This window comes from Prevotella sp. ne3005, assembly GCF_900110085.1.
Taxonomy (GTDB): domain Bacteria; phylum Bacteroidota; class Bacteroidia; order Bacteroidales; family Bacteroidaceae; genus Prevotella.
In genome coordinates this window covers 230,686-288,356 of sequence record NZ_FOCK01000003.1, presented here as the reverse complement: position 1 = coordinate 288,356, position 57,671 = coordinate 230,686, and the positions used below count along the sequence as shown (strand labels likewise).

At 49.0% G+C, this 57,671-nt stretch carries 39 protein-coding genes (2 of these 39 only partly in view); 11 read left to right on the top strand and 28 right to left on the bottom strand.

The genetic code is table 11. The annotated features are described in order from the left end of the window. A protein-coding gene (locus tag BMY16_RS05970; RefSeq protein ID WP_170836025.1) for a bifunctional metallophosphatase/5'-nucleotidase crosses the window boundary here: on the bottom strand, positions 1-106 show its 5' portion. It extends 1,430 nt beyond the left edge of the window; the window shows 106 of its 1,536 coding nt (coding positions 1-106); it begins with the start codon at positions 104-106; the stop codon falls past the left edge of the window. A gap of 166 nt (positions 107-272) precedes the next feature. Between BMY16_RS05970 and BMY16_RS05965 the strand changes: the two genes are divergently transcribed. Together BMY16_RS05965 and BMY16_RS05960 are read left to right on the top strand one after the other, a co-directional pair. After that, complete coding sequence (locus BMY16_RS05965; RefSeq protein WP_170836024.1) at positions 273-1,784, top strand: PDC sensor domain-containing protein; 1,512 nt, start codon at positions 273-275, stop codon at positions 1,782-1,784. Then, complete coding sequence (locus BMY16_RS05960) at positions 1,777-3,705, top strand: sensor histidine kinase (RefSeq protein ID WP_091840870.1); 1,929 nt, start codon at positions 1,777-1,779, stop codon at positions 3,703-3,705. Before BMY16_RS05965 ends, BMY16_RS05960 begins: the two co-directional genes overlap by 8 nt. Positions 3,706-3,763: 58 nt before the next feature. Here the strand turns inward: BMY16_RS05960 and BMY16_RS05955 are convergent, their stop codons facing one another. From BMY16_RS05955 to BMY16_RS05940, 4 genes are read right to left on the bottom strand one after another with little or no spacing between them, the layout of a single operon-like run. Then, on the bottom strand, positions 3,764-5,113 hold the full coding sequence (locus BMY16_RS05955) for an Outer membrane protein SusF domain-containing protein (protein ID WP_091840868.1): 1,350 nt from the start codon (positions 5,111-5,113) through the stop codon (positions 3,764-3,766). A 15-nt stretch (positions 5,114-5,128) separates the two neighbouring features. After that, positions 5,129-6,310, bottom strand: coding sequence for a SusE domain-containing protein (locus BMY16_RS05950; protein ID WP_091840866.1), 1,182 nt, complete (start codon positions 6,308-6,310; stop codon positions 5,129-5,131). Positions 6,311-6,329: 19 nt separating this feature from the next. Beyond that, positions 6,330-7,922 carry a RagB/SusD family nutrient uptake outer membrane protein gene (locus tag BMY16_RS05945; protein WP_091840865.1) on the bottom strand — a complete coding sequence of 531 codons (1,593 nt, stop codon included), beginning with the start codon at positions 7,920-7,922 and terminating at the stop codon, positions 6,330-6,332. A 19-nt stretch (positions 7,923-7,941) separates the two neighbouring features. After that, on the bottom strand, positions 7,942-10,977 hold the full coding sequence (locus BMY16_RS05940) for a SusC/RagA family TonB-linked outer membrane protein (protein ID WP_091841043.1): 3,036 nt from the start codon (positions 10,975-10,977) through the stop codon (positions 7,942-7,944). A gap of 216 nt (positions 10,978-11,193) precedes the next feature. On the opposite strand from BMY16_RS05940, the gene BMY16_RS05935 reads away from it, so the two are divergent. Together BMY16_RS05935 and BMY16_RS05930 are read left to right on the top strand one after the other, a co-directional pair. Then, the gene (locus BMY16_RS05935; protein ID WP_091840863.1) at positions 11,194-12,219 is read left to right on the top strand and encodes a LacI family DNA-binding transcriptional regulator; all 1,026 of its coding nucleotides are present in this window, start codon (positions 11,194-11,196) and stop codon (positions 12,217-12,219) included. A 30-nt stretch (positions 12,220-12,249) separates the two neighbouring features. Further along, positions 12,250-13,551: an MFS transporter gene (locus tag BMY16_RS05930; RefSeq protein WP_091840861.1), complete on the top strand. Its 1,302-nt coding sequence runs from the start codon at positions 12,250-12,252 to the stop codon at positions 13,549-13,551. Between the two features lie 8 nt (positions 13,552-13,559). Here BMY16_RS05930 and BMY16_RS15450 read toward each other — a convergent pair whose 3' ends face one another. From BMY16_RS15450 to BMY16_RS05895, 6 genes are all read right to left on the bottom strand, one after another. After that, entirely contained in the window at positions 13,560-15,356 is a 1,797-nt protein-coding gene (locus BMY16_RS15450; protein ID WP_170836023.1) for an SLC13 family permease, read from the bottom strand. A gap of 89 nt (positions 15,357-15,445) precedes the next feature. Further along, positions 15,446-17,446, bottom strand: a complete 2,001-nt coding sequence (locus BMY16_RS05915; RefSeq protein ID WP_139207140.1) for a TonB-dependent receptor plug domain-containing protein — start codon at positions 17,444-17,446, stop codon at positions 15,446-15,448. Between the two features lie 18 nt (positions 17,447-17,464). Further along, positions 17,465-17,950: a calycin-like domain-containing protein gene (locus tag BMY16_RS05910; protein ID WP_091840858.1), complete on the bottom strand. Its 486-nt coding sequence runs from the start codon at positions 17,948-17,950 to the stop codon at positions 17,465-17,467. A 12-nt stretch (positions 17,951-17,962) separates the two neighbouring features. Further along, the gene (locus tag BMY16_RS05905; RefSeq protein WP_091840856.1) at positions 17,963-18,748 is read right to left on the bottom strand and encodes a hypothetical protein; all 786 of its coding nucleotides are present in this window, start codon (positions 18,746-18,748) and stop codon (positions 17,963-17,965) included. Beyond that, complete coding sequence (locus BMY16_RS05900; protein ID WP_091840854.1) at positions 18,745-20,016, bottom strand: M20/M25/M40 family metallo-hydrolase; 1,272 nt, start codon at positions 20,014-20,016, stop codon at positions 18,745-18,747. The genes BMY16_RS05905 and BMY16_RS05900 overlap by 4 nt, the downstream gene beginning before the upstream one ends. Before the next feature lie 77 nt (positions 20,017-20,093). After that, the gene (locus BMY16_RS05895; RefSeq protein ID WP_091840853.1) at positions 20,094-20,774 is read right to left on the bottom strand and encodes a hypothetical protein; all 681 of its coding nucleotides are present in this window, start codon (positions 20,772-20,774) and stop codon (positions 20,094-20,096) included. Positions 20,775-20,915: 141 nt separating this feature from the next. On the opposite strand from BMY16_RS05895, the gene BMY16_RS05890 reads away from it, so the two are divergent. The 3 genes from BMY16_RS05890 to BMY16_RS05875 all read left to right on the top strand — a co-directional run bounded on the left by BMY16_RS05890 (position 20,916) and on the right by BMY16_RS05875 (position 24,391). Further along, a complete protein-coding gene (locus BMY16_RS05890) occupies positions 20,916-22,106 on the top strand; it encodes a dicarboxylate/amino acid:cation symporter (RefSeq protein WP_091840851.1) in 1,191 nt (396 codons plus the stop codon). Continuing rightward, positions 22,099-22,725: an HAD family hydrolase gene (locus BMY16_RS05885; RefSeq protein WP_091840849.1), complete on the top strand. Its 627-nt coding sequence runs from the start codon at positions 22,099-22,101 to the stop codon at positions 22,723-22,725. Before BMY16_RS05890 ends, BMY16_RS05885 begins: the two co-directional genes overlap by 8 nt. Positions 22,726-23,245: 520 nt before the next feature. Beyond that, a complete protein-coding gene (locus BMY16_RS05875; RefSeq protein WP_091841042.1) occupies positions 23,246-24,391 on the top strand; it encodes an SGNH/GDSL hydrolase family protein in 1,146 nt (381 codons plus the stop codon). A gap of 10 nt (positions 24,392-24,401) precedes the next feature. Here BMY16_RS05875 and BMY16_RS16030 read toward each other — a convergent pair whose 3' ends face one another. Genes BMY16_RS16030 through BMY16_RS05845 form a run of 6 tightly spaced genes read right to left on the bottom strand, consistent with a single transcriptional unit; the run spans position 24,402 to position 33,392 of the window. After that, positions 24,402-24,764 (bottom strand): DUF4280 domain-containing protein, encoded by a 363-nt coding sequence (locus BMY16_RS16030; protein WP_411267771.1) that lies wholly within the window; start codon positions 24,762-24,764, stop codon positions 24,402-24,404. Between the two features lie 57 nt (positions 24,765-24,821). Further along, complete coding sequence (locus BMY16_RS05865; protein WP_091840844.1) at positions 24,822-26,558, bottom strand: PP2C family protein-serine/threonine phosphatase; 1,737 nt, start codon at positions 26,556-26,558, stop codon at positions 24,822-24,824. A gap of 21 nt (positions 26,559-26,579) precedes the next feature. Beyond that, positions 26,580-27,044, bottom strand: coding sequence for an STAS domain-containing protein (locus tag BMY16_RS05860; RefSeq protein ID WP_170836022.1), 465 nt, complete (start codon positions 27,042-27,044; stop codon positions 26,580-26,582). Positions 27,045-27,046: 2 nt separating this feature from the next. After that, positions 27,047-27,679: a ribosome recycling factor gene (locus tag BMY16_RS05855; protein ID WP_091840841.1), complete on the bottom strand. Its 633-nt coding sequence runs from the start codon at positions 27,677-27,679 to the stop codon at positions 27,047-27,049. A gap of 48 nt (positions 27,680-27,727) precedes the next feature. After that, positions 27,728-29,695, bottom strand: coding sequence for a hypothetical protein (locus BMY16_RS05850; RefSeq protein WP_091840839.1), 1,968 nt, complete (start codon positions 29,693-29,695; stop codon positions 27,728-27,730). A 19-nt stretch (positions 29,696-29,714) separates the two neighbouring features. Next, positions 29,715-33,392 (bottom strand): hypothetical protein, encoded by a 3,678-nt coding sequence (locus tag BMY16_RS05845; protein WP_139207139.1) that lies wholly within the window; start codon positions 33,390-33,392, stop codon positions 29,715-29,717. 323 nt (positions 33,393-33,715) lie between these two features. Between BMY16_RS05845 and BMY16_RS05835 the strand changes: the two genes are divergently transcribed. Then, a complete protein-coding gene (locus BMY16_RS05835) occupies positions 33,716-35,533 on the top strand; it encodes a glycoside hydrolase family 2 protein (protein WP_091840835.1) in 1,818 nt (605 codons plus the stop codon). Between the two features lies 1 nt (position 35,534). Here BMY16_RS05835 and BMY16_RS05830 read toward each other — a convergent pair whose 3' ends face one another. The 4 genes from BMY16_RS05830 to BMY16_RS05815 are packed head-to-tail and all read right to left on the bottom strand — an operon-like array spanning position 35,535 to position 42,962. Beyond that, positions 35,535-36,110 carry a chromate transporter gene (locus tag BMY16_RS05830; protein ID WP_091840833.1) on the bottom strand — a complete coding sequence of 192 codons (576 nt, stop codon included), beginning with the start codon at positions 36,108-36,110 and terminating at the stop codon, positions 35,535-35,537. Continuing rightward, positions 36,107-36,679 (bottom strand): chromate transporter, encoded by a 573-nt coding sequence (locus tag BMY16_RS05825; protein ID WP_091840832.1) that lies wholly within the window; start codon positions 36,677-36,679, stop codon positions 36,107-36,109. Before BMY16_RS05825 ends, BMY16_RS05830 begins: the two co-directional genes overlap by 4 nt. Before the next feature lie 44 nt (positions 36,680-36,723). Next, positions 36,724-40,431 (bottom strand): phosphoribosylformylglycinamidine synthase, encoded by a 3,708-nt coding sequence (gene purL / locus BMY16_RS05820; RefSeq protein WP_091840830.1) that lies wholly within the window; start codon positions 40,429-40,431, stop codon positions 36,724-36,726. Between the two features lie 17 nt (positions 40,432-40,448). Then, positions 40,449-42,962 carry a M1 family aminopeptidase gene (locus tag BMY16_RS05815; RefSeq protein ID WP_091840828.1) on the bottom strand — a complete coding sequence of 838 codons (2,514 nt, stop codon included), beginning with the start codon at positions 42,960-42,962 and terminating at the stop codon, positions 40,449-40,451. A gap of 124 nt (positions 42,963-43,086) precedes the next feature. Between BMY16_RS05815 and BMY16_RS05810 the strand changes: the two genes are divergently transcribed. Then, positions 43,087-43,941: an OmpA/MotB family protein gene (locus tag BMY16_RS05810; RefSeq protein ID WP_091840826.1), complete on the top strand. Its 855-nt coding sequence runs from the start codon at positions 43,087-43,089 to the stop codon at positions 43,939-43,941. A 218-nt stretch (positions 43,942-44,159) separates the two neighbouring features. On the opposite strand, the gene BMY16_RS05805 is transcribed toward BMY16_RS05810, so the two are convergent. The 5 genes from BMY16_RS05805 to BMY16_RS05790 form a co-directional block, all read right to left on the bottom strand. Beyond that, entirely contained in the window at positions 44,160-46,364 is a 2,205-nt protein-coding gene (locus BMY16_RS05805; RefSeq protein WP_091840825.1) for a peptidase domain-containing ABC transporter, read from the bottom strand. Between the two features lie 249 nt (positions 46,365-46,613). After that, the gene (locus BMY16_RS05800) at positions 46,614-49,058 is read right to left on the bottom strand and encodes a cysteine peptidase family C39 domain-containing protein (RefSeq protein WP_091841040.1); all 2,445 of its coding nucleotides are present in this window, start codon (positions 49,056-49,058) and stop codon (positions 46,614-46,616) included. Next, the gene (locus BMY16_RS15305) at positions 49,027-49,314 is read right to left on the bottom strand and encodes a hypothetical protein (protein ID WP_139207138.1); all 288 of its coding nucleotides are present in this window, start codon (positions 49,312-49,314) and stop codon (positions 49,027-49,029) included. The genes BMY16_RS05800 and BMY16_RS15305 overlap by 32 nt, the downstream gene beginning before the upstream one ends. A 30-nt stretch (positions 49,315-49,344) precedes the next feature. Further along, a complete protein-coding gene (locus BMY16_RS05795; RefSeq protein ID WP_091840823.1) occupies positions 49,345-52,650 on the bottom strand; it encodes a radical SAM/SPASM domain-containing protein in 3,306 nt (1,101 codons plus the stop codon). A gap of 3 nt (positions 52,651-52,653) precedes the next feature. Beyond that, entirely contained in the window at positions 52,654-53,034 is a 381-nt protein-coding gene (locus tag BMY16_RS05790; protein WP_139207137.1) for a hypothetical protein, read from the bottom strand. A 349-nt stretch (positions 53,035-53,383) separates the two neighbouring features. Here BMY16_RS05790 and BMY16_RS05785 point away from each other — a divergent pair, with 349 nt between their 5' ends. Beyond that, the gene (locus BMY16_RS05785) at positions 53,384-54,874 is read left to right on the top strand and encodes a tetratricopeptide repeat protein (protein WP_170836021.1); all 1,491 of its coding nucleotides are present in this window, start codon (positions 53,384-53,386) and stop codon (positions 54,872-54,874) included. Positions 54,875-54,886: 12 nt separating this feature from the next. Here the strand turns inward: BMY16_RS05785 and BMY16_RS05780 are convergent, their stop codons facing one another. Continuing rightward, complete coding sequence (locus tag BMY16_RS05780) at positions 54,887-56,194, bottom strand: RluA family pseudouridine synthase (RefSeq protein WP_244512928.1); 1,308 nt, start codon at positions 56,192-56,194, stop codon at positions 54,887-54,889. A gap of 78 nt (positions 56,195-56,272) precedes the next feature. Further along, on the bottom strand, positions 56,273-57,085 hold the full coding sequence (locus BMY16_RS05775) for a bifunctional hydroxymethylpyrimidine kinase/phosphomethylpyrimidine kinase (RefSeq protein ID WP_091840818.1): 813 nt from the start codon (positions 57,083-57,085) through the stop codon (positions 56,273-56,275). Positions 57,086-57,151: 66 nt separating this feature from the next. On the opposite strand from BMY16_RS05775, the gene BMY16_RS05770 reads away from it, so the two are divergent. Further along, positions 57,152-57,671: the start of an AAA domain-containing protein gene (locus BMY16_RS05770; RefSeq protein WP_091840816.1), read on the top strand. Its footprint extends 1,361 nt past the window's final position; the window shows 520 of its 1,881 coding nt (coding positions 1-520); it begins with the start codon at positions 57,152-57,154; its stop codon lies beyond the right edge, outside the window.

The following is a 57,671-nucleotide window of genomic DNA, read 5'->3' as shown; positions in this document are numbered from 1 at the left end:
TACCGCAATGTGCGTCGTTCTCATAGAGGATCACAATGCTCTTCTGAGCCATTACCTGGCAGCCCATCATCAGGGCCAGCACACTCATTATGACTTTCTGTTTCATATTCATGAAATTATCAGTAATACCTATGTTATTTTGTGCAAAGATACAAAAAATATCCATTCCTCCCAAGAAATAGCCGCAAATTCATTCTTTCTGTTCTTTTTTCAACGTATTATGGCGTAAAAATTTGGAAGTTATGAGGAAAAATCGTATATTTGCAGTTGATATGCTAAAGCTACCTAAAATAATCAATAAGACCTTGTCGATCAGATTGAGCCTGATGGTAGTCTGCGAGATAGCGCTTCTGCTTTTGGCGTCGTTGGTTGTGATGTTTCATTTCTCAAGCCAGGCCCTGAGACAGGAGGCGATGTTTAATGCTGAGCAGACGCTCGAGGGTACGGTGCAGCATATCGATAATATCCTCTTGAGTATGGAGCAGTCGGCTGGCAACGTCTATTGGGATATGCTGAACCATCTTGATGAGCCAGAGCGGATGTACACCTATAGCCGGGAGCTTGTGAAGTGTAATCCTTATATCGTGGGGTGTGCCATCGTCTTTAAGCCCTATTATTATAAGGACCGTGAGCTGTTTATGGCCTATGTGCACCGTAAGGGCAACAGCGTGATGACTGATGAGGATTCGGAGTTGATTACATCGGAGACCTTCAGTTCCAAGCCTTATACTGAGCAGGTGTGGTATACTGAACCCATGAAGACAGGCCATACTTACTGGACCGACCCTCTGAAGAATGAAAACACCGAGGATGAAGCCCTCACCACGTTCTGCCTGCCGATTTATGACAAGGGGGAATGTGTGGGCGTGCTGGCCGTCGACCTCTCTATCGGACTGCTTTCGCAGATTGTACTGGATGTCAAGCCCTCGCCCCATGGCTATAGCATCTTGTTGGGACGTAACGGTTCGTTTATCGTACACCCTGACCCAGAGAAGTTGTCGCACGAGACCGTCTTCACCCAGACAGAGAGGGGGGCAGACCCGTCGGTGCGCGAAGCTGCCGAGGCCATGGTGGCAGGTGAGACTGGCTCGAAGTCTTTCCGGATGAACAACAGCGAGTGGTATGTGTTCTATAAGCCTTTCCTGCGCACTGAGGTGCCAGGACGTTCGATGGAGAACCTCAAATGGAGTGTGGGCGTGATCTATCCTGAGGATGACATCTTCGGCAATTACAACCGTCTGCCCTACTATGTGTTGGGCATAGCCATTTTCGGACTTTTGCTTTTCTTCTTCCTTTGTCGTTGGGTTACCCACCGAAGACTGCAGCCCCTGCTCCTGCTGTCAGACTCGGCCAAGCGTATTGCGGCAGGGCATTACGACGAGAAGGTGCCTGATACGAACCGCGGTGACGAGGTGGGATTGCTGCAGGATCATTTCCGACGGATGCAACAGTCGTTGGAGGCGCACGTCACAGAACTGAAACAACTGACAGACACGCTTCAGGAGCGTGGTAAGGTGCTGCGTGATGCCTATAACAGGGCTCAGGAGGCGAACAGGATGAAGACATCCTTCCTCCACCACATGACCAATCAGATGATTGCTCCTTCGGCAGCCATCAAGGAGAGTGTTGCCCATCTCTGTGACAACTATCATGACGTGAGCCTTCAGGAGGCTGACCACGAGGTGGAGGTCATACAGCAGCAGAGTAAGGCCATTATCGATCTGGTGAACACGCTCATCCATACTGCTGAGAGCGAGAACAGAAAGGAGGCCGACGATGAGTAGATTCCCTCATAAACTGTCTGTTAGGCTCGGTCTCGGCATCCTGTTGATGGCCACACCGGTATTTGTCTTGTCTTTGGGCGCCCTGTACCTACAGTCACGACACTTCATCCATAAGGAAGCCATGGAGCATGCAAACAGTGAGCTCGACACGAAACTGCAGCGCGTGAGAATCTTCATGAGTACGGTAGAGACTGCCACTGATGCCTGTGCGTGGCTGGCTGAAGAGTCTTTCAAACCAGACTCCCTGCTGTCGATCTCACGTCGTATCGTGATGCTTAATAGACATGTCAGTGGCTGTTCCATCACGGCAGAGCCGGATATGTTCCCCGAAAAGGGACGTTATTTCTCGGCCTATACCGTTCGTGATGGCGATACAATCATCACCGTCAGGGAGGCGGAATATGATTATTACAGCAAGGTGTGGTATAAGATTCCGCGCCAGCTAAGGGAGCCCTGCTGGATAGACCCCTTTGACGACTACAATGAGGGGACGCTTTCCAATCCAGAGATTATCGCCTCTTACTGTAAACCGCTTTATCTGGGTGGCGACAAGATGGTGGGCATCTTCTCCACCGACCTTTCCTTCCGACAGCTTGCTGCAGCCGTCAATGAGCAAGAACATCCCTATCCGAATGCCTATTTCGTGCTTATTGGCAGTGACGGGCGCTATCTGATGCATCCTGATACTACGCGTCTCTTCAAGACCACCATCTTTGCCGATAAGGATCCCAGCCATGATACTGAGATGATTGCCTTGGGACATGAGATGACAGCAGGAAAGGAGGGCACTATGCATGTCACGATGAATGGTCGGCTCTGCCATGTGGCTTATAAGCCTGTTCCAGGCACTAGCTGGAGTCTGGCTTTGGTATGTCCTGACAGCGATATTTTGGCGAGGTATCATCATCTGACTAACATCATCCTCATACTTATTGTCATCGGGATGCTGCTCATTGTGTTTATGAGTTATAAGGTGGTAGGCCGTGCCGTCAGACCACTCGGCAATCTTCTGGGCATGTCGGAGAGGATAGCAGCAGGCCACTATGACGAGTCGATACCGTATACCGATCGTGAAGATGCCATCGGACAGCTGCAGAATAGCTTTGCTACCATGCAGGAGTCACTGAATGACCATGTAGGCAGCATTCGTCGGACTGTCGAGCAGACGAAGGAGCGAAATGAGGAACTGGTGCGTGCCACACAGTTGGCAGAGGTGGCCGTCAGGCAGAAGACAGCGTTCATACAAGACGTGTCTCACCAGATACGTACACCGCTGAACATTATCATTGGCTTTGCAAATGTGCTGCGCGAGAGTCTCACCTCTATCGGTTCTGGGAACTTGGATCAAAATGCCCTCGCCAAGGAGGAGGTGGCCACCATCGCTGGCATGATGAAGCACAATTCTGCCCATCTGGACCGTATGTTGCTGATGCTTTATGACAGTTCCGATCAGGCCGTTTCCGAAGAACAGTGGTTACAAAGGAATGAACAGGTATCGCCCAATAAGGTGGCTCGTGAGTGCATCGAACATACGCTGTCTCACTTCCCTGACCTGCCTATCCATTTCGAGACCGACCTTGACGACGACTGCAGTATCCAGTCAAACTATCTCTACCTGATGCGCACGCTTCGTGAATTGCTGTATAATTCAGCAAAGTATTCTGATAAGAAGCACATCTCGCTGCGTGTGACGGCAACGGATAGGATGATTCGTTTTATTACCGAGGATGTGGGGGCTGGCATCCCCGAAGAGTCATACGATCTTATCTTCAACCCATTTACCAAGGTTGATGACTTGTCGGAGGGTCTTGGTCTCGGCTTGCCTTTGTCCAAGCGTCATGCCAAGAGTCTTGGCGGTGATCTGATTCTCGACACCTCCTATCACGATGGTTGTCGCTTTATCCTTGAACTACCGAGATAAAAAAAATAATCGGGTCGCTCTGATGAGGGCGACCCGATTGTTTATGAAAGTAGCATCACTACTTGATGACAACCTTGTGGGCTCCATTGTATGTGAGGTAGAGCTTGAAGGTGTAGGTGCCTGCAGTGAGCGACAGGTTGCTGCCGTCCTGAGTCAGGCCGTTGACATCGCCACCCCAGTTGATGGCCCAGTCGTGGTTGGCACGGAACTTGTACTCGCCGGATACTGCGTCGGTAGTTACCTCCCAGCAGCCTTCGTCCTTGTTGAAGGTCATCTCCACATCGCCGCTCCATTCGTTGAAGCCACCGATGATGCTGACGCTCTCAATCTTGGTGAGGCTGAAGGTCAGGGCACCTGCGTCGAGGTCAATCATGTAGAAGCCTGCACCTGGATCCGGACAGTTGGAACTGCCGTCAGGTGAAAGGGTACCGCTAGTGGTAGAACCACCCATGTACTCGAGGTCATTGTCCCAGCTGTCAGCATTGGGCTTGAACTTATACTCGCCGTCAAGATAGTAGAAGCCAGTGTACTTACCATCGTTGGCAGGACCGTAGAGGGCGTGAGAAGTACCCCAGCCACTCTCATTGCCAATCTCGTAGAAGAAGTCACCGAAGCTGAGGCCTACAGCACTCCACGTCTGCTCCATCATGTTGAAGGTAAGACGATAGAACTTGGCGCCTTCTACATAGGCTACCTTCAGGTTTCCGCCAGCGTTGTCGGTGGCAAACTTACCCTCGGTATCAGAAGCTGTGAGGCACTTGCTCCAGTCGCCGCCAAGACCAGACTTCGGGGTTACCTTGAACTCGAAATCTCCAGTAACCACTGATGCGGGAATCATAACGGTGAAGACAGGATTCTCATAGGCATCACTGCCGCCATTGTTGAGCTCATAGCTGGTATTGGTGTTGTCCCAGCCGTTGATGCTACCAGTGATATAATAGGCATCCTCGATGACAGGAGCGTTGGGTGTAGCAGTCAGGGTAGTGGTACCCTTGGTGGCTATCGACATGCCGTTTACATTGACCAGTCCGACAACCTGCACGGGAATCGTGCGGGCTATGGGACGACGGCCGTAAAGCGAAACGACGGCATTCTCAAGCTCCTTCGTGTCAACGGTGAGGTTGGCACTGTTCACCTTCAGCTCGACTTGCTTGTTGCCATCTTCGCTGGTAATCGCAGCTCTATACGTAGCCTGTGCACCTTCGATACCTGTAACAGAGGCATTGAAGAGCTGGACAGTCTCGCCTGTATAGGTGGCAAAGTCGACAGCACTGGCGGGGCTGACGCTGAGGTCTACACCGAGGGGCTCCTCGGGACCGTTGGCGATGGGGGCAGCCCAGTCTTTATAATCTTCGGTACAGCTTGCCATCAGCAAGACAATACCCATCATTGACAATAACTTTTTCATACTTCAAAGATGTTTTTAGTTTTCAATATACATGAACTGACCCGTGATATCGTTCAGGAATACAGTATAAGAACCTGCCTTGTAGGGGATGTTGGCTCCGTTCTGAGTGCCCTGTCCATAGGGGAATGAGGCAGCACCCCAGTTGAAGTCCCAACCGCCGTCGGCAGCAAATTTCATCTCACCGTCCTCACCAGCATTGAAGGTGGCCGACCATGCGTGGTTCTCACCGCCATAGGTGTCGTAGGCATTCATCAGGTTGGCATTGACATCCCAGCCGTTGTAGCCGCCAGGCATACCCATCGATGTGAAGGCGCGCGGTGCACCGTCGTAAGGCTCAATAGTGAGCACATCGTTCTTGGTGTCGAGCTTCACGGTATAGTAGCCGTCAGAAGGAACGGTGATATTACCAGAGCCACCATCGTTCTTCACATAGCCGGCATCACCAGCACCCCACTGCTCGGCCCAGTCGCCAGGAGTCTTGATGAGCTTGAAGCCCTTGCCGCCAGGGAAGAAGCCTGTGTATGCAATGACACCCTTACCACTTACCTTGTCGTAGGTCTCGTCGGCCAGTGTCAACAGTGGGAAGATAGCCGAACCGATACCACCTGCGGAGTTGTTCCATGAGCCATCGCCGACACACTCACCTACGAGGTACCACAGCTCGGGAGCTGCATCCTTCAGGGCGATATAGTATGGACCAGTCAGAATGGTCACCACGTTTGAATAGATAGTTGCAGCACCAGGTGTAGATGCAGCCAGACGTACATAGACAGTCTGGGTGCCAGGGACGGTGTTCTCTGTCCACTGGGCTATCTGCACCATGTTACGGTCGAGTGTGGTGGCATCCATAGAGCCAGATCCGCCAAACAGACCAGAGGCAACGACTGCGTAGTCGGGGATGGTTGCCCCGCTCTCGTCGGCATTGGCCTCATCGGTAGAAACCGTGAAGTTACCAGTCAGAGAAGCCTGAATGTCATAGCTGACTTCAGCAGGGAAGCCATAGTCGGGCTGTGACCAGGTGAAGGGAATCTCAGTGGAATTCTCCAGCGCGACAATCTGTGCTGCGTAGCTGGGCTCATTCAGCACGAATGTTGAGGGCTGCTGCAACGTCGGGTTCGAGTCGTTGTCATCGGCACAGGCAGCGAAGAGGCCCATACCACACATCAGCAGCAATGTTGATTTCAATATATTTTTCATTGTCGTATGCATTTATTGATTATTTGTAACCTTCGTTCTGAACCAGATTGGGGTTGGCTGTCAGATCCGTTGTCGGAATGGCGAAGAGGTTCTTGTAAGCCTCGAAGTTGCGGCCAGCAAAAGAGCCACCCTTCCACTGCCAGGTGTAGTCAGAGCTTCCACCGTACTTGCCAAAGCGGATGAGGTCCATGCGGCGACGGCCTTCGTAGTAGAACTCACGGCACCACTCGTCACAAATCTCGTTGAGCGTATAGCTGTCCTTTGTAGAAGCGTTGGCACGACCACGCAGGGCATTGATGGCATTGGCAGCATCACCTGTAGCAGTACCGCCAGACTGACGGGCCTGAGCCTCAGCATAAGTCAGATAGGCCTCAGCTGCACGGAGCAGGAAGAAGTCGGCATCGGGGAACTGGGCGCTGCTGGTAGATGCACCAGTAGTGGTGAAGTTATTGAACTTAGCCACAGCATAGCCGTTCTTGAAGGCACCTACATCCTCATTGTCGAGGGTACGGCCACGAGAGTCGATAATGGCACGGTCGTCACCAGCAGCCTTGGCGAAGTCCTTCGGACTGGCCTCGGGGGCGTTGCCATTGGGGAACCACTTCTTGATCAGATCAGGACGAGCGCGGTTACCACCCCAGGTCTCGGTTGTACCGTTGGAGTCAATCATATCGGCATCGTGGGTAGAAGCAATCAGGAAGAGTGATGTACCCCAAGAGGTGGTGCGAACACCGTCCTGCAGGATGGGGAAGATAGCCTCATGGGCAGCACTGGTCTCACCGTTGTCAGCCATGAACAGCATCTGATAGGCGCTCCAAGAACCAGCACTGGTGGTGTTCAGCTGATAGCTGGAGTTCATCACCTGCTGGGCATACTGGGCAGCCTTGCTCCACTGGGCATTGCCGGTATAAACCTCTGCATTCAGGTAGAGACGGGCCAACAGCAGCCAGGCAGCAGCCTTGTCTACGCGACCATAATTAGCATCCTTGGATGTCTTGGCTGTAGCAGCACTAAGCTGAGGCTCGATCTCGAGCAACTCACTTTCGATGAAGTTGAACATCTCTGTACGAGAGTACTGCTGTGGCTTCTCAGAAGTGATACCAGTGACGAAGGGCACATTGCCCCAGCCGTCCATCAGCAGGTAATAGTTCAGGGCACGGATGAAGCGCACCTCGGCCGTCATCGTAGCATTGAAGCCCTCGAACTCCTGCAGATACTGGTTGCAGAAAGAGATACCCGTATAGAGGCGATAGTAGTAACCGCGGAGCATCGGGTGAGATGCATCGTAGGTGTTGTAGCAGAAGTTGGCGATACCCTCGTCGCCCCATCCGCAGATCGACTCGTCGGTGGTCAGTTCATTGGCATTCCACATCTGGCGTATATAGCCTGATGTACCACCATCGATACCATCGACATCACAGTCACCGTTGGCGCCGCCATTACCGGCTACGGCAATATTGGCATAGCACTTGTTGAAGAGTGCCTCCGGCTGGATCTCAGTATTCAGGTTCGGGTCGATGGGGGTCACGTCCAGATCCTTCGTACAAGAGCTGAATCCTACTGCCACGAGTAAGGCAGCTGCCGGAATGATATTTTTGATATATGTTTTCATTGTTACCTTATTTATAATGTTAGAAGTTCAGATTCAAACCAAGGATGAATGAGATAGGACGGGGATAGAGATTGTTGTCAATACCGCCGAACACTTCAGGATCGATGCCATCGTACTTCGTGATGCAGAACACATTGGATGCAGTGGCGTAGATACGGCCGCCGATACCCTTGTAGTTGCCGCACTTGAAGAGGCTGTCGAAGCTGTAACCCAAGGTAATGTTGTCACACTTCAGGAATGAGCCGTTCTGTACCCAGTGGTCAGAGAGCTTGGCCTCCAAGTCGTAGGTCTGCCAATTGTAGTCGAGGGCAGCCACCGGACGGTTGCCGTAGAAGTTGTTACCGCCAGAGTAGAGCTCTGCAGCACTCATGTTCACATTACCTGACATCAGGTTGTTGAACACATAGTTGCCAAGACTTGCACGGAGCGTGAAGCCGAGGTCCCAACTCTTGTACTCCAGACGAGAGCTCAGACCCATGGTTACAGGAGCCATCGGACTCTTGTAGTAATATTTGTCAGCTTCGGTGATGACACCGTCGCCATTGCGGTCTACTACCTGACCTTCGATGGGCTTGCCTGCCTTGTCGTATACCTGCTGATATACGTAGTATGAGTAAGCAGGATGTCCCACGGCATGAGCCTGAGCGTTTACACCTGTACCACCACCGATACCACCAGTAGGAACGAAGTAGTTGGGATCGTCACCAATCAGTTCGGTAATCTCATTGTGGTTGTAGGTGAAGTTGTAGTCGATAGTCCAATACCAGTCGTCAGTCTGGATGGGCTTGAGGCCTAAGGTAACCTCGACACCCTTGTTCTCCATCGATCCGATGTTGGTCATCACCGTGTTCTTAAAATTAGTACCAGCAGCCACATCGGCCTTGTTCAGCAGGTCGGTGGTCTTACGGAAGTAGACATCCACACCAACGGTGAAGCGCTGGTTCCAAGCGCCGAAGTCGAAACCGATGTTATAGGTATCGGTGGTCTCCCACTTCAGATTCGGATCGTAGGCGTCAGGACGAGCCATAGAACCGTCACCGCTAATGTCATAGTAGCTACCGATGCCGGAGTTGAGGGCGTAGATGGCGAAATAGTTGTAGTCGCCGATACCTTCCTGCTGACCAGTCTTACCATAGCTCAGACGGAGTTTCAGGTCAGAGAGCCAGTCGATGTTCTTGAACACCTTCTCCTCGCTCATCTTATATGCCAGAGCGGCAGAGGGATAGAGCTGCCAGTGGTCCTTGAAACGTGAAGAACCGTCATCACGAAGTGTTGCTGTGATATAGTAACGATCCATCAGGATATAGTTCATACGTCCGAAGAACGACACGAGGTAGTTCTCGGTCTTATAGTTGTGCAGATACCAGTCGTGGTACTCACCCGCTTTCTCAGCATGGGTGGAAGGATATGTTCCCCAGTTGTTGGTCTTCTGAGAGCGCCAGAAGTGCTGCCACTCATAACCACCCATGATGTCGAAGTGGTGAACCTTGGCAAAGTCCTTGTAGTACTGTGCGTATGTAGAGAGTGTCAGGTTGCGTTTGGTGATCTTGTCCCATCCGTGGTAGCCATAGTAAATGGCAGCGGGAGAAGAGTTGGCAACGTCAGTCCACTGCTTACCTTCGGAAATATCAGCACCTAAGGTCAGGTGGAGGCGCAGGTCCTCAAAGCCGTGGATCTTATAATCGATGTCGGCATTACCGATAAACGAGCGGCTGATGGCGCGGTCGTCGTTCAAGTCCAGCAGAGCCACAGGGTTGGCGGTAGCGTTACGGTTGTAGGTGTTCGGCCAAGAGGGATCGTTGAGTGACTCTCCAGGAACCTTCCACTCCGTGTAACCACCGAAGTTCTTTGCGTCTGCCGATGTGGTGTCATAGATGGGCTTCGTTGGGTCGTAGGCCATAGCGGCACCAATGGCACCGGTGTTGGCATACTGTGTCTTGGCCCACATGCCCTTGGCATTGAGGTTCAGTGTCAGATGATCGTTCAGCAGTGATGGATTCAGGTTCAAGGCGGCAGTATAACGCTTGAAGTCTGAAGTCTTCAGGATACCTTGCTGGTCAGTGTAACCAAGAGAAACACGATAGGGGAGATTGCCAATGGCACCGGCGAGGGTCACGTTGTGGTCGTGGCTCCATGCTGTACGGTAGATCTCGTCCTGCCAATCGGTGTTGGCATCGCCAAGTGCTGCCATGGCAGCCTCCTCACGGGCATTGCCCTTATAGAGCTGGGTGGCAAAAGCACGATACTGGTCGCCGTTCATCACGTCGATGAGCTTCTTCTTCATACTCATGGTGACGCTACCATTGTAAGACACCTGAGGAGCAGAGCCCTTGCGACCCTTCTTCGTGGTGATGATGATAACACCGTTAGAACCACGGCTACCGTAGATGGCGGTAGCTGAAGCGTCCTTCAGCACGTTGAACGACTCGATGTCCTGTGGATTAACCATTGAGAGGGGATTGGAAAGACCCTTTACTCCGTTGTTGTCCATAGGTACACCATCGATAACGATCAGAGGGTTATTGGAGGCGTTCAGTGACGAACCGCCACGGATACGGATGGTAGAGCTACCGCCCGGAGAACCACCATCGCTGGTCACGTTCACACCGGCAATCTTACCTTGCATCATTTCCTGAGCATTTACAACGAGACCCTTGTTCTTGGTATCTGGCTTCATAGCCGTTACCGAACCTGTCAAGTCACTCTTTCTAACTGCACCATAACCGATGACCACCACCTCGTTAAGCACGGCGGCATCGTCCTGCAGTATCACTTCTACAGTAGGAGCAGCCTTTACCGTCTGCGGCTGGTAGCCGATGTAGGTAATGGTAATGTCTGCACCCTGATTGGCTTTCAGCGCGAAATTACCGTCGAAATCAGTCACGGTGGCGGTCTGTGTACCGTCAACGCGTACTGTTGCGCCGATAATGGGTTCGCCTGTAGCATCTTTCACATGGCCTTTGACATCAATCTGAGCAAAGGCGCCGACCGATAGGAACAGCCCCAGTAAAAGGCCGAGCATCCTAAGCGGAACTTGAATGTTTACCTGCTTCATCATTACTTTTAATTAGAGTTAATTGTTATTTGTTATATCGTCTTAAGCTTGCTATGCTTGGTTTTATGGTGCAAAGATAGAATTCTTTTCGATACGTTGTTCTTTTTTTGCTTAAAAATTTATAATTCCGACGTGCAAACGTTTGCATTCGCGTGTACCTATTATATTATTTAATAATATTTGGATAATTGCACATTTTGCACTATCTTTGCACCGATGGAGGAAAAGATTCCAATGACAATGAAGGACATCGCCCGGGAGTTAGGCATTTCCGTAGCAACGGTGTCACGGGCCTTGAAGGACTCGCCCCGTATCAGTGAACAGCGGCGGCGGGAGATTCAGCAGTATGCCCGTGAGCATAATTTTTATCCCAATGCCATCGGTGAAGCCCTGCGTCACAGCCGCGTCATGCCCCAGCGCGTCATCGGAGTCATCGTACCGGAGTTCACGCATTATTATTTCTCGTCCATCCTGACGGGCATCGAGGAGGCTGCAGCTGTTCGCGGTTATCGCATCATGGTAGCCCTAAGCGGTGAGCAGTATGAGCGTGAAGCCCGCATATGTGAAAATTTCCTCCGTTATAAGGTCTGTGGTGTGATTGTGTCACAGGCGAAGGATACGACCAACTATGACCACTATCAGAAACTCATTGATGCTGGCATTCCTATCGTGTTCTATGACAGAATATGCACGGGCGTAAATGCTAGCCGCGTAGTGGTCGACGATTATATGGGTGCATACAAGGCCGTGACTCACCTGATAGAGACTGGCTGTAAACGGATTGCCTTCTATGGCGGCCCCCATCAGTTGGAGATTTCGAAGAATCGTTTCAACGGCTATAAGGATGCCTTATTAAAACACGGTATGGCCATTGATGAGTCCATCATCGGTATTTGTGACAACCGTGCTGATGCAGAGATCCTTACACCGAAGCTAATGGCTTTGGAGCAGCCACCCGACGGTTTTTTTGCCGTCAACGACGACACCGCTATAGGCATTCTCTATACAGTGAAACATGCTGGTTACCGTGTGCCGGAGGATATCTGCATCTGTGGTTTTACCAATGGTCAGCGTGCCGTGGCTTGTGACCCGATGCTGACTACTGTCGAACAGCGTGGACACCGTGTTGGTGAGGAGGCTGCAGGGATTCTGATGGACAAGGTGGAAGGGCTCTTGCCTATGGATAAGGTAGAGAAACGTGTTGTCCGTACCCGGCTTGTTATCCGTGGAACAACTAAGTAGTGAAAAGTGAACAATGAAAAGTGAATAATTATGAAACAAAAACCTGATCTTTCCTTCTGGAAACTGTGGAATCTTAGTTTTGGATTCTTTGGTGTGCAGATTGCATACGCCTTACAGAGTGCTAACATCTCTCGTATCTTCGCCACCCTCGGTGCCGACCCTCACAATCTGAGCTACTTCTGGATTCTGCCCCCGCTGATGGGCATCCTGGTACAGCCGATTGTCGGCACACTCAGCGACAAGACCTGGACACGGTTTGGCCGTCGTATACCTTATCTGTTTGTGGGTGCAGCTGTGGCAGTGCTCGTGATGTGTTTATTGCCCAATTCCGGCTCGTTGGGTCTTACTATCAGTGCGGCCATGATCTTTGGACTTGTTGCCCTGATGTTCCTCGACACGTCAATCAACATGGCCATGCAGCCGTTTAAGATGCTGGTGGGTGACATGGTCAACGAGAAGCAGAAGGCCAAGGCCTACTCCATCCAGTCATTCCTCTGTAATGCAGGTTCGGTTCTGGGATTTGTGTTCCCCTTCATATTCACCTTTATTGGCATCAGCAACGTGGCGGAAAAAGGTGTGGTGCCCGATTCTGTTATCTGGTCGTTCTATATTGGCGCTGCCATCCTGATTTTATGCGTAATCTATACTACTTCAAAGGTCCGGGAGTGGAATCCTCAGGACTATGCTGAGTATAATCCTGTGTCGGAGGAGAAGGAGGAGAGTGCCAACTGGATCACCCTGTTGAAGCATGCGCCATCCACCTTCTGGAAGGTCGGATTGGTACAGTTTTTCTCTTGGGCTGCCATGCTCTATATGTGGAACTACACCACGGGTGCCATTGCCGAGGTGGTGTGGAATACAACCGATCCAGCCAGCGAAGCTTTTCAGGAGGCAGGAAACTGGGTGGGTATCCTCTTTGCTGTGCAGGCTGTGGGATCCGTCATCTGGGCAGCCCTGCTACCACAGTTTAAGAATACAAAGGTGGCCTATTCCGTCAGTCTGATCATTGGTGCCATTGGTTTCTGTATGGTTCCTTATATCCATGACCAGTATCTGCAGTTTGTTCCTTTCCTGATGATTGGCTGTGCCTGGGCTGCTATGCTTGCCATGCCGTTCACCTTCGTTACCAACGCCCTCCAGGGCTATGGTCACATGGGAGCTTATCTGGGCTTGTTCAACGGTACCATCTGTATCCCACAGATTGCTGCCGCCCTGTTGGGTGGAACAATCCTCTCGATAGTGGGTCACGCCCAGTCGACGATGATGATCGTTGCTGGTGTCAGCTTCCTCATCGGCTCCGCTTGCGTCTTCGTGATTAAGGACAAGAAATAAGCTTAATTCTATTGCAGCGGGGTTAGGGGATAGATAATGTTTACTATCAGGATGTTGGCTGCAAGGATGATGAAGTTCATCAGCAGGCCAATACGCATAAAGTCACTGAAGCGATAGCCGCCTGGGCCGTAAACCAACATGTGGGTGGGTGAGCCGATGGGAGTGGCGAAGCTGCTGCTGACACTGACCATCAGGGCTATTAGGAAGGGGTAGGGCTCGTAACCGAGTTTCTCTGCCGCTTGGTACATGATGGGGAAAAACATGGCACCCGCTGCGGTGTTGGAGATAAACTCTGTAATAAAGGTGCCCACCAGACAAATAGCCGTCATTACTACAATTGGGTTGGTGCCACAGACATCGAGGATACCAAAGGCGAGGCGCTCAGCGATACCTGTCTTTTGGATGGCTACGCCTAATACTACAGAACCGGCAAACACCATCAGGATCTCCCAGTTGATGGCTTTCATTGCTTGGTCTACGTTACAGCAACGGCAGAGGAGCATGGCCATGGCGGCGAGGAAGGCACACTGCAAGAGTGGAATCACGTTAAGAGCCGAGAGTACTACCATGGCTATCATGATGGAGGTGGAGATAAACGTTTTCTTACCGATGTTGGGTACTTGGGCTGAGTCGAAGAATTGCAGATCCGAGGCGAGCCTCTCGGTCTGAATGTTAGCCGTTGGAGAACATTCCAAGAGTAAGGTGTCACCAGCCTGAAGAACCACCTCACGGGGCGATTGATTGATGTGCTTGCTTCGGCGGGCTACTGCCACAAGTGTCATATTGTTGTCTTTCTCAAACGTGCTTTCACCAATCTTTGTGTTAATAAGATGGCTACCAAAGGTAACATAAGCTGTACGAAGCTGACGGTTGCTGTCTACCTCGTTCATGGAAAATACATGATGGTCGGCGTTTACCAGCCCGTGGCTCTTTTTCAGTTCTAGAATCTCATCGATCTGGCCAGCAAACACAAGACGGTCACCCCCCATGATAGGCTCTTTGTCGGGTACAGGTGAGACTACCTCGTCGAAATGGACAATCTCTATAAGACTACCACCATGCACCTCGTTCAGTCCTGCCTGAATAATGGTCTTTCCTACAAAAGGATTATTGGCCGGAACTAACAACTCTACTGTATAGTCGGAGGTAGATTCGAAGGCTGCCTCAGGCGCTTGGCGCTCAGGTAGGAGCTTTCTCATAGCGATGATACTGAGCATGCCGATGCAAAGGCAGAAAAGGCCTGGGATTGTGGTGGCCAATACGTTCATAGCTTCACCTGTGTTCTCAGCATAAAGACCAGAGATAATCAGGTTGGGCGGTGTGCCAATCAACGTACATACGCCTCCCATGCCTGAAGCATAACTCAGCGGGATGAGCAGTTTTGAAGGTGAGATCTTCAACTTCTTCGACCACATCTTGACGATACTCACGAAGAGTGCCACCACGGTGGTGTTACTCAGGAACGAGCTGAGTACAGCCACTGGTAACATCAGTCGGACGACTGCTTTTGAATATGAATTGGGCTGTCCTAATAGATTTCTTACAATCCATTGCAGCACACCGGTATGCGTCAGTCCTGCCACCACCACAAAGAGTACGCCAATGATGACTACCGATGTGGAACTGAAGCCCGAGAATGCTTCCTTGGCATTGAGCACTCCTGTAACATAGAGGACAGAAATTGCCCCAAGAAATACCAAATCAGAACGGAGCTTAGTGAATAACAAGACGGTAAACATGGTGAGTACCGTGATGATGGTTATCCAGGCATAGAGGTTAAAACCTAAAAAAACAAATGATTCCATAAGATCTTTTTATTTGACGGCAAATATACAAACAAATTACCAATTATCCAAATGATGACCTTATACTATCAGTGTAATTTTTGTTAAATTCACAATATCTTCTCCAAATCCACCGACAGGCCTACGCTGAAGCTGGTGCCTGTGGTCAGCGGCGAACAATAGTAATACGACTTGGGTTTGTAATTAAAGATGTTGTCGATGGCGGTGTTGAGGCTGATGCCACGCCAGATGTGGTGCTGGAGCATCAGCTTCCAGATGGTGTAGCCCTGATCGACATCGGTGCGGCCAGACTGCGGCTTGCCCTGGTAGCGACCTGAGAGGGCTGCGTCGAGGGCATAGTTGCGCGTGAAGTGATGGCCATAGCCGATGCGCCATGTCAGGGAGTGGGAACGGGGCTGCGTGAACTGTGAGGTGATGACGTTGCCCGTCTCGCGCATCCACGAGTAGTTGAGCTTGAGTGTCATACCCCAATCAAAGTAGTGGCCCATGCTGACATCGACACCCCAGACGTTGACACCATCTTCGTTCCAGTAGAGGGCACTTTCCATCCCTTCGTACTCAGGGCCTTCGATGGTGGTGATGCGCTTGTCGAAGATGTTACAATAGCCCACGATGGTGAAATTGTAGACACCATCCAGGATGCCGCTGTTGCGGATGCGGTTCTGTCGCTCGATGGCGATGTTAAAGTTGTGGCTCTTCTCTGGCTCCAGGTCGGGATTTCCGAGAATCATATAACCCATGTTACCCATGTCGAAGCACATGTACATCTCCTTGAGCGTAGGGGCACGGAAGCCGCTGGCATAGTTGGCACGGAGGGTGAGCCAGGGGAACTTATAGACGACTGCCAGGCGCTGGGTGAAGGCTTTTTGGGCAGAGGCGGAGAAGTAGTCGTAGCGCACGCTGCCCACCACATTGAGTCGGTCGGTGATATTCCAGTCGAACTGGGCATAGCCGTCGATATTGTTCTGCGAGTGGGTGGTACCGGCTACAAACTGATAGGTCGAGAGGTAGTCGTTCATGTAGTCAGCTCCCAGGATCAGGTTGTTCTTGCCAAAGGAATTGCTGAACAGTGCGTGGACGACGTGCTGACGATTGCTGTAGTCATGGTCGTGGGTACGAGTGCCGTCGGGCATATAGTTGGCCTTGTCATACTGGTCGTAGGCATACGACAGTTCGAGGTGGCGATCACGGTTCCAGGCATATCTGCCCTTCAGTCCGGCACTGTAGGCATTGAAATGATAGTCGTAGGTGTCGCGCTCACTGGTGCGGAAGAAATAAGAGCCTCGTCCTGTCAGCGTCAGCTGGTCGGTGGGCCGCCATATGAGTCGCTCCTTGACATTATAGGTTTTCTGTCCGAAGAGTCGGCTGATGTTTGAATCGTCGCTGAGCACCGACTCGTCATAGGGCAGGCCTTGCATCTTCTTCATCAGCTCTCGGGCTATCTCCTCGGGCGAGTGGGCTTTGGGCAGATTGACGGGATCGATCTTGGTGTGCTGGAAGCTGGTCAGCGAGTTCCACTTCCCGGTGTTGAACGAGAAGCTGGCTCCATTGCGCCATTCGTTGCCGAAGGTGTTGAAGCGCGAGTTGACATTGGCTGTCCAGGGATCGATGTTCTCACGGCTGATGATGTTGATCACACCACCGACGGCATTTGAGCCATAGAGGGCTGAAGAGGCACCCTTTACAATCTCGATGCGCCCCACGTTGTCGAGGTTCATGCGGGTGTAGTCGACATTGTCCATGGTCTCACCAGCCATGCGTTCGCCATCGACGAGGAAGAGCACGGAGTTGCCGCCAAAGCCGCTCATGTGGAGGGCTGTCTCCTGGGTCATGGCAAGTCCGAACTCCAGTCCGGGAATCTCCTGCGTAAGCATGTCCTGGATATTAGTGGCATCGGCAATCTTGATGTCGTGGAGGGTGATCAGTCGCGTGACGACTGGCGCATCCTTCAGGGTCTTTGGCGAGTGGGAAGCAGTGACCACAATCGGGTTCAGCTCTACAGAGTCGCGGAAGGCTGTCTGTGCAGAGAGAGGAACAACTGGCATGGCCAAAGCCATGCCAGCCAAGAGGGAATATGTAAACTTTCTCAACAACTTATGTGTCACAACTTACTTTCTGGTACCTGTAAACTGTCCTTCAAAAGCAAAGGGCATATTGCCGTATTTCTGTGTAAACGTCATAACCACGTTCTTGTCACTGAAGATGACGGTGATGTCACTAATAGTATAAGCTTTCTCAGCCCCATCGGCAGTTTTTACGGTACCCTCGTATTTGGCGAGCTTACCTGTAATCGTGTTGCCGCTCTTGGTCAGGGAGATTCCCTTTACAGGAAGTGCTGGGACTGTCATCATGCCTTCGCCATATTTGGGAAGGGTCACATCAACAGCTACGTCGGTAGCTTTGGTAAACTCAATGGTCTCGCTACTTTCTTCTGCCTCTCCCATCACTGTGAGAGTTTCCGTGCCTGTGTAGGAACCTGCTACCTGAGAGGCTACGGGAGCCTCGGGATCGTCATCACTACTGCTGCAAGAGCTTGTACCAAGCACGATGGCCACTGCGGCCATCATCATTGTCATAAAACTTTTAATTTTCATCTTTTTACCTTTTTATTTTTTTAATTGTTGTGTTGTGTAATCATACTCTGAGCCATAGGCGCTGTGGGGAATTGTGAAGACGGTGATCATGATTAATACCGCCAGGCAGACGACCCACTTGTTGTACTTCCACTTCAAGGTGGCAAGAGCAGCCACAAAGAAGATAAAGGATATCAGCGTCTTGTTGTCTGTGAGGTCTGTGCCATAAGGGAATCCCGTCCACCAGGGGCCGAAGGCTGCATGCTGCACGAGCGGGCCGAAGACGAATCCGCCCACAAACAAGGTGCCCACTGTGAGTTTCAGCCAGAAGCTGTAGTCCTTGCGGGTGACGACCAGCAGGAAGGTGTAGACAGCCAGCAGCATGGCGCCGAACATCAGCAGGATGTGGGGAATCAGGATACTGGCGGGCACATCGTTTCGGAATCGTATCACGACTGGCTCGTCAGCGGGATAGTCGTTCCCGGCAACGGTGATGTAATACTGCAGCTTGCCAGCGACGGGCTGTACTGGCAGGACCGCCTGCCACTCACCATCTGTCCAGGTGAAATCCACGGTGGTGTAGTCATTCGTCGTCGGATAGCGACGATAATGCAACTGAGCCTTGGTGCTCGAGGGAACATCCTTCAGCGTCACCACCTGATCCTGCTGCACACCACTGCGTGGCAACTTCAGTTTATAACGCTCGCCATCGAGCTCTACGCTTACCTTCTTGGGATAAGTTGGACCTGTCATGCGCTGATAGATACTCAGCACCAGGGTGATGATGATGGCTAAAATCCAATAGACAGGCTTCTTCATTTCTTTACAGGGGGAATCAAGTGAACTTGGAAGGTCAGAATCTCCTCATTACGGAGCACTTTCACCGGAATGGTTGTATTAGGCTCCAACTCCGACAGGCGCTGCATGTAGTCATCCATATTCGTCACAGGCTTACCGTCAATCTCTTGGATGATGTCGCCGCTACGGATACCTGCCGTGTGGGCAGGCTTGCCAGCCACCACGATGTCGGCACGAAGACCAGGAATACGGCTGGCCCCCATTACGTCGGGCATCAGTCCTAACGTCACCTTAAATTTGGCGTGTCGCATCGTATTCGTGCTGGGCACACTGATATAGTCGGGCGTGGTCGGCATATTAGCCAGTTGGGTGATCAGCTGCTCTGAGAACTCCAATGTCTGCTGCATACCATCGTAGTTGAGTGTTGAGGGCACATCATCGGGTGTATGATACTCCATGTGACCGCCCGTGGTAAGGAAGAGCACGGGGATATCTACAGCTACAAACGAGGCGTGATCGCTGGGACCGTAACCGTCGGGCGTGCAACTCACGTTCAGTCCCGTCTGCTTGGCCGTCTGTTCTGCCATCGTCTTGAACTGGCTGCTGGTACCGGTACCCGACACACTCAGGGCTTTGTCGCGCATACGGCCCACCATATCCAGGTTCACCATCGCCACGATACCGTTCTTATCGGCTGGCAGATTGATACGCTTGTCGTCTTTTTGTTTCATCCACTCCAAGAAGTTCTTTGAACCGATCAGCCCTTGCTCCTCTGCACCGAAGAAGGCAAAGATGATGCTTCTTCTCGCGCGTACCTTTCTAAAATACTTGGCCAACTCCAGCACCACGGCATCGCCGCTGGCATTGTCGTCGGCACCCGGATGCACCGCAAGGGTGTCAGGACGGCGCGAACCGGAGTTCTTACCTCCCAGTCCCAGATGGTCGTAGTGCGAACCCACCACGATATATTCGTTCTTCAGCTGCTTGTCCGTTCCCGGTAGTACGGCTATGATGTTATGTGTAGTCCGCTCCACCTCTTTTCCATAGGTGAAGTTGTGATAGAACCCTGTTTTCTTCTTTCCCTTTACAATGGGTTTGAGCTTCAGTCCGCGAAGCTTGCCTGCAATAAACTCAGAGGCGAGTGTGTCGCCCATCGTAGCTGGATATCTGCCGCCCAACTCCTGAGAAGCGAGATATGCCACTGTCTGTCGCATCTCATCCTGCTTCTGTGCAGATGTCTGGACAGCCAGTGTGAATGCCAGGGATAATAAGATGATTTTATGCCTCATACAACCTGTCTTTTCAAATTCGGCTGCAAAGGTACTACTTTTTTCTTATTCCTGCAATCCCTATTTATGATGATTTGTCAGATATCTATGCCGGAGTCGTAGCCTATCTCGACGTCAACATGGCCTGGGATACTGAAGTCGAAGATATAATAGTTTGCATTCTCAGAAGCACCAGCAACCGGCTTCTGGTAGAGCTTGCCCTTCTTGCCATAGACGGCAGGGTCCACCTTCTCAGTAAACTTCAGTCCTGTAGCGGCAGCATCCTCCATCAGACGGACATGCCAGAGGGAGTCGGAGGTAATCACAGCGAAACGGTTGACGCTGCCAGTCTGACGACTCTGGTCGTAGAAGAAGTTGGTGTGAACACCATAGTATTCGTCACCCGTAGCGATGAACTTAAAGTTATCATACTTCACCTGGTTGCCGAAGCAATAGCTGATGGCAGGACTGTCGCCACCCCAATCAGCATCGGAGATATATTGCTCAGAGTACTGCAAGGGCAGCTGTAGTGAGGCGAAATACTGTTCGATGGCCGATGGCTCCAGCTTCTGCCCAGGCTTGACGAGTTCTAAGGCCTTGGCTAAGGTCAGGACGCCAGGTGCCGATGGCTCGGCCACTGAATCCGTAGTTTCTTCAATGGTGCTGACTGTGGTCTCTGATTTGCCTGAAGGCTGTTGCTTCTGTGCTGATGGCTGACAGCCCACCAGTGCGAAGTAAGCTACCAGTGCTGCCAGGATGCTGAATGAGTTTCGTTTCATGTTCTTGCATTAAGTTGGTAAATCTGTGCAAAGATAAGGATATTTTCTGAAACTCGGCACCTTTCGCTCTTTAATATTGTTAAAAACCTGCTTAGTCTCAGAAATAATCCCTATCTTTGCACCATCAAATCACATCTCAATATGAAGAAAATAGGATTATTGCCTCGTATCCTCATAGCCATTGTCTTAGGCGTATTGATAGGAAATGTGCTGCCAGAGGCATGGGTGCGTATCTTTGTGACCTTCAACGGCCTGTTCAGTCAGTTCCTGGGTTTCCTTATTCCGCTGATCATCATTGGTCTGGTGGCTCCAGCCATTGCCGACATCGGGCGTGCGGCAGGCCGTCTGCTGTTGCTGACGGTGGTACTGGCATACGCTGACACCATTGTGGCTGGACTGCTGGCTTTTGCTACAGGCACCATGCTCTTCCCGATGCTGATAGATTCCGATGCTTCGATGGCGGTGGAGAAAACAGCAGGTGCGCTGCAACCCTATTTCCAACTGCAGATACCTGCCATCCTCGACGTGATGGCTGCATTGGTGAGTTCCTTCGTGATAGGCATCGGCATTGCGTATACCGATTCGCCGACACTGAAGAAAGGCTTCTCGGAGTTCCGAACCATTATCGAAAAGACCATTCAGGGTGTCATCATTCCCCTCCTGCCGCTCTATATCTTCGGCATCTTCCTCGGTATGACCTTTACGGGCGAGGCATATCATATCATCTTGGTGTTCGCCAAGATCATCTGTATCATCTTCCTGTTGCACATCTTTATTCTGCTGTATGAGTTCTTGATAGCAGGAGGATTGGCTCGGAAGAACCCTTTCCGACTGCTGGTGAACATGCTGCCTGCCTATTTCACGGCATTAGGCACCTCGTCGAGTGCAGCCACTATCCCTGTGACGCTGCGTCAGGTCAAGAAGAACGGAGTCAGCGATGACGTCGCCAGTTTCTGTGTACCACTCTGCGCTACGATACACTTATCGGGTTCGATGATGAAGATCACCTGTTGTGCCCTCACCGTCTGTCTTATCGGTGGTCTGCCTCATGACCTGCCACTGTTCCTGCATTTCATCATGCTCTTGGGCGTCTGCATGGTGGCGGCACCTGGTGTGCCTGGCGGAGCGGTGATGGCTGCACTGGGGCCACTGGCGGGCATACTGGGCTTCAGTCCTGACGCTCAAGCACTTATCATCGCCCTCTATATCGCCATGGACTCCTTCGGTACTGCCTGCAACGTGACTGGCGATGGTGCCCTCGCTGTCATCATCGACAGACTGCATCAGAAGCCTGATTCCCCATCTTTGCAAACACCTGTTCACGATGAGTAAGATCCATAATATCGCTTTTGATTTGGGAGGCGTGGTGCTGGCCTTGAGTTATGAACAGGCCGTCAGACGTTTCGAGGAGATAGGTCTGGCTAATGCCCGCCAGCATCTCGATGCTTTCGAGCAGAAAGGCATCTTCGGGGATCTGGAGTCTGGCCGTATCACGCCAGAGGATTTCCGCAGGGAACTGAGTAAGTTGATTGGCAGGGAGGTCACGATGGACGACTGCTACCAGGCTTGGCACGGCTATGTGGACCATGTGCCCAAGCGCAATCTGGAGGCCATCCTCCGTCTCAGAGAGCAAGGCTATAAGGTCTGTCTGTTGTCCAACACCAATCCCTTTATGATGCAATGGGCAGAGAAAGACTTCGATGGTGATGGCCATCCCATCAGCTATTTCTTCGATGCGCTCTACCTGAGCTATGAGTGCAAGGTCATGAAGCCCCGTCGTGAGATCTTCGAGATGATGCTCAAAGGTCAGCAGGCTCTGCCCGAAGAGACGCTCTTCATAGACGATGGCCCCAGAAACGTCGAAGTAGCCAATGCCCTCGGCATGCAGACCCTCTGTCCTCAGAACAATGAGGACTGGATAGCCCCCTTGATGAATCTGCTGTCACGTTAAATAATTGGATTGTTACAATAATCCCTCATCCCTCCCTAAGTCTTTCGGAATGCCTTTGTACAAAGGGGTTTCAGCACGGGAGGGATTTTTTTCATCCCTCCCATAACCCTCCCATGACTCTCCTGTGTGAGGAGAGCAGATGGGAGGGATATGGGAGAGATGACGGGAGGGATCAAGGGAGGGATGAAAATCAAAGAATCCTTTATATAAAGGGCTTCCGGGCCATTGACGGGAGGGATGGAGGGGGTTTTGAAAAAAAAAACGAATATTTCCAGACAAGCCAACGTCCCCTTACGACTTTCTCAGCGTCCGCTACGGGGATGCTGACACTTTGCTTACGACTTTCCTACAGTTCCCACCGTGGGAATAAAATGTTCCCACCGTGGGAATAAATGCTTTGGATATGTCAGAGGTTGTTTTAATTCACGGGTAATAAATAATAATCCGGTTTTTATTTGGCTGTTTGATTACTTAGTCGTATCTTTGCAGCGTTATGACAATGACTTTAAGCAACAACGATATGACAGACAATAACAAATGGGTGGCTTGTTGGGGCAATGCCACCTCCATCACCAATCGTAGAGAGGCCATATACGCTAAAGACCTCACCCTGCGCTATCCCGTCAGGATGTGCTTTAGCGGCAGTATGTTACGTTTCCGTTTCTCCAACCTGACAGGAACGGAACCAGTCGTACTCTCCAAGGTTTATGTTAACCATACGCCCATTACGTTTGATGGCGATACGAAGGTCACCCTCATGCCTGGCAAGGAGGTAGAGAGTGATGCAATCAACTATGCCGTGAACCGTGGTGACACCATTGAGGTAAGTTTCTACTTGCCGGATTTCACACAGATGAACAGTGGAACGCTTATCACAGGCCCACTGTCCAAGGGATTTTATGCCTATGGGGATTTCGCTGAGGCCGATGAGCTGCCCCTTGACTTGACCCGACATACCAACTGGTTCTACTTCCTTAATACTATTGACGTGCTCACCTCGGCAGAGAATCATGCCATCGTGTGCTATGGCGACAGCATAACCGCTCAGTCCTGGCCCGACTATCTGGCACAACTGGCTTTTGGCTCTCATGCTGCCATCATTCGCCGTGCAGTCAGTGGTACCCGTATCTTAAGACAGTACGACTGCATCACCTACCAAGCCTATGGCCTGAAGGGATCCACACGTTTCCCCATCGAGATGAATGTGGCTGGTGCTACAGATGTGATCATCCAGCATGGCATCAATGACATCATCCATCCTGTTGGTACTGATGTCAACCCTTTCCGCCCGTGGAGTGATCTGCCAACGGTGGAGGAAATGGAGCATGGCGTGGAGGACATCTATGTGAAGCCAGCCAAAGCCATGGGATTGAAGGTGTGGAGCGGTACCTTGCTGCCTATCTATGGCTGGCGTACATATAATGAGGATAGGGAGAAAATGCGTCAGGCGTTCAACGAGTGGTTGCGCACATCCCCAGTCTTCAGCGGCTGCATAGACTTCGATGCAGCTGTGCGCAGCGTCACCAACCCCAAGGCATTTGCCGATGGTTATGACAGCGGTGACCACCTGCATCCCAGCGAGCGTGCTTATGAGGCCATGGCACAGGCGGCAGCACATAAGCTGATCCGCTACACGCCTCGGTATGACCACGAAGAGTTTTTCTGATCTGCCTTCCTTATTTCACCGTTGCTATGGCTGAGTTCCCTGGATTTTTGATGGAGATCATGCCAGACCACATACACGAACATGTGCAACTATCAGTCAGGGCCGGCACACCTTTCACCTTCAACATTCCACTACCTGGTGCCCATGGTGCTGTAATGGCAGGTACACACGGTTGTGGTGTCAATGTCCCCATGGCAGCACTTGTAGCTGTGCTCACTTGAGGATTATTGAGGGTCTGGCACATTCCAAAAGTAGGTATGTTACTAGGCGTATAATCCTGAATCGTCGCCATCAACATATTACCACATAGAGGTCGCGATGCATCAGCGACAGTCAGAGAACATGGCGTCGTGCCAAAACTACATTGGAGCATTGCCCCGTTTGTAACAAACTTTCCCATATAACTAATTAATTATAGATTGTTTATAACTTATGTTCGTTGTCCCAGATAGTTTATTGCCAGCATTGTAAGGTCGTCACTTTGTTCAGTGTCGCCGACGAAGGCTTGGACGGCTGCGGTCATCCGCTCGATTAAGGCTTTCGGAGCCACCTGCCCAGTCTGGATGGTACGGTTTATCTCGTCGAGGATCTGCTCTCTGCCAAACATCTTTTTATCGGCAGTCATGGCCTCGGTTACCCCGTCGGTATAGAGGAAGATGGTGGTCTGCGGCTCCATGACGATGGCCTGCGTCTGATAGGGTGTACCGGCAACGGCACCCACGGGAAAGATGCGGTTTATAGGCAGCAGGCGGGTTTCCCGATTGACGATGATGGGGTCTTCGTGGCCGGCATTACAGTAACGCAGCAGGCCGGATGTTAGGTCAAGTATGCCGACAAAGAGGGTGACGAACATGTGGCTCTTGTTGTCCTCTGTCAGATTATGGTTCATCTGTGATACAATATAGTCCGGTGTACTTTCGTTGGAGGCATAGGCGCGGAAAAGGTTTTTGGTCACCGTCATGAACAGGGCGGCTGGCACCCCCTTGCCTGTAACATCGCCGATACAGAAATAGAGCTGGTCGTTGCGCACGAAGAAGTCATAGAGGTCGCCACACATCTCTTTGGCGGGAATCATGCTGGCATAGATGTCGATATCCGGGCGCGTCGGGAAGACATTGGGCACCATCTTCATCTGAATGTCGTGGGCGATGCGCAGTTCCGACTCGATGCGCTCTTTCTGTATGGTTACTTCCTCCAACCGATCGTAAGCCTGCTTCAACTGGCGTATCTGAAGCTGGCGCCGATAGAGATAGGCAGACAGGAACACGGCTATGAGGAGAAGTCCGCATACGATGGCAACCAGGATCACCCGCTGATTGTGAAGCTGCAGGGTCGACGTCTCATTCTCAGCACGAGCAACTTCAAGCTCCAGAGCATTCATCTCTGTGAGTTTGCGCATTTCCTCATTATACTGCTTGTCTGTCCAGGTCTTATATACCCTGAATGAGTCGATAGCCTCCTGATTCCGTCCTAATCCGTCGTAGGCAGAAATCTTGAACTTCAGCCTTTCAGCTTTATTCGTGAGTTTCTCAGCCAAGTCCAGCAACCTCTGATAGTCGTGCGTGAACTCTGCATGATAGCACTCTGTGTTGGTGTTTACATCGCCTTTGTAATGGTTGTCTCTGACAGCGTCGTGCATCTGTCCGTAGTAATCCATAAACCTCGCTGTATCAAGGGGCTCTATTCCTGCTACAGCGTCGCACTTCAATGACAACAGCGCTATACGGTCTTCACTACTCCATGCAGAATGCTTCAGGGCGTTGTCTAAGGCTTGGATAGCTTTCTCCCCTTGATTCCTGTCATTGTAGATATGAGTCAGAAAATAATAGACTTGTATCTTCGGCTTCATCTGGGGGAGATTACGCTTCTTGTAATCGATGGATTGCAGCATCAGTTCTTCTGCGCGCTCAGACATCCCCATATCCCTAGCAACATGGGCACTGAGATAAGTCACCATGAAGAAGCCGTATTTGCTGTCGTGCCTGTCAGCATAGTCTCTCATCTCGCCAATCATGTCGATGGCTTTCCTGGTACTGACGTTATCCAGGACATAAGAAATCCGATCATACCAGTCATTATAGAACTGCTCTTCCTTATCATCAGTCTGAGCAGCCATCCGAGCTGGAAAGCATAGACACGATAAAAGCAGGATCAGATACTTCTTCATAAGGATTATTCCGTCTAAAGATCAGTCTTCTTGTCCCAGCTTCATATTGTAGCAGACCACATCATTGTTGGCGGAGAATTCTTCGAGACCTTTCTTGCGCTGTTGCGTATGTTCCTCTATCTCGCTTAGGCCCATGTCGCCTAAATAATCGATGCGGTATTGGTTTTTTTTCTCGATGCTCTCCTCGAACTTGACGATTGAGTTCAGACCGACGTGTTCTAGTACGTTATAGATTTCCTTGACGCAGTTGACGATGACGATCTCGATATGACTGCCCAGTTCATGATAGACAAAGAAAAAGGTTCGGATACCAGCACTGGAGAGGTATGTCAGTCCGGTGGCATCGAATACGGCTTTTTCAATGCCTTGACCGCAATAGCAGGAGAGCTCTTTTGCTAGTGCAGGGGCATTGGCTGCCGATAGTTCGCTGCCCAGCACAATATCGAGCGTCGTGCCATTCTTCACAACTTTAAAGTCTTTATCCATAACTACAATTCCGCTTTTTCGAGCCATACCTTGTAAGCTTCCTCGACCTCTTTCTGCTTTTTGTCGCGCAGCTGGTCGCGTCGCTCTTCGCTCTTCTTTATCAACTTATCGATCTCTTTCTTGATGCCATCGACGTCTTCCTTGGGTTCTCCTGCAGCCAGGATGGCGATCTCGGTCTTAGCCTGGTTGGCAGCCGCCTCCATCAGTGTCTTGCATTGCTGATAGAATACGTCGATGGCATCTTTCAGGGCTTTGTAATACTTATCGTTCACGTCGGGCATGGTTAGCTGGAGATAGCGCACGTCGCGACTGGTGCCTTCGCCGTCGATGCCCTCCACCTGGAGCGTCAGCTCTTTCTGCTTGAACTCAGGATGCACCTTGGCAATGCCCTCGCAGATGGCCTTCATGTCTTCGTCGTATTTTGGCAGTATCCAGAAACGATAGTCGTCTTTTTTGGCCGTCATGGCTACTTGCTCCAGATTTTTCTGAGAGCCTTCGATATTGACTTTGACGGGTATTAGTGAGGCTGGTTCTGCCTTGATACACATATTCAGAAACCGGAAGTTCAGCATAGCCACGTAGCCAGTGAGCTTCTCGTGTAGCTGGTCATATTGATTGCTTAATGCTCGTTTCATATCTATAAATTATTCACTATTCGTTATTCACTATTCATTTCTCAGTTCTTATTCTTTTGGTGCGTCTTCGGTGGAGAGTTTGGTACTCAGGCTACCGCCGCCACCGCCGCCACCGGCCGCATTACCATCGTTGATACTTGGCGACTTGAAGGCTCCCGAAGCTTCCAGACTGTCGAAGGTTCCCTTCGGAGCCTTGACCTCGCCCTTGACCTCGGTGTCCTTGTTGATGGTGGTCTTACCGTAGATCTGCGTCTCGTCCCCACCCAGGGCAGCTTTTCCGCCGTCGAGCTGTACTGCGGCCTTTCCGTCGCCCTGTTGGGCCTCGAAGGTCTTGTCGGCAAAGAGTCCCATCTCCTCGCTGACGGCCTGCAACTTCTTACTCTTGACATCTTTTGACTTGGCGCCCAGATACATCTTTTCAGAGACGAGGGTCATCGTGCTGCCAGCTGCCAGTGCTGAGTCGGCGAGGCTCTCCTTATCAACATCCATCGACTTTGCGCTGATGGCCTTGGCATTGAAGGCGATGCTACCCGTAGCCTTTCCTTCAACATCGGCAGCCAATACATTTGTGCTCTCGGCGCGGAAGGAGACTTTACCATCCTTTGTGAGGGCTTTCATCTTCGGATTACCATCGGCCACCTCGTAGTCGAGGCTCTCAACGGTAAAGTTCTTCGACTTGAAGATGACGTCGCCCTCGGCAGTATATTCGCCCTTGGTGATGTTGCCATCGTCGTCGCGCTCAATGTCCTTGGGATTGGTAGTGGCCACCTCTATGGTCTTGGCAGTAATACTAACCTTGCTGTCGGCAGTCAGTTCTTTCTCAAGGAATACACCCTCCTTCTCCTCATAGTCGATAGCCTCGACATTGACATTCTTCGAAACGATGGTTACATTACCTGTTGCATTCTGGTTCTTGCCTTCGTTCTCTGAGCTGATGGCCATCAGGTTGATATTCTCGGTTCTTACGGAGAAGTCACTGTCCTCAATGAGTTCACCCTTGTCGTCCATCATTGAGATGCCCATTCTCGGTGTGCGTATGCTGATGCCTGCCTCCTGGTTGGTGTGCAGGTTGCCGTCGCCGTCGGCCGTCGCCACGCTGATGCTCTCTGCCGTGATTTGCATGTGGGCACCTGTGGTGTTCTGCTTGAAGTCGTCGCCCTCAGTAATGGTGCCCTTCTCTGTCTCCAAGGCCGTCTTCATCCTGTTGGCTTCAGCCAACTGTGATATGGTGTTTACATAGGCCATCGTAGCCTCACAAAGCATCGGTAATGCAGACTGTACCTGTTCGTGAATGTCGAGAATGTCCAAGGTGTTTACACGGCTCACCATCGCATCTTCATCATCTAGCTTTTCCTCCTTGTCCAGAAGTTTCTTCATCGTGTCAAATGCCTTGTCTACTTGCTGTTTCTGTGTAGCCTTCATCTGCTCCAGATCTGAGATCTGCGAGGTGAGGGCATCGACAGACGCCTCAATCCTGCTTTTGCGCTGCTCACTGGATACGGCAGCCTCCAGTTGCATACTGTTATCGGCATGAATACGGATGCCGCCCCTGCCTGCCGATGCAGGATTCGTTGAGAAGGCATCGGTGGCATCGTTGCTTTCAAGCACAATGTTACAAGCCTGAGTCACAACCTCTGAGGTCTCGCAAACCACATTCTCCATCCCGTCAGAGCCAGGATCAACAGCTATCTGACGGATGCTGGGTGCACGACTGACGATGTGGCCCGTATCGCCCACACCGTTAAGCTGCACTTCATGGCCGTTGAGGATAATTTTGCCTGTACAACCAATCAGGTCGCCGCTCTCATCTACATTTCCGATGATGACCTCAGGTGCAGAGAGAATCAGGCGACGCTCGTCGCGATAATATTTAAAGCCTTCCATCTCCTTGTAAAGGTCAGCCTTCATCTGCTGTATCTCAGTCTTCTGCTTGTGAATCTCTTCCAGGTCCTTCTGTACGCAGTCCTGAAAATCGCCAAGCATCGTTTTCCAATCATCAAATATATAGTCTGCCATAATCGATTATATTTATGCGTTATACAATCACTAAATTCACATTGCTATTGTTGTTATTGTTATTATTATTTGGGTCCTCCTGATCCTCATCGTTGGCCACGTGCTGTTGCACCTGATTATTGTTGACAATGACATTGGAGTCAAGACCCTTTAGAGCCTTCTGTATCTGACTATTCAGTGAATCGTATGCACCCTCATCCTGCTCTTTGAGCAAGGCTTTCGAGAGCTTACCCTGATTATCGCTGGCATCGATTGGGCTAATGCCACCGTTGGAATTCATATAGAGTGTCGTGCCTGTACCAAACAGTATCTGACCGGCCTTGGCATTGCCCCATGTAGCGTATTCCTTGAAAGGCGTAGCCAGCTTCAGGTTGTCGATGCTGAAAGCCTGTCCCAATGCATCGAGTAAGCTGCCAGTTGTCTTCATGGGCATGGTAAACTCCAGACTTTCCACATATCCTTCCCATGTGTCTGAATTTTCCAGAGCATCGTCGCTCGAAGGCTTTAGCACCTGCGATTTCATGCCCAAACCCTCAACAAGGTTCAGGGCTATCATTCGTATGAGCGCCTTTTTATGGAAAGCGAAGTTATCCAGGGCATCAGCTGTCAGATTGGCCCTGCTATCATTGATCACACCTTGGCTAAATGCATACTTGAAGAAAGCAGAATCCTTGCACTTGTCAGGAGAAGTAGCTTTCTTAAATGCATTGATATAATCGAGAGGCACATTTCTCCTCCAGCGACTAATGGTGTAAATCCTGTCATTACCCAGCTTCTGCGACTCTGTACGCAGCTTAATGATGCTCTTCAGCAGGGCGTTGGCCTTCTTGACAATATCTTTCTTGCAAGCCTTACGCCGCTTTATAATGTATTCCTTCGCGGCAGTTATGGATTTCCTTTTTTTCTTCAAAAAAACCATATCAATCTGGGCTAGCGACAAGGCAAGTTCATTTATGTCGTTGATACTGTCTGCCTTGCAAGCTTCGGTAAATCCCAAGTCTGCTTCCGCGATCTCTGTCGTTTTCGGGTCCCAGAACTTATTCTTCAGGTCATCGTACTGTTTACAAATACTAGCATACTTTGCGGAATTGCTATAGTTCACAAGATTCTTAATAGCATCGTCAAATTCGTCTTTCTTCGAGACACATGCGGCGTAATTCTCCTTATACCTGACCAGCATCTTGTCGACAATAAGCGGCACTTTGCCGAGAATCTCTACTATGGCAGGACCCATCTCGAGCACACCGCTCTTCTCGATGGCCTCCTGAGCTTTCTTCTTCGGATTTCTATAGGCGGCATCAGGATAGCCTGGCATAGCGCCACCGGCACCCATCTTCAGGTAGCGGTTCGATTGAACGCAGAGAGCACCCTCCTGAGGCCTCCAGTAAACCTCGATGAGCGACCTGATGAGGGAGAGGTCGATCACGCTCTCCACCATGCTGGCAAGCTTCTTGGCAGCCATCTCTCCCACATCGTACATGAAACTGAGGATGTTGAATGTTGCACCGTCGCCATACGATGAAATATACTTGTTTCGGATGTTGGTGCCCGAAGTGAGTGTCAGGTTGTTGCCAGCTTCGATGGATACGTTCTTACCTTTGATACTGATGTTGCCATTGGGGGCATTGATCGAGATGCCTGTAAAAGCATTGACAGACACGGTACCCCAGGGCGAGCTGATGTTAATGGCACGCTTATCGGTAGAGCCGCTGATTTTCCAGATGCCATACCTGTCGCCCAAATCCACACCGCCTTCGAAGCATTTGCTCATCTCGCTGTCGCCAAAGAGATCGGGCATGTCAACGAAGCCATTGGCGAGGCTCAGGCCAGGGGTGAAGTTGGCCATAAAGGCTGTGGCGCCCTTGCCTGTGCCCTCGTGTACCTTAATATATTCACCATTGGGCGCCTGCAATACGGCAGAGCCGATCTTAACCGCTTTTGGAGTTGCCGTAGAGACAGCACCCACCACGTAGGGACGCTCCACGTTGTTGTTGGCATAATTCACTAATACTTTCTCTGCCAAATAATGTCTGCCGTGGACACCGGCTCCAGCGGGACCATTGGCTGAGGCGTAGATCAGCCAAGGCGTGGCGTCCGAAACATCATGGTCCTTCAAGTTGGAAGCCACGATTTCCTCATAGGCAGGATTGACGGAAGTAAGCTGCCAAGGATATTTCACGCGAACGCGGTTCCTCTTGATAGGATCGTCCACATCGACTACCACAGCCACCTGTGGACCACTGGTACGGATATGTCCCGATGGAATCATTGTGGGATAGAATGTGTCGCCCTCCTTGGCAATGGCCGTCACCTGGAATACGAGCGACTTGGTGGAAATCTTATTGACGGTCTCCGTACTGGCATTATACTTATATTCCAGATTCTCATGGATGTGGGAAGAGATTTCTACGACGATATATTCCTCGTTGTTGACCTTGATGAGGTTGCCGAGCTTCAGTCCGGGCCATGTCGTGTCATAATCGATGTCGATAGTGTTCTGCTCTGCTATCATCTCGCCAGTCAGAATGGCAGCGTACTCCTTGGCACCGACAATGGGCTTGGCCTCAGAGAACAGGTTCAGCGTCTTCTTGTCGTCCTTATACTGCTCGTCGAGCATCGAGACGTGTTCCTTCTTTTTCTTGAAATAGTCGTCATTGAGTTTATCGTTATATTGGCTGACTAAAGCCTCCTGCTGTGCCCACGTAATCAGGTCGTTGACAGCGGTGTCGAACATGAAGTTCAAGATCGACTTGTTGTTGGTCAGCACCTGCCCCACCTTTGCCAACCAATAATAATCTGCACCGGCTTCCAAATCGGCCATATTCTTGATGGTGGCAAAGACTTTGGCAGCACTGTCTTTCTTCACCGTGCTATTCAGCACATTGTTGTCGTAGGGCGCTTCTGGTACATAAGTGTCGGAGATAGGCTTTGTTGGCGTGTAGTCGTGGAAGGTGATTGAACGGTAGCCGCTGATGTCCTTGGCTTTCGCTTTGTCGGCATCATAGCCGATGTTCAGCTTACCGTCCTCCCAGAAAACAAACTCTCCCCAGCGGTTACAGGTACGTATCAGTAGGTCATAGAAACTCTCATTGTACTGTACAAGGTAGGGGAAGATATGCTCCTGATGATCTTTAAGCAGATGTTTCATCTTCGATGCGTCACACACTACGTGCTCATCATGATTATATGGGAGCCTAAAATTGGGTAGCTCACTACCCAGAATATGTTCGCTGAGTCTCTTTGCCGTCCAGGACCTGCTATATTTGGAAAGGGTCAACAGTTTGTCGAGACTGTAAATCTTCAGTTTGACAATTATAGATGTGGCCATATAGCAGGCACGTACCTCTTGTACATAGTAATCGTTGCCGACAATATCGATGGCCTGATCCGATCTCTCGTCATTTCCATCATAAAAGTCGTGCGACACCACCTCAAGCGACACTTTCTTGTGCTTGAACGTTTGTTCAATTGTCTTCCTGTCTAAAGCTTTCCAATCGCTGGTCAACCCAGTGGCCATACTGATCTGAAGATCGGCCAATACCTCGGTTGGTTGATACATCTTCTTCTTGAAACTGAAGTCCACCATACAAATGGTGTAGTCTCTCTCTTCGGTTTTTTCTGACGAAAAGGTAATGACGGCGGTCTCCCTTTCAGTCGAGACGGAGATATCGCCAATAGATAGTTTTAATTTTGCCATATTTTTAAGTTTTTTGTTATTCGTTCTTGTATAATCGTCAGCGTCTTAGGCTGAATTCCTGCGATGCCATGCCATATTACCGCTTGAACTGTTCGCGTAGGTTTGGGGCAAAGGTAAGAAAAAAGTCTGATTCCACCAAATGTTTCCGCTTTTTTTTTATAATTCATGTATTCGTCGATGTATTCGGTGTTGTGCGAGTCTTTCAACTCATTGTGGCGCAAAGATAAACAATAATACAGATTTTATGGTATTTATTTGGAAAATCTCTCACTTATTCGTATCTTTGTCCCCAGATAGAATAACAAATAAAAACGATAACTACAATGAAGAAATTATTGACTACTATTTGCGTGGCCTTGGGCTGGGTGCTGACGGCATCGGCTGAGATCAAAGAACTGCCGATAATCCAGAATGTGATGGCGTATGAGGCGATGTCGCTGAATGGTGAGTGGAATTACATCGTCGACGTGCAAGAGGAGGGCTATTACGACTACCGTATGAATCCCATGCGTAACGGCTTCTTCATCAATGCGAAGCCTAAGCGCCCGGAGGACTTGATTGAGTATGATTTTGATAAGTCGGACGTCATGGAGATACCGTCGGACTGGAACACGAAGGACCAGCGTCTCTTCTTCTACGAGGGAACGGTGTGGTTTAAGAAGAGCTTCCAGGCTGTGCCGATGAAGGATTATAAGACGCTGCTGTATTTCGGTGCCGTGAACTACGACTGCCACGTGTGGGTAAACGGCAAGAAGGCGGGTCACCACGTAGGCGGCTTTACGGCTTTTAACTACGACATCAGCGATTTGCTTGTGGAGGGCGAGAATACGGTGATTGTGAAGGTGGATAATAAGCGTCATGCCGACGCTGTGCCGACACTGATTTTCGACTGGTGGAATTATGGCGGCATCACACGCGATGTGAAGTTGGTCAAGGTTCCAAAGGTGTATCTGGAGGATTATAGCCTGCAGTTGGTGAAAAGTGAAGGCGTTAAGAATAAATATAGGCAGATATGCTTCTCGGCTAAATTGAGTCAGGCAGAGATTGGACATCAGGTGTTGATCCATATTCCAGAGCTGCAACTCAAGCAGTTGCTCACCACCGATGCCGAGGGACAGGTTACTGCAATGCTACGGGTACCCGCCAAGAAGCTTCAACTGTGGAGTCCGGAGAATCCGAAATTGTATCGCGTGGAACTTTCCTTAGACAATTCGACCATTGGCGACGAGATAGGTTTCCGTACCATTGAGACGCGCGACAAGCAGATTCTCCTGAATGGCAAGCCCATCTTCCTCAAGGGTATCTCCATCCATGAGGAGAAACCCAATGGCGGTGGCCGTGCCAACTCTGCCGAGGATGCCCGCACACTGCTCTCTTGGGCCAAGGAACTGGGTTGTAACTTCGTGCGTCTGGCTCACTACCCCCATAATGAATATATGGTACGCGAGGCCGAGAAGATGGGCATCCTCGTATGGTCTGAGATCCCATGCTACTGGACCATAGCCTGGACCAACCCTGAAACCCTTGCTAATGCCAAGGGCCAGCTACGTGATATGATTGCCCGTGATCACAACCGCGCCAACGTCATTATCTGGAGTATTGCCAACGAGACGCCCCACTCAGCCCAGCGTGATACCTTCCTAGGCAATCTCGCCCAGTATGCCCGCAGTCTCGACAATACCCGCCTGATCTCGATGGCTATGGAGGTGACGGGACAGTCGAACTACGTGAACCGCCTCAACGACAATATGAACGAATATGTCGACGTGGTGAGCTTCAACCAGTATATCGGCTGGTATCGCGACGTGAACGACGCCCCGAAGATGAAGTGGGAAATACCCTATAACAAACCCGTTATCATCAGTGAGTTTGGCGGTGGTGCCCGTTACGGCCTGCATGGCGAGAAAAACCAGCGCTGGACCGAGGAGTTCCAGGAGAATCTTTATAAGGAGAATACTGCTATGCTCGACAAAATTGAGGGCCTATCAGGCACTACGCCCTGGATCCTGAAGGATTTCCGTTCGCCGCGTCGTGTGCTGCCAGGCATACAGGATTATTACAACCGTAAGGGCCTTTACAGTGACAAAGGTGAGAAGAAGAAGGCCTTCTTCGTACTCCAAGAATGGTATAAGGGAAAATAACTCAGTAGAGTAGCAGTAGTCCGGCGACGGCGGCATAGCAGATCATCCGGATGGGGTTGATCTTCAGATAGCCCGTGCCGAAAGCCGTAGCGATGAGGAGGGCCACACTGATAAAGAACTGCCAGGGGTTCTCCATCGGCGTGGAGAAGTTCTCCTTGTTGCAGAGCAGCAGGGTGGCGGCAGCCAATAGTCCCACCACAGCAGGGCGCAGCCCCGTGAAGACCGACTGTACCAGATGGGTGTTCATATACTTCATAAACATCCGGCTGATGAGAATCATCAGGATGAGCGAGGGCAGCATCAGGGCGAAAGTAGCCGTAGTAGAGCCAAGGACAGCCATCGCGTGACCATAGCCCGCATTGTGGATGGCCGTATAGCCGCAGTAGGTGGCAGAGTTGATGCCGATAGGACCTGGCGTCATCTGCGAGATAGCCACGATGTCGGTAAACTCAGCCGTCGATAGCCAATGGTGTGATTCTACGGTCTCATGCTGAATCAGCGAGAGCATACCGTATCCCCCACCAAAGCCAAAGAGGCCTATCTTGAAAAACGTGATGAAAAGAGATAAAAATATCATTTGTCTTGAACTCCTTGTTTACTTGTATCCTTGTCTCCCTGAACAAATCTGCCGTAGAGATAGCCTGCCAGACCAGCTATTATAATAATATAAATAGGTGAAACACCGAGGGCCCAGATGGCGAGGGCGCAGACAACGGGAATCCAGACGGTGTACCAATTCAAATTGGCCCTCTGACCTAAGCGGAACGTAGGCACGGCAATCAAAGCCACTACAGCCGGACGGATGCCGCGGAACATGGCTGCTACGAAACGGTTGTCCTTAAACTGACTGAAGAAGATGGCTATGGCCAGGATGATGAGGAATGAGGGTAGGGCAGTGCCGATGGCAGTAGCAATGGCACCACGCGTCTTCCTCAGCTTATAGCCTACGAAGGTGGCGATGTTGATGGCAAAGACACCAGGACAACTCTGGGCAATGGCAATCAGGTCGAGCATCTCGTCTTTCGACACCCACTGCTTCCTATTTACCACCTCTTCCTCAATCAAAGGAATCATGGCATATCCACCACCGAGGGTGAATATGCCAATCTTAAAGAAAGTCTTAAAAGATTCCCAGTAGAGATTCATCAGTCTCAGTCTTTTTAGAATAACCTAGGACTCCCTAGGATAACCTAGATTCTTTCCTCAACCCACTTACGTGCGTTTACGAAGGCCTCAATCCAAGGTGTGACCTCATCGTTGCGGCGGTCAGCAGGATACCAGGCGTTCTGCCAGGGGAATACGGCACGCTCCAGGTGAGGCATCATACAGAGATGACGACCGTCGGCAGAGCAGATACCTGCCACGTTATAGTCAGAACCGTTAGGATTAGCGGGATAGCCTGCGTAGTTGTACTTAGCGATGACATTGTAAGCACTCTCTGCCTCAGGCAAGGAGAACTTACCCTCTCCGTGGGCTACCCACAGACCGAGCTTGTTACCGCTCAATGAGCCGAACATCACGCTGTTGTTCTGGGGAATGCTCAGACTGATAAACTCACTCTCGAACTTGTGAGAGTCGTTGTGCAGCATCTTAGCGCCCTTGGCACCAGTGAGACCGAGTTCCACCATCAGCTGACAACCGTTACAGATACCCAGTGAGAGGGTGTCTTCGCGGGCATAGAACTTATCGAGTGCCTCCTTGGCCTTGGGGTTGAAGAGGAAAGCACCAGCCCAACCCTTAGCAGAACCCAGTACGTCGGAGTTGGAGAATCCACCACAGAACACAATCATATTGATATCCTCGAGTGTCTCGCGACCACTGATCAGGTCGGTCATCATCACGTCCTTCACGTCGAAGCCAGCCAAATACAGACAGTAAGCCATCTCACGCTCACCATTAGTACCCTTCTCACGGATGATAGCAGCCTTAACACCAGAGGGCTGACGGCGATCGGCAGAGATGCCATACTGAGCCAACTTACCAGTGAAGTCCTTGTTGAACTTCATCTCAATAGGCTGCTTCTTATAGTTCTCGAAGCGCTCCTTGGCCTTGCCATTAAAGCTCTGCTTGCGATCGAGCAGGTAAGAGGTCTTATACCAGGTATCGCGCAGGGCGTCGATATCGAAGGGCAGCTCCTCATCGCCAGCCTTGACCACAATGCTGCGGCTGTCTTCTACCGGATAACCAATCTTAGCAAAGCCAACACCCTGCTCCTCCATGAAGTCCTTGAACTCCTGTTTGTGCTCATCGCTTACCTCGATCACCACACCTGGGTTCTCAGCGAAGAGAGCCTTCACTACGTCGCCATCCTTGCAGATGTCGTGCAGGTTGATGTGCATACCACCCTTGGTGTTGGCGAAACACATCTCCAACAGGGTGGTGATCAGGCCACCGGCAGAGATATCATGACCAGCCATGATCCAGCCCTTCTCAATCATCTGCTGAACAGCCATGAAGGCATCAGCGAAGTACTCGGCGTTTTTCACTGTAGGCACATCGTCGCCCACCTTACCTAAGCTCTGGGCAAAGGCAGAACCACCCAGGCGCTGCTCGTCGAATGAGAAGTCGATATGATAGAGTGATGCGTTCTTGTCGTTAACCAATACAGGCGATACCACTTTCTTGATATCAGAAACCTCACCACCAGCTGATACAATCACCGTTCCAGGAGAGATAATCTTCTCACCATTTGGATACTGCTGACTCAAAGACAGCGAGTCCTTACCAGTAGGCACGTTGATATGTAGGTCGCAGCAGAAGTCGCTCAGTGCTTTCACACCCTCATACAGACGGGCATCCTCACCCTCCTGAGAGCGACAAGGCCACATCCAGTTGGCTGAGAGACTCAGTGAATCCATACCCTCGGCCAGAGGAGCCCAAACGATATTGGTCAGGGCCTCGGCTACTGAGAGAACACTGCCGGCAGCAGGATTGGCCAGACCAGCCTGAGGAGCATGTCCTAAGGCAGTGGCAATACCCTTCACACCACGATAGTCGAGGGCTACGACACCACAGTCGCTCAGAGGCAATTGGATCTCACCCTGACACTGCTGACGGGCAATCTTACCTGTTACAGAGCGGTCCACCTTATTGGTGAGCCAGTCCTTACAAGCCACAGCCTCCAACTGAAGCACGCGGTCCAGATACTCATTGATCTTATCCTGACTGTAGGTCACATCCTCATAATGGCGCTCTACGGTATTATCTTTCATGATGGTCTTCGGCGAGTGTCCGAACATCTGAGCCACATCGAGGTCGAAAGGCTTCACACCGTCGCCCTGCTTGAACGAGAAGTGGGCATCGCCAGTGGTCTCACCGACCACATACAGCGGAGCACGCTCACGCTCAGCAATCTTACGTACATGTTCAATGTGCTTCTCGTCGATGAGCAAGCCCATACGCTCCTGGCTCTCGTTGGCGATGATCTCCTTACTTGAAAGTGTCTTGTCGCCGATAGGCAGTTTGGTCATATCGATTTCACCACCGCACTCCTCCACGAGCTCAGAGAGACAGTTCAGGTGACCTGCAGAACCATGGTCGTGGATAGAAACAACGGGGTTCACATCCTCTTCGCAGAGGGCACGCACCAAGTTGTAGGCACGCTTCTGCATCTCTGGGTTGGCACGCTGAACGGCATTCAACTCGATACCGTTGCTATAGCGACCTGTATCTACCGATGATACAGAACCACCACCCAAGCCGATACGGTAGTTATCACCACCAACCACAACGACCTTGTTACCCTTCTGAGGCTCCTTCTTCAGACAGTCGCGCTTGGTGCCGTAACCCACACCACCAGCCAGCATGATCACTTTGTCGTAAGCGTATTTCTCCTTACCCTCCTGATGCTCGAAGGTCAGCACAGAACCGCAGATCAGCGGCTGACCGAACTTGTTGCCGAAGTCAGAGGCACCGTTAGAGGCCTTGGTCAGAATCTGCTGAGGGGACTGATACAGCCACTGACGAACAGGTAGGATATCCTCCCAGTCACGGGCTGCGCCCTCATCGTCGTGCAGACGGGGATAGGCTGTCATATAAACAGCAGTACCAGCGATCGGCCAAGAACCGACACCACCACCCATACGGTCGCGGATCTCACCACCTGTACCTGTAGCGGCACCGTTGAAGGGCTCCACCGTTGTGGGGAAGTTATGCGTCTCAGCCTTCAGCGAGATCACACTCTCGATATCCTTCACCTGGAAATAGTCGCTCGTGCTCTGGTCCTTCGGGGCAAACTGCTCCACAACAGGACCCTGTGCGAAAGCCACATTATCTTTATAGGCAGAAAGAATCTTGTTGGGGTTCTCCTGGGTGGTCTTCTTGATCATGGCGAAGAGTGAACTCTCCATCTCCTTGCCGTCGATGATAAAGGTGCCACCGAAGATCTTATGACGACAGTGCTCTGAGTTGATCTGGGCGAAACCGAAGATCTCAGAGTCTGTCAGCGGACGACCGTTCTGTTTCTCCAATCCGTGCAGGTACTCAATCTCCTCAGGACTGAGGGCGAGTCCTTCCTGCTCGTTGTATTCCTCCAGATTATCCACATACTTGATGGGCTCCGGTTTGATGTTGATCGTAAAAATGTCCTGGTTCAAGCCGTTGTACATGCGCTGCAGCATCTCGTCGTGCTCGGCATCCTTGCTGCTGGCGGGGAAATATTCCTCAATACGACTGATGCCTTGAAGGCCCATGTTCTGGGTGATCTCTACGGCGTTGGTTGACCATGGGGTCACCATCTCACGGCGCGGACCAACAAAGTAACCCTCCAACTGCTCTGCGTCCAGCAGAGTAGCCTCGCCATACAGCCAGTTTAATTCCTTGATTTCCTGTTCGTTTAACTGGTGATCAACCTCTGTTGCAATCACCGTTTTTTGTGGGGTCTGAAAAAAACGTATCATGTTTTATCTAATTGTTTTTATTTCTTCTTCTTGGTTGTGGTGTTGCTTTTCTCCACATAGGGAATCTGCTTCATGAGTACCCAAGAGGCCTCACGGGCTTTGTTCTTCAAGTTGTCTGGACAGCTGCTGCTGTTCAAGAAGCTGGTTACTTCCTGTTTGGCACCTTCGCTCTTATGTCCTTCAAGCAATGCCTTTGCCCAATTGGTGGGGAAGAAGATGCTGTTGGTCTCCAAGAGACTGGGCAGTGCTTTCAGGGCTGGCTGGATATAACTGTTGCTCTGTGGCTCATAGACGTCGGAGTTGAGTAGGCGCAGGGTCTGCAGTACCCATACCTCCTGTTTGCGGTTCTCGGGCTTTAGCAGTTCGTTAAACAACTGTGTACGGGCTTCAGCACTGGGATTGCAGACGCGGCTGACAAAGTCGAACTCGTCTTTCAGTTCCTGAGTCATCAGGCGTCCGCGCTCTTTGCTGAGAATCTCTTCACGGCGCTCAGGGCGAACGATGGCCAGACGATAGGCCATGTTCATATAGTCGCGCTCACTGAAGGCAGGGTCGTTATGGGCATCGAACATCTTCTGGATCTTGTCGAGCACCTCGGGAGAAACGGCATTGGCAGCGAGTTTGTTGAGGATATACTGTCGGCACTCCTTTGACTTGTTCTCGCCCAGGAGGTCCATGATACAGAGCTCAAGGGTCTTGCGTGACGACATGGGCATGTCGGTAGAGATCTTAAACATCTGATCGACGCCTGTCGACATGATGAGCGGATTCTTCTCCTTCATCATAAAGCGGTAGAGCTCGCCGAAATGTGAGGGTGGTATTTTGCCCTGGAGGTAGTTCTCGTGGATGGTCTGCAACAGACAGTAGCGGTGCAGGTCGTTGTGGGTGGTGATAAGACGCATCGGCAACTTCTTGGCGTAGTCGTCGTCGAGGGTGAAGATACCATAGCCGCGTCCGTCGAAGTTCGGAATGATATAGTCGGGACGGGTGCTGCACTTGAAAGTCATGGTGGGCTTCGTCATGTTAACCGTGAGCACCTTGCTGCTGCCTAACTCATGGATAAGACGGATCTCGAACTTCTGCGGCCAGCAGATACCACGTCCGTAGGGGTCGGACTGTGACACGACGATCTGTCCGTTGCGGTAGCTGGTGTGGATATGGGGCAATCCCTTCTCCTTTCCCCAAACATCCATATATTGTCTGACGCTGATGCCGGAGGCCTCTTTCTCGAGTGTTTGGATGAACTTGTCCCAAGAGGCATTGCCATAGGCGTTGTCAGCCAGGTAATTCTGAAGAGCCTTCTGTAATACAGGTGCTTCCATGATGTTCTCAAGCATACGCATCATCACCGGGCCCTTATCATAGATAATGTCATCATAGAGCAGACTGGCATGATCGATATTCGAGATTTCCTGGGCGATGGCGTGGGTACCCTCTGTACGGTCGATGGCGATGGCACGGGCCTGATAGGTTCTGAGGAAGTTCAGGTCGTGGTCCACACCACGGAACTGTCTGCGGGTAATCTTTGAGGCCATGAAGTTTGCCATCAACTCCTCTGCCCACAGATCCTCGAACCACTCGGGAGCCACGAGGTCGCCAAACCAGAGGTGTGCCGTCATGTGCGCAATCAGTTCGGTACGGTTCAGCTTGTCCTCCTGGGTAGCGTTCTTGTCGAGGAAGATCCGACGGTCATTGAACTGGATGGCACCAGGGTTCTCCTGACCGCCAAATTGGAAGTTGGGCAGGATGACCATACCATACTCTGTGCCAAAAGGATTGGCAATGCCGGTATAGCCTTCCATCCACTTCAGGGAAGCGGCCACCTCGTCGAACACGTTGTCAATCTGATTGACCTTGTCAGGGTCTGTTTCGAGATAGAGTGCTCGCATGGGACGTCCGTCGCGGGTGCCTATCTTCTCATAGAAGTTGCCTGCTACAAAGGAATAGAGACTGGTGGGAAGCGGACAGCAGGGATCGCTGGTCATGGTCTTCCAACCGGCAGGTGCCTTGATGTCGGTGAGATAACGGGCCCTGAGGTCGGGCTGGTCGAAGCAGGGGAAGCATGACCGGGCGTTATCAGGCACGAAAAGGGTGTACATATAGTCCTGATGACGGTTCAAAGCCTTGTCGGTGGCAGTGAAATTCAGTTCCACACGGTTTGTACCAGGTACGAGCAGCTTATTGGGGATGATGATATGTTCATTCTGATAAGTAGCGATGACTGGCTTACGCTTCTCTTTCTTGTTCTTGCCTTTCCGGATGATAACGGTACAGTTGCCGTCAAACTCACCCTGGAAGTCGAGTACGACATCTGCCTTCTCTTTGAGGTCGAAAGTGATGACGTTCTTACCCGTAATCTTCTGTTGAGGATTGCCTGGGATGTGGAAAGTCAGATCGTAGATGACATTACTGATGTTGGCTTTTCGCTGGGCTGCGAGCTCTTTCGAGACGCCCTTTGTCAATTGCTGCGCATAGGCACAGAATGCAACCATGCAGAGTGCTGCAGTGAGGAGTGTTTTGATATTTTTCATCTCTTATTTGGTTTTTGAGTGCAAATTTAATTAAAATAATTCTAATTCCAAGCATATTTTCATTGTTTTTTCTGCCAGTTCACTAATTTTGCACCGAATAAGTCTTTTTTAATATTAATTAGGTATGAAGAAAAGTATTTTTTTGATAGCTCTGGCTGTTGGTCTGATGACCAGCTGTGCCAGCAAGAAGGATCTGGCGAACTGCCAGACAGAGAACAAGTCGCTCACAGAGAAGTTGCAGGATACCAGGGAAGACCTGGCCGGCAAGAACGCCCGCATCCAGGCCCTCGAAGAGCAGCAGCGTGGTTTGCAGCAGGCCTTGAAGAATGCTGAAGCCAAGTATAATGCTCTGCAGCAGTCGTTGGATAAGAGTCTGACCAACGCTTCTCAGAACAATATCTCTATCGAGAAGCTCGTCGACCAGATCAACGAGTCCAACCAGTATATCCGCCATCTGGTGGAAGTGAAGTCGAAGAGCGACTCTCTGAACATGGTGCTGACGAACAATCTGACCCGTTCGCTGTCTCAGGATGAGCTGAAGGAGGTCGACGTTCAGGTGCTGAAGGGAGTGGTCTATATCTCACTGGCCGACAACATGCTCTACAAGAGTGGCTCGTATGAGATTAACAGCCGTGCCGCCCAGACACTCTCGAAGATCGCCAAGATTATCAAGGACTACAAGGACTATGATGTGCTGATTGAGGGTAACACGGATAATGTGCCCATCAAGAAGACCAATATCCGTAACAACTGGGACCTCTCAACGCTCCGTGCTTCGTCAGTGGTTCAGGCCCTGCAGAACGACTACGGTGTTGACCCGAAGCGCCTCACGGCAGGTGGACGCGGTGAGTACAATCCTATCGCCTCTAACGATACCGAGATTGGCAAGCAGCGCAACCGCCGCACCCAGATCATCATCACGCCGAAGCTCGATGAGTTTATGGACCTCATCGGCCAGGCTCCTGACAGTGAAGAATAGTTATTAAACACAAAATCAGGTGCCCCCTGTGACCCCTACGTCCAACGGTTAGGGGGACGTAGGGGTCACAGGGGGCATTTGATTATTTGATAGGTTACAATATATAGGGAATAAACTATAACCGATGCTTTTCCCCCAATAAGTACTGCTTATTTCCAAATAAGAACCCTTTATTTTTCAATAAGTACTGCTTATCTCCAAAAAGCTGTGCTTATTATCTAATCCTCCAGTTCCAACTGATTCTTTACTAAGCAGAAATAAGTCCCTTTTCTGTTAATCAGTTGCTGGTGTGTGCCTTGTTCAACAATTCTTCCCTTTTCCAGAACGATGATGTTATCAGCTTCCTTGACGGTGCTAAGCCTATGGGCTGCCACAACGACGGTCTTTCCCCGATAGAAAGCCCGCAAGTTTTCCATGATAATGCGCTCGTTCTGGGCATCGAGCGAGTTGGTCGCCTCATCTAAGAATATGTATTCGGGAGCTTTATACACAGCGCGGGCGATAAGAATACGCTGGCGCTGACCTTGACTGAGACCGTTACCGTCGCTGCCTATTTTGGTATATAGCCTCAGTGGCAACGACTCTATGTAGTCTCCGATATTTGCAACTTCAATAGCATGGTGCAGTCTTTCACTATTAATATGGTCATCGGCTACTGCAATATTCCTTTCTATGGAGTCTGAGAAGATGAAGCCATCCTGCATCACACTGCCCGTTTTACTGCGCCACAGGTGTGGATTGATGGTGCTTAGCATGATTCCGCCAACCCTAATCTCTCCCTCTAAAGGCTCGTAGAAACCCTGTATTAGCTTAATGAGGGTGGTCTTTCCGCTGCCGCTGCTGCCTACGATGGCTGTCACTTTGTGCTCTGGTATCACGAGCGACACATCTTCCAAAGCATAGCCCCGTCGCGCTCCACTATAACTGAATGATACATGGTCAAGGGTGATGGTCTTGTCGACAGGCAACTCCACCAGCTTTCCCTCTATTGATTGTTCCTCGTCTTCTTTCTGATGAATCTCGTTGAGGCGCTCAATACTGATCTTGGCATCCTGAAAGGTCTGGGCGAAGGCGATGAAGTCACGGATAGGTGCCGAGACCTGTCCGATGATATAGGTCAGCGACATCATCATACCTAAAGTCATCCCACCGTCTACAACTGTCTTGGCTGCCAGGAAAGTGATAAGTATATTCGTAATCTCCGAGAAGAAAAGTGAGCCTATTTGCTGTGTCTGTCCGAGTTGCAGGCTCTTCACGTTAATCTTGAACAGTTTCTGCTGTATGCGTTCCCACTCCCATCGCCGCTGCCGTTCGCAGTTGTTCAGCTTGATCTCCTGCATACCCTGCACCAGCTGCACGATGTTACTCTGTTCGGTGGCCGATAGATTAAAACGTTTGGTGTCGAGAATCTTGCGATACCGCATAAAATAGAGAATCCAGAGCACATAGAACGTGTTACCCAGCAAGAACAGCCCCAATATCGGCAGGTGGTAGTAGCCTAAGATGGCCGCATAGACAAAGAAATTGAAGACAGAGAAGATGATGCTCATTGACGACCCCATCAAAAACTGCTTGATACGACTGTGGTCTCCGATACGTTGCATGATGTCACCCGTCTTCTTTGTATCGAAATAGTGTAGTGGTAGACGCATCAGTTTCATCAGGAAGTCGGAGATGAGCGCAATATCGATCTTGGCGTTCATGCGGAGCGTAATCCAACTCCTCACGAAACTCATCATCATCTGCGAGAAGAAAATCACCAGTTGGGCTATCAGTATCAAGGTGATCAGCCCCAGGTCTTTGCCATTGACACCCTTGTCGACTAATGCCTGAGTCAGAAACGGGAACAGCATCTGTATGCCAGAACCAGCCACGAACAATAGCAGAAGCCAAGTCATCTGCCTCTTGTAAGGCAGGAAATAGCGTAGGAAGAACAGCAGGTCGCGCCGAGTGGATGTCGGCTCGTCCTTGATAGAATTGAACTCTGGTCCAGGTTCTAAGAGTAGGGCTAATCCTTGAGGTCTGTTATTCCGTGTGGTGGAAATCCAGCATTTCAGGAACTCTTCTTTCTGATAGACCAACTTTTGTGAAGCAGGATCAGCAACGTAGATATGGGCAGCGCCATTCTTCTTCCGCCTGATCTTGTAGCATACCACGAAATGATTCTGATTCCAGTGCAGGATACAGGGCAGCGGTGCCTCATTTGCCAATTGCTCAAATGTTATCCGTACCCCTAATGTCCTGAATCCGATTCGCTCAGCAGCATCGCTGATGCCCTGCATCGAAACTCCCTCACGGGTGATAAAGCAACGCTCACGAAGGGTCTGCATCGAGTAAGACTTGCCATAATATTTGGCAATCATCTTCAACGATGCAGGCCCGCAGTCAACAGATTCCATCTGAGGGAAGTGAGGAAAAATCATGCTAATGGGTCGTACAGATATTTACACTTCTTGTTTCCATGACATCCTGTATTACCCTCGCAGGTTCCATTACTTGAGCAATCTCTATTATTTGAGCATTTCGTATTGCTGTTATTTCCATCACCGTCGCCTCCTAAAACATTGATCATTTCCATTTCTGAGAGAATACTATCCTCCGACGTAACAACTGATTTGACTATGTCCTTTTTCATAATTTGATTGTTTTTAAATTGTTAATATTAGAATGAATTATTCATTAAGGATAAAATCCTCATTTTCTTCCTTATGCCGGTTATTCTTCTTCCTGATCTGATGACCTTTGGCAAATTTGTAAGTCACCGTCAGATCTATGGTATGCCGTTGGAGTGCATAAAAATCATATTGATACCTGTTTTCGTAGTATGGGGTATTTGTCCATTCATATCGATTTCTGGTTACACCCAGCTTGACAGGTAACACATAGGAGACATCGACATTCAACCTGTCTTTCAGGAAACTTCTTCTTACAGAAACAGTCCACCAGTCATTTCCATTATTAGCCTCTGTATTAGCCGACAGTTGATATGTACATCTTTTGTCAAAACCAAGCGAAATTGACCACAAATCAGAGGAGTAATCTATATAGAACCCACCTGTCTGAAAGGACAGACTCGAAGAAATATCATTTCCGCTAATTTTGCTATAATGTTGCTCTAGATGAGCGCATAACACCAAATTTTGTGTTTCCGACAGATGAATGTTCTTATATGCCAACACTCCCAGGAGGCAATTCTCTTGTCCAATATTATCATAGGTCAGCAGATAGCCTCCTTTTTGTTGCCTGTATACTGAAGATATGTAATTGTCAAGATAGTCCAAGCCCGCCTCAAACCGGAATATCCCTAACTTAAATTCTAAAGACAGATTATGTATAGTCATGGGTTTCAGAAGAGGATTTCCTTTTCTTACGAGAGAAGAATCTACCCGTATCTCAGCGGCATTTGTCTGATTGACTTGAGGATATGATGTTCTCGCCTGATAACCGAGACTTAGTTCGTTTTTACCGCCTCCATAATTATACCGCAGTTTTGTGCCTGCCTCCCAAATCTTACTATTACTTGCGCCAATTCCTGATGCCGTAGTCCGAAAATGTTCTATAGCACCAGAGATCTGCCACCTCAAATTCTCCAGAATATCCATATTCATAACAGCATATAACTGGTTTCTGTATAATCCGGAGTTTGTCTCAGTACCGGACATCCTTATATTAGTCCACCTATTATAATTCATATACCCTATGTTTAGGGAGAAATGATCATTCAACTGGGTCTTAGTATCGAAACTGAATTGTGTAAACATTCTGTAGCTTATACCATCACTTACGGTTTCATAGCCTGTAGATTCTTTGTAAGCATAAATCGGCACGCTATTCTGTCTGTTGAATGTAAAGTCAGAATATAACTTTGTCTTGGCAATCGTCCCTCTATAAAAAAGACTGGCAATATAAGTATGAAGTTTTGTATTAGAATCCGAAATTCTTCGGAATGTATAGTCGCTTCCATGATTTGACGACATTAGATATTCTTTTCTTGTATTATCATTGGCCGTTCGATATACAAATTTAGCAGATATGCTATGATGCTTGTTTATATCATAATCTGCATCAATCCAGGAATTATGTATATTGTAGTATCTGATATCCGTAGGTTGATTCTCTGCTAATGAGAACATTTCTACCGCATTGCTCCTTTTATATAAAGTAGAGTATTTATGCTCATTACGGTGCGTATAATCGTAATGGAGTGCAACATTGATTCCTAGTCGTGCATACGAGTATGATATATCCTCATTTGTATATGTAAAGAACTGATCATAGCCTGAGGCAGGTTTCATGATAGTATAGGCATCAGCATCAATCTCATGACCTTCCCAATTGTCTTTTGTGATAACGTTTATCACAGCATAATAATCGCTGTACCGCCCTTTGGGCTGTTCCGTTACTTCAATCTTCTTGAACCTGATGTTAGCAAGTTTCCCTATATAGCTGTTGGTTTTCTCCTTTCCGTCAATCAGCAATAAGACATTCTCCCTATTGTTATAGAGGAGGCTTTTAAGTTTCTTGTCATAATACATCCCTGGTATTTTGCCGATGAGTGAGAATGTATCAAATGTGTTTTTCCGCATTTCATCGGTGACGAGCCAAATGTCCTTGTCACCGTGATGGAGCAAATTGCTTGCACTAATTGTTACCTCCTTTAAATCTATGCTTTTGTAGATGCTATCTGATTGAGAAATGCTGACAGAATCCTTTTGCGCAAAGACACTATAAGGCAATATCATCAGAAGGAATAAATGAAGAACTCTTCGACAATAATAAACAATATTTTTCTTCCGTTTGATCTTATAGCATACCACAAAATGGTTTTGGTTCCAGTGCAGTATACAGGGCAATAGTGTCTCATTTGCCAATTGCTCAAATGTCAACCGCACTCCTAATGTTCTGAAGCCGATTCGCTCGGCAGCATCGCTGATGCCTTGCATTGACACTCCCTCACGGGTGATAAAGCAACGCTCACGAAAAGTCTGCATCGTATAAGACTTGCCGTAATACTTGGCAATCATCTTCAACGATGCAGGCCCGCAGTCCATGGCTTCCATCTGAGGGAAGTGAGGAATGTTTCTATTAACCTTGAGGTGTCGGAGAATCTGTATCATTATCGTCTCCTCTGGCACCACCTCCGTTACCACATTGACCATTACATCCTACATTACTTTCGCAAACCGTATTGTGTTCACAATTATCGTTATAATGGCATGCTTGATTGTCAGAACAAGTTGTTGTGTTATTTGTACAATTCATATTTCCACCATTTGGAGTAACTTGCCCACCATACACGTTTAGCATTTCCATTTCAGAAAGTAAATTCTGAGTATCAACGCTCTCCAGACTGTTTTGTTTTAATTCTTTCATAAGCTTTGTTTTTGATGATTAATATTGATTCTAATTTTGAATACTTTGAACAGTATTCCTTTTATTGACTTGTTTTCCTTTTGCAAACCGATATGTAAGGCTCAACGTAATCATATTTTTCTCTTCTTCATAGGTGTTCAATGATGAATAATAGCTGTAAGTAGGTGTTTCGATATATACTTCCTTATATTTGTTGAGTCCCTTTGATATAGGAATATAATAGGTGATATTCCATCGTAACTTTCTATTTAGCATGTATTGATAAATATTGAGGCAGCACCTGTCCGTGCCAGATGTAGTCCAACCTTGAGCGCTTGGCTGCTTGTAGGCGGCCTTGGCATAAAAGATACTGATTGTTGGATAATTCTTCATTCTATAGACAACCTCAATATCCCCAGACCAATTACTTGTTTTTTGAGTGTTTCCATTCCATTTTGAATATGATGTAATGAATTTGATGTATCCTTTCAACTCAAGTTCTCCTTTTGAAAGATTTAGTGAATGTTGTAGAAACAACGAATTAGAGTTTTCCCAAGACTTAACATTCTCGTATGTCAACAACGTTATGCCTCCTTGATCTTTGTAAATCTGCGATATCCCATTACCTGTATAATTAAACGAAGACACAAAGGTGACATGGGGGGTGGTAAAAAGAAAATCTGCCAAATGTCGTGTTCCAGCTTTAAGATGGGGATTTCCTACCATATAAAGGCAACTATTAATCCATCTACCATTAGTATTCAACTGCTGTTGGTTTGGAAATTGAGTCTGATTTCTGTAATACAAGTCACAAAAAAAATTGTTATTGAAGTGATATTCTATGGATGCGTTGAGAGCCAAGATATTCTGTATGTCTTTTTCTTCTCGAATGTTCTTAAACTGTCCGCCTACTTTAGCCCTCAGTTTCTCGTTAAGCGACATGGAAAAGGATGCATAGAATGAGTGACGATAACTGTTAGTTTCAGATATGGTACCTTGGCTTATGCTCTCATACTTCCTTCTGACAGTGGTATAGCCCATGTTTAATGTAGCTTTTCGATAGATTTTATTTTGGGCGTTGATATCCCAGAAAAGATAGCTCTTAGTGTTGTCAAAGGGGGTGTAATATAATTCTTGTGTATTTTCGGTATAGCTATTGGTCTGATTATTCAGTAATTTTTCGTAAGTCAACTCAGAAGAAAAATCCCATGTTTTCAGTTTTCCTTGATAGGCGATGGTGCCGATATGTTGGGTACCCTGATAATGCTGTTTGCTGTCGACGTTCACTATATAACCTTTATCATCATTGGGATATAATCTTTCCACGGTTTTAGAAAAATAAGTGTGACTGGCAGATTTCCATAAACTGTATTTGAACGAGATACTATGATTTTTAGAAAGATTGAAGTCGGTGTCTATCCAAAAATCATGTTTGTTTTTATAGAAAATATCCGTTGGCTTTTCATTGTCGATGGTCTGCTCTATATAAGAAGTATTCTTTGTCCGATACTCATATTGCTGGTGTCTGTTGGAGTGGTCATAGTCGTAGTGTACTGCTATATCATACTTTGGAAGTGTATATGTATATGTACCAGAGGTATTAAATGAGGTTAAAAGTTCGTCATAAGGACTTGAGGGCCTGATATACTCGCTATTGGAAAGCCTTACATCATAACCTTTCCAGTTATCTTTAGTTATCAAGTTAACCACGACCTGATAATCCTCATACTTGCCAGTCGGATGTTCTATGATCTCTATCTTATCAAAGCGTATATTTGCCAATTCACCGATATATTTCCCTTTCTTTTTCTTTCCATCAAGCAGAAATAGGATATTATTTGAGCCGAGATAGGACAGCTCGTCTTTTGCGTCACTATATTGAAAATTAGGTAGTTTTTTTACCAATTCATTCACTGAATACGTGTTATGGCGAAGGCTGTCTGTAATCAACCACACATCCTTGTCAGGATAATGGACAACATTCTTCCCCTTGATAACAACATCCTTAAGCTCAACACTTTTGTAAATACTATCATTACTTTGGGCTAAAACACCTACTGAAAATAAAAGAAGGAAACATATAGATAAGAAATGGCGACAATAATATATAATATTCAGGTTCCATAACCTGTCGGCATCAGCAAATCTACATCTGAGATGATTACCTTGCAAGAATACCTCATTCCGTTCTTTAGGGCATGGGCCATAACAAATGGGAAGGTATTTACATGACTGACACTCCGATTCCTGGTCATCGAAAATGGTGAAATGCATTGCGGGGATATCTTTGTCCCATACAATTTCTCCTGTTTCTGTGAGATGTCCCTGTGCCTGTTCTGGGTCGAGGTTATCGCATTTTCCTATCCTGCCATTAGGGAAAACAGAATTGAAATGTAGGCTATCTACATAGCAGGGAGAGAACCCTTGTCCAACACTGACTTGAAATTGGTCTTCAGAGGCAGAGTTTACAAGCGTATCTATTTTCTGTTCATCAATATTATTCTCATCTTCCTGCCACACTTTCATAACCGAAAGGTTGATTCTTTTTCGTATATTCTCTGGCAAGTATTGTTCTAAGTCCTTTATAAATGCATCTGGCTTTAAGTTACCTGTTGTGTAGTTGTAGCGCAGGCAAATCTCGGCATCGGGAAGAATCTCTGATATCAGACAAATGTTTCGCAACGACATCTCATAGGCCGATTTGCCCTTAATGACCTTTACTTTATCGTGCTCATTCTTGGTACCATCAACGGTAATCTGGAAAAAGGTGAAGTCTAAATCCTTCATCTTTTCCAGAATACGTCGACTCAGTAGTGTGCCATTCGTGGTAATAGTATTGTGATAGGATATGCTATGTTCTTGGCAGAATGTCTTCGCAAATGAAGCAATCTCCTCAACTCTGTGGAATGATAGCAGTGGCTCCCCGCCAAACCATGCCAACTGAAATCGCTTGATGTCATTATGGGGCAGATAATAAGCAATATGCTTCTTGACTCTTTCTACATCATCATCGGATAACTGCATATTGCGATGATTCTGGGTGCAATACCAGCAACTGACATTGCAGGCGTACGTGGGCAGGATCATCAGTTTATAACTATTATCATGTGTCAGATCATGATACTGCAGTTTAATTACCTCCAACTCATCCACATCATCTTCTATGATAAAACCTTCACCCGCCATTTGCTTCAGGAATGGTGCGTATTGCTCTTTGTATTCGTCGGGAGTAGACAATATCCGCAAGAACGCCTCTTTATTCTGGCTGCTGACCAGGAAGAAACGTTTTGTCACACCATTAAAGATGACAAATCTGTCATCGTAAGGCAGGCAGATATTGTATTTACTCGGTTTCATCGGTTAGAAATAGAAATTGCCAGTATAGGTTGTACCATCGTTCGTTGTTAGGGCAATGCTGTATGTTCCACTGCCATAAAAAGATAACATATAATATAAGGTGGGGATGTTGTCGGAAATAATTAACACCCCATTTTTGTAAATTTCAACCACGGATATCTCAATATCGGGGGAGACAATCAATGACAAAGTACTAACTGTTGTATCAAAGACTGCATACACGTCAATATGAGCTGGAGCGCGATGTGAATCACCCTCTTCATCGCTGTTATTTGGAACAGTAATCACAGGTATAGTCGGCTCTCCTCCATCAGCTTTGCAAATGGTAGAACAAAATGCTATCAGACAAACTAAGCAAATAACTCTTAAATAAATCCTCTTCATAACAGCATGTTTTAAATTGTTTCTTGTGGCAAAGTTATAATCGTATTTTTATTCCAACAAACTTTTTGGCATCTTTTTTTATGGTGCGTCTCATTGCCTATTGGATGCGTAAGGCTTTGATTTTCAATTAGAAAGGTGGAGGTTTGACTGAAATGGAAAAATTAAAATGAGACGCGGTTTTTTCAAATAAACGGCAAGAATATGCAAAAAAACAAAAAGGAATTGCGATTTTAGAATTAATTTTCATACTTTTGCAGCAAATTGAATTATCATGAAGAGACTTGCTTTCTATTTGAGTTGCGGACTGATATGCATGGCCTGCTCCTCTGTATCCAAATATCGAAAACAGATGGAGGCAGCAGAAGCTGTGATAGAAGATAATCCTGACAGTGCCTGGATAATGCTAAGAGACATTCCCTCCTCGCTTTTAAGCGATGGAGAGGAGAAGGCACTTTATAACCTGCTCATGACGGAGGCTGCCTACAAATTATATAAGCCGTTCAAAGACGATTCGCTGATTAACTATAGTATAACATACTACCAGCAACATAACAATCAACCTCGTCTGGCCATAGCCTATTATTATAAGGGCTCTATTAACTATGACGAATTGGGGAACAAAGAGCAAGGTGTATTATTCTATAAGGAAGCTGAAGAGTTGGCAAACAAGGGCAATGATGAGTCGCTGAAAGCTAAATTGTATGAGTCACTTCGAAATATGAATGCTCAGATTGGAGACCAGCAACTTGCAATGCACTATTCTAGATTGTTTCTTGCTAGTTCAAAAAGATTGGGTAACCCTATGTACATAGCAAATGCATACGAGAATATGGCTTCTGATCATGGAAGAGTGGGTAACACAGAAGCTGAGAACAATTATAGGGATTCGTCGTTGTATTATGTTTCCATGTGCGACGATCGGGATAAGGCACGTATTTACGCCAACTATGCCAATACGCTGATAAAGAACAAACGCTACCCTGAAGCAAAGCAGTATCTTGAGGAGGCGGTTAAATTACGACCTAAAGCAAACGAGTACGTTATGCTCGGCAAGATTGCCAAACAAGAGGGAGATACTATTGGAGCCCGTAGAAACTGGGAGAAGGCTATCACTTTCAATGAACCTAGATTCTCCATTACAGCCTATAAACATCTGGCAAATATGTATATTGAAAGAGGTGATTATCTACGGGCGTTATGGCAGGTGGCTAAGGCAGATAGTATAAATGTGGCATACCAAGAGCAGAAACGTACCTTGGAATTGGCCGAAGTACAGCGGAGGTATGACAAAACTGTAGTGGAAAAGGCACTTACAGAACGTAAGAATTTCTGGCTGACAATTGCTTTGATTGCGATGTCTGTGTTGATGATCGCCTTGATAGTCGTTATCTATTACATAAGAAAAAATAAGGATTATAAGAGTATCATAGATCAGAACATCAAGCAAATCTATGAGGACAAGCAGCGGATAGACTTCCTGACATCAATGGGAACAGAGTTTGAAGAGGAGGCGAAATTGCTGCAAGAGCAAATGCTGAAGCTGAAACAAGCAACAGCGATGAGACTTGGTAGTGGCAAGGTTGTCTACGAGGCGGTTGCAAATGGGGATAAACCTCATGAATTCTCCAAAGAGAAAGAGCAAGATTTTATAGATTATTATGCCTTTACTTATAACAAGGAGTTTCATGAGATGATAAAGCCTTATCAGTCTTTGACCTTACGTCACACTACCTATTTGATATTAGAGCAAATGCATTTCAGCGACAAACAGATTGGAGAGATTCTTAATGTCAGCGATTCAACTGTCCGCAACTATCGCCATCGTTTAAACAGAAAATAGAAACGGTCTTTTTTAAAAAGGATTCGGCAGATTGAAAGACATTCGCTCACCTGTAACGGGGTGGGCGAATTCTATTTGGTCACAATGCAGACAGAGCCGTTCGGCCTTGTGGCCGTAGAGTTCATCACCGACGATGGGACTGCCTAGTCCGTCGGGGTGGGCACAGTGCATACGCAGCTGGTGGGTGCGGCCGGTGTGGGGATAGAGGGCGAGGAGAGTCCTCCCGTCTCTGGCATCAAGCACCTCATATTCCGTCACTGCCGACTTGCCCCGTTGGTAGTCCACCATCTGGCGGGGACGATTCATCGGGTCGAAGATCAAGGGTAGGGTGATACGGCCTTTGGGCTCTTTCACGATACCCTCAACGAGGGCGATATAACGCTTCTTGACGGTGCGTTTCACGAATTGTTCCTGTAACGACACATAGGCCTCTTTGGTTTTGGCAATGACCATCAGTCCTGATGTGCCCATATCCAGACGGTGGACGGGCAAGGAACCCGGCCAGCGCTCCATGGCGATGGTGGCTACAGAGTGGTCTTCCGTACGGCCAGGGACACTCAGCAATCCTGATGGCTTGTTGATGACGGCCAGCGTCGTGTCTTGGTAGATGACTTCGATGGTTAGATGGGATGCCCCAGTTTCTTCCGGGTTGGGGTCTACGTCAAGACCCTGCAGCATCCAGGTGAGGATGGGCTTGCACTTGCCCCGGCAGGCAGGGTAAAACTGTCCGTGATGACGGATCTCGCTCTTTGGCGAAGGTCCCCACCAGAACTCGGCCATGCAGACGGGCCTTAAGCCATGGCTAAAGGCGTATTGCAGGAGTTTCGGTGCACAGCAGTCGCCAGTGCCACCAGGCGGCAAGGGGTATTTGTTGCGAATCCGGGGAGAGCAATGATAGTCCTGCCAGATGTCCACCAGGTCTTTTGTCTCGCCTTTGGCGTTCAGCATCCGGTATTGGTGGAATAGCCATAACTGTAGTTCCTGTGACATCTGTTTGTCGCCACCCTTGGCTGATATTGCCCGTTCTGTTTGTTTGAAATGACCCTCGGGCTGTTGGGCATCGAAAACGGGCGGCACGAAGTAAGGCCAGTCGTTACGTCCTTCAAGAAGTCCGGAATAAGCCGCCAAAAAACCTAATCCCTGTTCGGCTTTCACCACCAACACACCAAACATCTTTCCCTCCGTCGGCAAGATGCGCTCAATCTCCCGTTTTACCTCCTCGGCAGCCATCTGGCAGAGCGGATGAGGCTCATAGCAGAAGGGATAGGTAAACCGCTCTGGCAGTGGTAAATCAGCAATTAACAGATGAATTAACGACATTTAACTAAATTCCATACAAAGTATCGTAGCTTTCCCGGTTATCGCTTATGAAAGCATATCTGTGCTTGTTTATATGAATCACAAGAGATCGAGGCACTTCTCAATGGGGATGCCTCGGTTTTTGTCATCGGTATCCCTGTAGCGGTCGATCATGCGGAACACGGTGTCCATAGCCGTCCGGGTGGACGTCTTCATAGGCTCGCCATTCAGCAGATGTCCGATGAGGACAGCCGAGAAGATGTCGCCAGTACCATGGAAAAGTCCTGGTATCTCGTGATACTCCAGATGGAAGTAGTGGTCTTCAAAATGATTGTAGCCTGCTACGGCATTCTGGCCGTCGATCTTACAACTGGTGATAAGGGCCGACTTACAGCCGATGTCGCGCAGCTTGTCGAGCAGGTCGCCTGCCTCTTCCCAGGAGATGCCTTCCATCTTAATCGGTGTATTTGTCAGATAGCAGGCCTCGGTATAGTTCGGGAAGGTGAGATGGGCCACAGCCACCATGTCGCGCATCAGTTCCACCTGTTTCTGGCTAACTCCGTTATAGAGTCGTCCGCCATCGCCAAGGATGGGGTCTACGAAGACCCAGGTCCCCAGATCACCCTGTTCCTTGCAATAACCTGCCACGAGCTTTGCCTGTTCGTCGCTGAACATCAGACCTGTGCAGATGGCATCAAACGAGAATCCGAGCTGCTTCCATACGGGCAGCGTGCCACGGATATAGTCGGTGGTGTCCTGTATGTTGAATGATCCGTAGTCGAGCGTGTTCGAGACGAGTGCCGTCGGCAGACTGTACGTGGGAATGCCAAGGTAGGAGAGGATGGGTAACATGGCTCCCATACCCACTTTTCCATAGCCTACCACATCGTTGATTAAAAGTATCTGTTTCATTTCGGCTGCAAAGTTACGACATTTTTTGCATATTGCAAAAATTAATTGTAACTTTGCAGCCAAATTATGACAAATCCGATACAGGCACTACAGCAACAGCGTCTGTTGCTCCAGTTGGAGTATCAGGCAGAGAAGGAGTCTTTCCGCAAGCAGACCGAGGAGATGGGGCTGTTGCGGAAGGTCAAGCGTGGCGATGCCTGGTATCCCCTGAAGATAGGTAAGAGCTATTATAACTCCCTTAACCAATTGGTGGTGGAGGTGTACCGTCAGGGCGATGAGGAGATTGAGCATAACTTCGAGTTCGGAAAACCTGTTTGTTTCTTCAGCGTTGGCGAGAAGGATCAGATTAAGTATTTCTCTTTCACTGGTACCGTCAGCTATGTCGATGGTGACAGAATGGTGGTGTCGGTACCAGACAACGGACAGCTGATCGATGTGCAAGGGGCAGAGAACGTAGGAGTCCAGCTCTTTTTCGATGAGACCAGTTATAAGATGATGTTCGACGCGCTCGACCGTGTTATAAAGGCGAAAGGGCGTTTGGGTTATCTGCGTGATCTCTTCTACTCCCGTCAGCAGGCAGAGACCT

Coding starts and splice junctions, on each gene's coding strand:
- BMY16_RS05965 (WP_170836024.1), top strand. CDS start 273: ATGCTAAAGCTACCTAAAATAATCAATAAGACCTTGTCGATCAGATTG.
- BMY16_RS05960 (WP_091840870.1), top strand. CDS start 1,777: ATGAGTAGATTCCCTCATAAACTGTCTGTTAGGCTCGGTCTCGGCATC.
- BMY16_RS05955 (WP_091840868.1), bottom strand. CDS start 5,113: ATGAAAAAGTTATTGTCAATGATGGGTATTGTCTTGCTGATGGCAAGC.
- BMY16_RS05950 (WP_091840866.1), bottom strand. CDS start 6,310: ATGAAAAATATATTGAAATCAACATTGCTGCTGATGTGTGGTATGGGC.
- BMY16_RS05945 (WP_091840865.1), bottom strand. CDS start 7,922: ATGAAAACATATATCAAAAATATCATTCCGGCAGCTGCCTTACTCGTG.
- BMY16_RS05940 (WP_091841043.1), bottom strand. CDS start 10,977: ATGAAGCAGGTAAACATTCAAGTTCCGCTTAGGATGCTCGGCCTTTTA.
- BMY16_RS05935 (WP_091840863.1), top strand. CDS start 11,194: ATGGAGGAAAAGATTCCAATGACAATGAAGGACATCGCCCGGGAGTTA.
- BMY16_RS05930 (WP_091840861.1), top strand. CDS start 12,250: ATGAAACAAAAACCTGATCTTTCCTTCTGGAAACTGTGGAATCTTAGT.
- BMY16_RS15450 (WP_170836023.1), bottom strand. CDS start 15,356: ATGGAATCATTTGTTTTTTTAGGTTTTAACCTCTATGCCTGGATAACC.
- BMY16_RS05910 (WP_091840858.1), bottom strand. CDS start 17,950: ATGAAAATTAAAAGTTTTATGACAATGATGATGGCCGCAGTGGCCATC.
- BMY16_RS05905 (WP_091840856.1), bottom strand. CDS start 18,748: ATGAAGAAGCCTGTCTATTGGATTTTAGCCATCATCATCACCCTGGTG.
- BMY16_RS05900 (WP_091840854.1), bottom strand. CDS start 20,016: ATGAGGCATAAAATCATCTTATTATCCCTGGCATTCACACTGGCTGTC.
- BMY16_RS05895 (WP_091840853.1), bottom strand. CDS start 20,774: ATGAAACGAAACTCATTCAGCATCCTGGCAGCACTGGTAGCTTACTTC.
- BMY16_RS05890 (WP_091840851.1), top strand. CDS start 20,916: ATGAAGAAAATAGGATTATTGCCTCGTATCCTCATAGCCATTGTCTTA.
- BMY16_RS05885 (WP_091840849.1), top strand. CDS start 22,099: ATGAGTAAGATCCATAATATCGCTTTTGATTTGGGAGGCGTGGTGCTG.
- BMY16_RS05875 (WP_091841042.1), top strand. CDS start 23,246: ATGACAGACAATAACAAATGGGTGGCTTGTTGGGGCAATGCCACCTCC.
- BMY16_RS16030 (WP_411267771.1), bottom strand. CDS start 24,764: ATGCTCCAATGTAGTTTTGGCACGACGCCATGTTCTCTGACTGTCGCT.
- BMY16_RS05865 (WP_091840844.1), bottom strand. CDS start 26,558: ATGAAGAAGTATCTGATCCTGCTTTTATCGTGTCTATGCTTTCCAGCT.
- BMY16_RS05860 (WP_170836022.1), bottom strand. CDS start 27,044: ATGGATAAAGACTTTAAAGTTGTGAAGAATGGCACGACGCTCGATATT.
- BMY16_RS05855 (WP_091840841.1), bottom strand. CDS start 27,679: ATGAAACGAGCATTAAGCAATCAATATGACCAGCTACACGAGAAGCTC.
- BMY16_RS05850 (WP_091840839.1), bottom strand. CDS start 29,695: ATGGCAGACTATATATTTGATGATTGGAAAACGATGCTTGGCGATTTT.
- BMY16_RS05845 (WP_139207139.1), bottom strand. CDS start 33,392: ATGGCAAAATTAAAACTATCTATTGGCGATATCTCCGTCTCGACTGAA.
- BMY16_RS05835 (WP_091840835.1), top strand. CDS start 33,716: ATGAAGAAATTATTGACTACTATTTGCGTGGCCTTGGGCTGGGTGCTG.
- BMY16_RS05830 (WP_091840833.1), bottom strand. CDS start 36,110: ATGATATTTTTATCTCTTTTCATCACGTTTTTCAAGATAGGCCTCTTT.
- BMY16_RS05825 (WP_091840832.1), bottom strand. CDS start 36,679: ATGAATCTCTACTGGGAATCTTTTAAGACTTTCTTTAAGATTGGCATA.
- purL (WP_091840830.1), bottom strand. CDS start 40,431: ATGATACGTTTTTTTCAGACCCCACAAAAAACGGTGATTGCAACAGAG.
- BMY16_RS05815 (WP_091840828.1), bottom strand. CDS start 42,962: ATGAAAAATATCAAAACACTCCTCACTGCAGCACTCTGCATGGTTGCA.
- BMY16_RS05810 (WP_091840826.1), top strand. CDS start 43,087: ATGAAGAAAAGTATTTTTTTGATAGCTCTGGCTGTTGGTCTGATGACC.
- BMY16_RS05805 (WP_091840825.1), bottom strand. CDS start 46,364: ATGATTTTTCCTCACTTCCCTCAGATGGAATCTGTTGACTGCGGGCCT.
- BMY16_RS05800 (WP_091841040.1), bottom strand. CDS start 49,058: ATGATACAGATTCTCCGACACCTCAAGGTTAATAGAAACATTCCTCAC.
- BMY16_RS15305 (WP_139207138.1), bottom strand. CDS start 49,314: ATGAAAGAATTAAAACAAAACAGTCTGGAGAGCGTTGATACTCAGAAT.
- BMY16_RS05795 (WP_091840823.1), bottom strand. CDS start 52,650: ATGAAACCGAGTAAATACAATATCTGCCTGCCTTACGATGACAGATTT.
- BMY16_RS05790 (WP_139207137.1), bottom strand. CDS start 53,034: ATGAAGAGGATTTATTTAAGAGTTATTTGCTTAGTTTGTCTGATAGCA.
- BMY16_RS05785 (WP_170836021.1), top strand. CDS start 53,384: ATGGAGGCAGCAGAAGCTGTGATAGAAGATAATCCTGACAGTGCCTGG.
- BMY16_RS05780 (WP_244512928.1), bottom strand. CDS start 56,194: ATGTCGTTAATTCATCTGTTAATTGCTGATTTACCACTGCCAGAGCGG.
- BMY16_RS05775 (WP_091840818.1), bottom strand. CDS start 57,085: ATGAAACAGATACTTTTAATCAACGATGTGGTAGGCTATGGAAAAGTG.